Source organism: Kitasatospora sp. NPDC086801 (assembly GCF_044745805.1).
Taxonomy (GTDB): Bacteria; Actinomycetota; Actinomycetes; order Streptomycetales; family Streptomycetaceae; genus Kitasatospora.
On record NZ_JBIVAX010000012.1, the window covers coordinates 87,785 to 145,455 of the forward strand.

Annotated in this window: 45 protein-coding genes (1 of these 45 cut by a window edge); 19 read left to right on the plus strand and 26 right to left on the minus strand. The window is 74.3% G+C overall.

The window, feature by feature from the left end; genetic code table 11:
• Positions 1–350 precede the first annotated feature (350 nt).
• Together ACIPLC_RS16400 and ACIPLC_RS16405 are read left to right on the plus strand one after the other, a co-directional pair.
• Complete coding sequence (locus tag ACIPLC_RS16400) at positions 351–1,562, plus strand: glycosyltransferase (RefSeq protein WP_400473646.1); 1,212 nt, start codon at positions 351–353, stop codon at positions 1,560–1,562.
• Positions 1,563–1,652: 90 nt separating this feature from the next.
• Positions 1,653–4,010, plus strand: a complete 2,358-nt coding sequence (locus ACIPLC_RS16405; protein WP_400473647.1) for a HelD family protein — start codon at positions 1,653–1,655, stop codon at positions 4,008–4,010.
• On the opposite strand, the gene ACIPLC_RS16410 is transcribed toward ACIPLC_RS16405, so the two are convergent.
• A complete protein-coding gene (locus ACIPLC_RS16410; protein ID WP_400473648.1) occupies positions 3,931–5,460 on the minus strand; it encodes a hypothetical protein in 1,530 nt (509 codons plus the stop codon). The genes ACIPLC_RS16405 and ACIPLC_RS16410 overlap by 80 nt on opposite strands.
• Positions 5,461–5,573: 113 nt before the next feature.
• Between ACIPLC_RS16410 and ACIPLC_RS16415 the strand changes: the two genes are divergently transcribed.
• Both ACIPLC_RS16415 and ACIPLC_RS16420 read left to right on the plus strand, forming a co-directional pair.
• Positions 5,574–6,674, plus strand: coding sequence for a molybdopterin-dependent oxidoreductase (locus ACIPLC_RS16415; RefSeq protein ID WP_400473649.1), 1,101 nt, complete (start codon positions 5,574–5,576; stop codon positions 6,672–6,674).
• Complete coding sequence (locus ACIPLC_RS16420; protein ID WP_400473650.1) at positions 6,674–7,105, plus strand: hypothetical protein; 432 nt, start codon at positions 6,674–6,676, stop codon at positions 7,103–7,105. The genes ACIPLC_RS16415 and ACIPLC_RS16420 overlap by 1 nt, the downstream gene beginning before the upstream one ends.
• Here the strand turns inward: ACIPLC_RS16420 and ACIPLC_RS16425 are convergent.
• Positions 7,071–7,931, minus strand: a complete 861-nt coding sequence (locus ACIPLC_RS16425) for an S-methyl-5'-thioadenosine phosphorylase (protein ID WP_400473651.1) — start codon at positions 7,929–7,931, stop codon at positions 7,071–7,073. The genes ACIPLC_RS16420 and ACIPLC_RS16425 overlap by 35 nt on opposite strands.
• A 264-nt stretch (positions 7,932–8,195) precedes the next feature.
• Between ACIPLC_RS16425 and ACIPLC_RS16430 the strand changes: the two genes are divergently transcribed.
• Positions 8,196–8,849, plus strand: a complete 654-nt coding sequence (locus ACIPLC_RS16430) for a transglycosylase family protein (RefSeq protein WP_400473652.1) — start codon at positions 8,196–8,198, stop codon at positions 8,847–8,849.
• Between the two features lie 76 nt (positions 8,850–8,925).
• Here the strand turns inward: ACIPLC_RS16430 and ACIPLC_RS16435 are convergent, their stop codons facing one another.
• From ACIPLC_RS16435 to ACIPLC_RS16445, 3 genes are all read right to left on the minus strand, one after another.
• A complete protein-coding gene (locus ACIPLC_RS16435; protein ID WP_400473653.1) occupies positions 8,926–10,929 on the minus strand; it encodes an amino acid transporter in 2,004 nt (667 codons plus the stop codon).
• Between the two features lie 238 nt (positions 10,930–11,167).
• Positions 11,168–12,727 (minus strand): multicopper oxidase family protein, encoded by a 1,560-nt coding sequence (locus ACIPLC_RS16440; protein WP_400473654.1) that lies wholly within the window; start codon positions 12,725–12,727, stop codon positions 11,168–11,170.
• Positions 12,728–12,828: 101 nt separating this feature from the next.
• Positions 12,829–13,227 (minus strand): hypothetical protein, encoded by a 399-nt coding sequence (locus ACIPLC_RS16445; protein ID WP_400473655.1) that lies wholly within the window; start codon positions 13,225–13,227, stop codon positions 12,829–12,831.
• Between the two features lie 393 nt (positions 13,228–13,620).
• Here ACIPLC_RS16445 and ACIPLC_RS16450 point away from each other — a divergent pair, with 393 nt between their 5' ends.
• Positions 13,621–14,022, plus strand: coding sequence for a YccF domain-containing protein (locus tag ACIPLC_RS16450; RefSeq protein ID WP_400473656.1), 402 nt, complete (start codon positions 13,621–13,623; stop codon positions 14,020–14,022).
• A 64-nt stretch (positions 14,023–14,086) separates the two neighbouring features.
• On the opposite strand, the gene ACIPLC_RS16455 is transcribed toward ACIPLC_RS16450, so the two are convergent.
• Positions 14,087–15,148, minus strand: coding sequence for a YncE family protein (locus tag ACIPLC_RS16455; RefSeq protein WP_400473657.1), 1,062 nt, complete (start codon positions 15,146–15,148; stop codon positions 14,087–14,089).
• A 124-nt stretch (positions 15,149–15,272) separates the two neighbouring features.
• On the opposite strand from ACIPLC_RS16455, the gene ACIPLC_RS16460 reads away from it, so the two are divergent.
• Complete coding sequence (locus tag ACIPLC_RS16460; protein WP_400473724.1) at positions 15,273–16,265, plus strand: LysR family transcriptional regulator; 993 nt, start codon at positions 15,273–15,275, stop codon at positions 16,263–16,265.
• Positions 16,266–16,299: 34 nt separating this feature from the next.
• Here the strand turns inward: ACIPLC_RS16460 and ACIPLC_RS16465 are convergent, their stop codons facing one another.
• The 7 genes from ACIPLC_RS16465 to ACIPLC_RS16495 form a co-directional block, all read right to left on the minus strand.
• Positions 16,300–17,931, minus strand: a complete 1,632-nt coding sequence (locus ACIPLC_RS16465) for an AMP-binding protein (RefSeq protein WP_400473658.1) — start codon at positions 17,929–17,931, stop codon at positions 16,300–16,302.
• A gap of 138 nt (positions 17,932–18,069) precedes the next feature.
• Entirely contained in the window at positions 18,070–18,309 is a 240-nt protein-coding gene (locus tag ACIPLC_RS16470) for a chaplin (protein WP_400473659.1), read from the minus strand.
• A 92-nt stretch (positions 18,310–18,401) separates the two neighbouring features.
• Positions 18,402–18,857, minus strand: a complete 456-nt coding sequence (locus ACIPLC_RS16475; protein WP_400473660.1) for a hypothetical protein — start codon at positions 18,855–18,857, stop codon at positions 18,402–18,404.
• Positions 18,854–21,421, minus strand: coding sequence for an Hsp70 family protein (locus tag ACIPLC_RS16480; protein ID WP_400473661.1), 2,568 nt, complete (start codon positions 21,419–21,421; stop codon positions 18,854–18,856). Before ACIPLC_RS16480 ends, ACIPLC_RS16475 begins: the two co-directional genes overlap by 4 nt.
• Before the next feature lie 31 nt (positions 21,422–21,452).
• Positions 21,453–22,196, minus strand: a complete 744-nt coding sequence (locus tag ACIPLC_RS16485) for a nucleotide exchange factor GrpE (RefSeq protein WP_400473662.1) — start codon at positions 22,194–22,196, stop codon at positions 21,453–21,455.
• A complete protein-coding gene (locus tag ACIPLC_RS16490; protein WP_400473663.1) occupies positions 22,193–22,618 on the minus strand; it encodes a hypothetical protein in 426 nt (141 codons plus the stop codon). The genes ACIPLC_RS16485 and ACIPLC_RS16490 overlap by 4 nt, the downstream gene beginning before the upstream one ends.
• 104 nt (positions 22,619–22,722) lie before the next feature.
• The gene (locus ACIPLC_RS16495) at positions 22,723–26,877 is read right to left on the minus strand and encodes a hypothetical protein (RefSeq protein ID WP_400473664.1); all 4,155 of its coding nucleotides are present in this window, start codon (positions 26,875–26,877) and stop codon (positions 22,723–22,725) included.
• A gap of 240 nt (positions 26,878–27,117) precedes the next feature.
• Here ACIPLC_RS16495 and ACIPLC_RS16500 point away from each other — a divergent pair, with 240 nt between their 5' ends.
• Complete coding sequence (locus tag ACIPLC_RS16500) at positions 27,118–28,908, plus strand: protein kinase (RefSeq protein WP_400473665.1); 1,791 nt, start codon at positions 27,118–27,120, stop codon at positions 28,906–28,908.
• A 95-nt stretch (positions 28,909–29,003) separates the two neighbouring features.
• Here the strand turns inward: ACIPLC_RS16500 and ACIPLC_RS16505 are convergent, their stop codons facing one another.
• The 3 genes from ACIPLC_RS16505 to metF form a co-directional block, all read right to left on the minus strand.
• Complete coding sequence (locus ACIPLC_RS16505) at positions 29,004–31,253, minus strand: heavy metal translocating P-type ATPase (protein WP_400473666.1); 2,250 nt, start codon at positions 31,251–31,253, stop codon at positions 29,004–29,006.
• A 166-nt stretch (positions 31,254–31,419) separates the two neighbouring features.
• Positions 31,420–32,583 carry a permease gene (locus tag ACIPLC_RS16510; RefSeq protein WP_400473667.1) on the minus strand — a complete coding sequence of 388 codons (1,164 nt, stop codon included), beginning with the start codon at positions 32,581–32,583 and terminating at the stop codon, positions 31,420–31,422.
• A 148-nt stretch (positions 32,584–32,731) separates the two neighbouring features.
• Positions 32,732–33,673 carry a methylenetetrahydrofolate reductase [NAD(P)H] gene (gene metF / locus ACIPLC_RS16515; RefSeq protein ID WP_400473668.1) on the minus strand — a complete coding sequence of 314 codons (942 nt, stop codon included), beginning with the start codon at positions 33,671–33,673 and terminating at the stop codon, positions 32,732–32,734.
• Between the two features lie 250 nt (positions 33,674–33,923).
• Here metF and ACIPLC_RS16520 point away from each other — a divergent pair, with 250 nt between their 5' ends.
• The 3 genes from ACIPLC_RS16520 to ACIPLC_RS16530 all read left to right on the plus strand — a co-directional run bounded on the left by ACIPLC_RS16520 (position 33,924) and on the right by ACIPLC_RS16530 (position 36,926).
• On the plus strand, positions 33,924–34,247 hold the full coding sequence (locus ACIPLC_RS16520; RefSeq protein WP_400473669.1) for a heavy-metal-associated domain-containing protein: 324 nt from the start codon (positions 33,924–33,926) through the stop codon (positions 34,245–34,247).
• A 218-nt stretch (positions 34,248–34,465) separates the two neighbouring features.
• Positions 34,466–35,728, plus strand: coding sequence for an acyltransferase family protein (locus tag ACIPLC_RS16525; protein ID WP_400473670.1), 1,263 nt, complete (start codon positions 34,466–34,468; stop codon positions 35,726–35,728).
• Entirely contained in the window at positions 35,709–36,926 is a 1,218-nt protein-coding gene (locus ACIPLC_RS16530; protein WP_400473671.1) for a cytochrome P450, read from the plus strand. The genes ACIPLC_RS16525 and ACIPLC_RS16530 overlap by 20 nt, the downstream gene beginning before the upstream one ends.
• A 116-nt stretch (positions 36,927–37,042) precedes the next feature.
• Here the strand turns inward: ACIPLC_RS16530 and ACIPLC_RS16535 are convergent, their stop codons facing one another.
• Complete coding sequence (locus ACIPLC_RS16535; protein WP_400473672.1) at positions 37,043–37,666, minus strand: TetR/AcrR family transcriptional regulator; 624 nt, start codon at positions 37,664–37,666, stop codon at positions 37,043–37,045.
• Between the two features lie 105 nt (positions 37,667–37,771).
• On the opposite strand from ACIPLC_RS16535, the gene ACIPLC_RS16540 reads away from it, so the two are divergent.
• Complete coding sequence (locus ACIPLC_RS16540; RefSeq protein ID WP_400473673.1) at positions 37,772–39,331, plus strand: FAD-dependent oxidoreductase; 1,560 nt, start codon at positions 37,772–37,774, stop codon at positions 39,329–39,331.
• Positions 39,332–39,596: 265 nt separating this feature from the next.
• Positions 39,597–40,808 carry a cytochrome P450 gene (locus ACIPLC_RS16545; protein ID WP_400473674.1) on the plus strand — a complete coding sequence of 404 codons (1,212 nt, stop codon included), beginning with the start codon at positions 39,597–39,599 and terminating at the stop codon, positions 40,806–40,808.
• A 163-nt stretch (positions 40,809–40,971) separates the two neighbouring features.
• Here the strand turns inward: ACIPLC_RS16545 and ACIPLC_RS16550 are convergent, their stop codons facing one another.
• Entirely contained in the window at positions 40,972–42,111 is a 1,140-nt protein-coding gene (locus ACIPLC_RS16550; RefSeq protein WP_400473675.1) for a Dyp-type peroxidase, read from the minus strand.
• Positions 42,112–42,262: 151 nt separating this feature from the next.
• On the opposite strand from ACIPLC_RS16550, the gene ACIPLC_RS16555 reads away from it, so the two are divergent.
• Complete coding sequence (locus tag ACIPLC_RS16555) at positions 42,263–43,585, plus strand: right-handed parallel beta-helix repeat-containing protein (RefSeq protein ID WP_400473676.1); 1,323 nt, start codon at positions 42,263–42,265, stop codon at positions 43,583–43,585.
• 25 nt (positions 43,586–43,610) lie between these two features.
• On the opposite strand, the gene ACIPLC_RS16560 is transcribed toward ACIPLC_RS16555, so the two are convergent.
• Entirely contained in the window at positions 43,611–44,375 is a 765-nt protein-coding gene (locus tag ACIPLC_RS16560; RefSeq protein WP_400473677.1) for a hypothetical protein, read from the minus strand.
• A 98-nt stretch (positions 44,376–44,473) separates the two neighbouring features.
• Entirely contained in the window at positions 44,474–47,224 is a 2,751-nt protein-coding gene (locus tag ACIPLC_RS16565; RefSeq protein ID WP_400473678.1) for an SdrD B-like domain-containing protein, read from the minus strand.
• Between the two features lie 347 nt (positions 47,225–47,571).
• On the opposite strand from ACIPLC_RS16565, the gene ACIPLC_RS16570 reads away from it, so the two are divergent.
• Positions 47,572–47,991 carry a helix-turn-helix transcriptional regulator gene (locus ACIPLC_RS16570; RefSeq protein WP_400473679.1) on the plus strand — a complete coding sequence of 140 codons (420 nt, stop codon included), beginning with the start codon at positions 47,572–47,574 and terminating at the stop codon, positions 47,989–47,991.
• A gap of 10 nt (positions 47,992–48,001) precedes the next feature.
• Positions 48,002–48,415, plus strand: a complete 414-nt coding sequence (locus tag ACIPLC_RS16575) for a VOC family protein (RefSeq protein ID WP_400473680.1) — start codon at positions 48,002–48,004, stop codon at positions 48,413–48,415.
• A 62-nt stretch (positions 48,416–48,477) separates the two neighbouring features.
• Here ACIPLC_RS16575 and ACIPLC_RS16580 read toward each other — a convergent pair whose 3' ends face one another.
• Positions 48,478–48,645 (minus strand): hypothetical protein, encoded by a 168-nt coding sequence (locus tag ACIPLC_RS16580; RefSeq protein ID WP_400473681.1) that lies wholly within the window; start codon positions 48,643–48,645, stop codon positions 48,478–48,480.
• A 90-nt stretch (positions 48,646–48,735) separates the two neighbouring features.
• On the opposite strand from ACIPLC_RS16580, the gene ACIPLC_RS16585 reads away from it, so the two are divergent.
• Positions 48,736–49,563 carry an aldo/keto reductase gene (locus tag ACIPLC_RS16585; RefSeq protein WP_400473682.1) on the plus strand — a complete coding sequence of 276 codons (828 nt, stop codon included), beginning with the start codon at positions 48,736–48,738 and terminating at the stop codon, positions 49,561–49,563.
• A gap of 17 nt (positions 49,564–49,580) precedes the next feature.
• Here the strand turns inward: ACIPLC_RS16585 and ACIPLC_RS16590 are convergent, their stop codons facing one another.
• The 5 genes from ACIPLC_RS16590 to ACIPLC_RS16610 form a co-directional block, all read right to left on the minus strand.
• The gene (locus tag ACIPLC_RS16590; protein WP_400473683.1) at positions 49,581–50,513 is read right to left on the minus strand and encodes an NAD-dependent epimerase/dehydratase family protein; all 933 of its coding nucleotides are present in this window, start codon (positions 50,511–50,513) and stop codon (positions 49,581–49,583) included.
• A 15-nt stretch (positions 50,514–50,528) separates the two neighbouring features.
• Entirely contained in the window at positions 50,529–51,878 is a 1,350-nt protein-coding gene (locus tag ACIPLC_RS16595) for a nucleotide sugar dehydrogenase (RefSeq protein ID WP_400473684.1), read from the minus strand.
• Between the two features lie 87 nt (positions 51,879–51,965).
• The gene (locus ACIPLC_RS16600) at positions 51,966–53,387 is read right to left on the minus strand and encodes a N,N-dimethylformamidase beta subunit family domain-containing protein (protein WP_400473685.1); all 1,422 of its coding nucleotides are present in this window, start codon (positions 53,385–53,387) and stop codon (positions 51,966–51,968) included.
• Between the two features lie 43 nt (positions 53,388–53,430).
• Positions 53,431–54,591 (minus strand): glycosyltransferase family 4 protein, encoded by a 1,161-nt coding sequence (locus ACIPLC_RS16605; RefSeq protein WP_400473686.1) that lies wholly within the window; start codon positions 54,589–54,591, stop codon positions 53,431–53,433.
• 6 nt (positions 54,592–54,597) lie between these two features.
• Positions 54,598–54,942, minus strand: a complete 345-nt coding sequence (locus ACIPLC_RS16610; RefSeq protein ID WP_400473687.1) for a ferredoxin — start codon at positions 54,940–54,942, stop codon at positions 54,598–54,600.
• A gap of 874 nt (positions 54,943–55,816) precedes the next feature.
• Between ACIPLC_RS16610 and ACIPLC_RS16615 the strand changes: the two genes are divergently transcribed.
• Entirely contained in the window at positions 55,817–56,761 is a 945-nt protein-coding gene (locus tag ACIPLC_RS16615) for an aKG-HExxH-type peptide beta-hydroxylase (protein ID WP_400473688.1), read from the plus strand.
• Positions 56,758–57,671, plus strand: the 5' portion of a protein-coding gene (locus ACIPLC_RS16620) for a YcaO-like family protein (RefSeq protein ID WP_400473689.1). It continues 226 nt past the right edge of the window; the window shows 914 of its 1,140 coding nt (coding positions 1–914); the start codon lies at positions 56,758–56,760; the stop codon falls past the right edge of the window. The genes ACIPLC_RS16615 and ACIPLC_RS16620 overlap by 4 nt, the downstream gene beginning before the upstream one ends.

A 57,671-nucleotide genomic window follows, 5' to 3' on the forward strand; every position in this document is an offset into this window, starting at 1 on the left:
CCGCCCCCGCTGGCTGCCGTCCCGGTGCTGCGGGTCGCCCCGGCGCCGCCCCGGGGGGGCGGCCCCCCCGGGGGGGCCCCCGCCGGCGTCGTCGCGTCGTCATTCCGGGCGAAGACCGCATCGCGCGCCGAACACTCCGCACACGCAGCACATGCGACACGTGCCGCACACACCGTCTCACCAGCAGAAAAGAAGTCCGCCCGCAGCGGACGAGAAAAAAGGCACAGGAGGAAAAACCACTCCCGGCCACTTCCAACTTATAGCGTACGGGGGGCCTTGCGGCAAGGCCCTGGTCGTGCCGCACAATCGTCGACCTGAACCGGAATCCGCGGAAATTTGGGGTCGCGAAAATGCGTGTGCTGTTGTCGACGTACGGGTCCCGCGGGGATGTCGAACCGCTGGTGGGGCTCGCGGCGCGGCTGCGGGAGTCCGGCGCGCAGGTGCGGGTGTGTGCGCCACCGGACGAGGACTTCGCGCAGCGGTTGGCCCACATCGACGTGCCGCTGGTGCCGGTCGGCCCGTCAACGCGGGCGCTGACGGTGGCAGCGCCGCCGCCGTCCCTGCCGGAGCGCGCGGCCGCGGTGATCGCCGGGCAGTTGGAGGCCGTCACGGCGGCGGCCGAGGGCTGCGACGTGCTGGTGGCCACCGGCATGCTGCCGGCTGCGGCGGGCGCGCTGTCGGTGGCCGAGAAGCTGGGCATCCGCTCCGTGTCGGTGACCTTCCAGCAGCTCGCCCTGCCCTCGCCGGGCCGCCCGCCGCTGGCGTACCCGGGCCGGCCGTTCCCGCCGGAGGTGACCGACAACCGGGTGCTGTGGGGCCTGGACGCCGAGAGCGTCAACGCGCTGTTCGGCGCGGCGCTCAACACCAACCGGGCGTCGATCGGCCTGCCGCCGGTGGACGACGTCCGCTCCTACGTCATCGGCGACCGGCCGTGGCTGGCGACCGACCCGGTCCTGGACCCGTGGCGGGAACCGGCGGACCTGGACGTCGTGCAGACCGGCGCGTGGATCCTGCCGGACCGGCGCCCGCTGCCGGCCGGGTTGGAGGCCTTCCTGGCCGACGGCGCACCGCCGGTGTACGTGGGCTTCGGCAGCATGCCGACGCTCGCCTCCCAGGACGCCGCCCAGGTGGCCGTCGAGGCGGTCCGCGCGCAGGGCCGTCGCGCGGTCGTGGCCCGCGGCTGGGCCGACCTCGCCCCGATCCGCGACCAGGACGACTGCTTCGTCGTCGGCGAGGTCAACCAGCAGGCGCTGTTCGGCCGGGTGGCCGCCGTCGTGCACCACGGCGGGGCGGGCACCACGACGACGGCCACCCGGGCCGGTGCGCCCCAGGTCGTCGTCCCGCAGACCGCGGACCAGCCGTACTGGGCCGGCCGGGTGGCCCGGCTGGGCATCGGCGTGGCACTCGACGGGCCGACCCCGACCACCGAGTCCCTGTCGGCCGCGCTCAGGACGGCCCTCGCCCCCGAGACCCGGGTGTGGGCGACCGCCGTGGCCACCATGATCCGCACCGACGGCGCGGCGCTGGCCGCACAACTGCTGCTCGACGCGGTCGGCCGCTGAGGCGTGCCGGATAATTCCACCCGCCGCCACCCCCGATTCCTCGGCCGACCGCCCGAGGAGTCGAAGAGCTCAGAACACCTGGAGCCAGGTTTGTCCCCCATCTCGTCCTCCTCATCCGAATCCTCCTCATCCGAACCGAATTCACCCGCCGACGACTGGCGGACCGGCGAACTGCGGGCGGAGAACGCGTACGTCGGCAGGCTGTACGAGCGCCTCGAAACCCAGCGCGCGCTCGCGGCCGCCCGGCTGCGCCAGGTCCACCTCCAGGACAAGGGCGGGACGATCCAGGCCCTCCTGGAACGCGACACCATGGAGATCCACCACACCCGCCGGCTGGCGGCGCTGCACGCCGCCGAGTACGGGCTGTGCTTCGGCCGGATCGACGACGCCGACGGCGAGCGGCAGTACATCGGCCGGATCGCCCTGTCGGACGACGACCACGAGCCGCTGCTCACCGACTGGCGGGCGGCGGCAGCGGAGCCGTTCTACCGGGCGACGCCCGCCGCACCGGGCGGTGTGGTGGCGCGACGGCACCTGCGGACCAAGGGCCGGACCGTCGTCGACTTCGACGACGACGCCTTCGGCGTGGGCGCCCACGCGGGCCGCGGCAACGCCGAGCTCAGCGGGGAGGGCGCCCTGCTCGCCTCGCTGACGGCGGCCCGGACGGGGCGGATGGGCGACATCGTCTCCACCATCCAGGCCGAGCAGGACCGCGTCATCCGCGACGCGCTCGGCGGCGTCCTGGTCGTGCAGGGCGGCCCGGGCACCGGCAAGACCGTCGTCGCCCTGCACCGCGCCGCGTACCTGCTCTACACCCACCGCGACCGGCTGGCCAAGCACGGTGTGCTGGTCATCGGGCCGAACACGACGTTCCTGCGCTACATCGACGAGGTGCTTCCCGCGCTCGGCGAGAGCGAGGTCGTGCTGAGCAGCATCGGCACGCTCTACCCGGGGGTGACGGGGACCGGCACCGAGACGCCCGAGGCGGCCGCCGTCAAGGGCGACGCCCGGATGGCGCAGGTCCTCGCCGCCGCGCTGGAGGGCCTGCGGCAGCTGCCGGAGGAGTCGTGGACCATCACCGTGGGCCGGACCTCGCCCTACAACCTTCAGCTCCGGATCGGCCGGGCGCTCTGCGAGCGGGCCCACGCCGCCGCGCACCGGAGCGGCAGGCCGCACAACGCGGCCCGGGCCGACCTGGTGGAGCGGCTCTCCTCGGAGCTGGCCCTGCGGATCGCCCGGGACCAGGGCGGGGAGATGGACCTGGACGCCGTGGCGGACCTCGCCGACGCGCTCGTCGACGAGCCCGAGTTCCAGGCCGTGGCCCAGAAGCTGTGGCCGCTGCTGAACCCGGAGCAGGTGCTCACGAACCTGTTCGGCTCCCCGGAGCTGCTGGCGAGCGCGATGCCGGACTTCACCGAGGCCGAACGCGCCGCGCTGCTGCGCGAACTGCCGGGCCCGGAACGGGAGTCCGCCGCCGAGGCCGCCTCGACCGCTGCGACCACCTGGACCACCGACGACGTACCGCTGCTCGACGAGGCCGCCGAACTGCTCGGCCCGCTTCCGGGCGCCGCCGTCGCCCGCCGGGCCGAGGCCGCCGCCGAGGCGGCGGAGTTGGAGTTCGCCAAGATCGTCCTCGACGACTTCGGCGTGGGGCTGGTCGAGATGGACGCGAAGATGCTGGCCCGCCAGTACCGCGGCGAGGAGTCGCTCCGGCCGCTGGCCGAGCGGGCTGCCGAGGACCGAGCCTGGGGCTACGGGCACGTGATCGTGGACGAGGCCCAGGAGCTGTCCCCGATGGCCTGGCGGATGCTGGCCCGCCGCTGCCCCGGCCGCTCCATGACGATCGTCGGCGACCTGGCGCAGACCGGCGCGCCGGCCGGGCTGAGCTCCTGGGGCGAGGCGCTCGACGCGTACACGGCGGGGCGCTGGCGCACGGTGGAACTCACCATCAACTACCGCACCCCGGCCGAGATCATGCGGGTCACCGAGGGCGTCCTGCGGGCGCTCGACCCGTCGCTCGCCGCCCCCACCGCGGTGCGCAGCGGCGGAACCCGCCCGTGGAGCCTGCGGATCCCGGCGGACGGCCGGGCGGCGGCGCTGCGCGGCGCCGTCGAGCGGGAGCTCGCGGCGCTGGACGGCGGTCGGCTGGCGGTCATCCACGCCCCGGACTTCCCGGCCGAACTGCTCGACGTTATCGCCGAGTTGGACGGCGTGTCGGTCAACGACGGTCCGGCAGCACTGGATTCGCCCGCCGTCCTGCTGACGGCCGCCCAGTCCAAGGGGCTTGAGTTCGACGCCGTCCTGGTCGTGGAGCCCGCCGAGATCCTCGCGGCGCACACCCACGGCGTGAACGACCTCTACGTCGCCCTCACCCGCGCGACGAGGACCCTCGGGGTGCTGCACAGCCGGGACCTGCCGGAGATGTTGCAGGGCCTGGAGCCTCGCTGAGGACGGCAGCCGCTCTCCCGCGCAGCAGGGCGCCGACCGCGACGCACGCCAACGCGGCGCCGTAGGCGGCCTGTTGGGCCTCGACCCCGCCCGTCAGGTAGAGGTACTGCCCGGCGGCGGGGACGGCGAGCCACTCCCAGCGGCCGGTGAGGCCGACCAGGGCCACCACCAGCAGGCCGTACCAGGGGTAGGCGGGCGCGGCGAGGAGCAGGGCCGTGCCGGAGACGAGCAGGGCGCCGTCCCAGGGGCGGGCGGGGTCGCCGCGCCGAAGCACCCACAGGGCGACGGCGGCCAGGACCGCCCCGGCGGCCCACGGCAGCAGGGCGTCCGGCAGGAGGAGGGCGAGCAGGCCGAAGCGGTCGAGGTGCCCCTGCTCGTACCCCTCCTCCTTCAGGTAGCCGGGCAGGTAGCCGAGCACGCCGGTGCCGGAGGCGGCGAGGTACGGCAGGTAGGCCAGGGCGAACGCGCCGAGCGAGGCGCCCAGCAGCAGGGCGATCTCGCGCGGGGGCCGGCGGGCCAGCGCGTGTCCCGTCGTTCGCGGCGGATCGGCGCGCGGCGGGAATGACGAGACGCGCCCCAACGCCCCCGGCAGGACCAGTGCGGGGATCAGCTTGACCGCCACCGCCGCGCCGAGCAGCGCGCCGGCCCGCGTCGCCTTCCGCCGGGCCGCGTACCCGAGGCCCACGACGACCAGCAGCGCCCCGAGGGTGTCCACGTGCGCGTCGTTGACCGACCACACCGTCACGCCGGGGCACCACCCCCACAGCGCGGCCCGCCGGCTGCCCCGCCCGACGACGAGCAGGGCCCCCGTGGTCGCCACCGCGAGCAGGGCGCCGGCGGCCTGCATCCCGCGCACCCCTCCCCCGAGTCCCTCGAAGGGGCGCAGGGCGAGGAACCAGGCCTCGGCGACCGGCGGGTAGACGGTGTGCACGGCCGGCCGGTTGATCCGGGTGCAGTCGCCGGCGGCGGTGCGCCGCTCGTCCCAGCCGTCGCACGCGCCGCCCGCCGGCCACAGGTCGGGGGTGCGCAGCCGGGCGAGCGCCGGGTCGTCCGGGGTGTGCGCGTACGGGGAGGTGCCGGCGGCCTGGACGCGGCCGTCCCAGACGTAGCGGTAGGCGTCGTCGCTGGTGCGCGGCGGGGCGAGCAGGCCGACGGCGGCGACGGCGACGCTCCCGGCCAGGACCAGGGGCACGACCTGACGGTCGCTCACCCGGCGCAGTGCCGGCAGGGCGAGCGCGAAGAGGGCGGCGTCGGCGGTGTACCAGGCGTACAGCGGTGCGCGGTGGCCGAGCGTGCCGCCGCCGGTGACGGTGAGGGCGAGCGCGGCGGTCAGGGCGGCCAGCGCGAGCAGACAGGGCAGGAGGCGGGTGAGCAGGTCCCGGGTGGGCAGGGCTCGGGTGAACTGGTCCCGGGCGGACAGGGCGCGGGTGGGCAGGAGGCGGGTGGGCACGCGCCCACCCTGCCACCGGGCGGCAGCGCGCGACCGCAGCGGCGTGGCGCCGTTCGGATTCCGTAAGCACGTCGTACCGCCGCCAAGCCGGGGCCGGGCGGTTCCATGAACACGTGACTCCACCTCTCCCGAGTTTCCGCTCGTCCTTGCACGAGCCGCGCACCGCCGTGGCGATCGGCCGCTGGCTGGGCGCCGCGCTGCTGGTGTGCTTCCTGACCGGGCTGGTCAGCCACGCCCTCCAGGACCCGCCCGCCTGGCTGACGCCGTATCTGCTGAGCCGCCCGGTGAACGGCTACCGGGTCACCCAGGGGCTGCACGTGATCAGCGGCCTGGCGGCCGTCCCGCTGCTGGGGGCGAAGCTGTGGACGGTCTACCCGCAGCTGTTCGCGTGGCCGCCGGTGCGCGGCGTGGCGCACGCGCTGGAACGGCTGGGGATCTTCGTGCTGGTCGCGGCGATGCTCCTGGAGCTGTTCACCGGGCTGCTCGACACCCTGCAGTGGTACCCGTGGCCGTTCCCGTTCCGCCAGACGCACTTCTGGCTGGCCTGGCTGGCCGTCGGCGGCCTGCTGATCCACCTCGCCGCCAAGGGCCCGACGATCGCGCGGCACTGGCGCCGCCCGGCGGCCGGGCTGCCCCAGCGGCGGGCGTTCCTCGCCGCCGTGACCGCCGCGGTGGGCGTGGTGACGCTCACCACCGCCGGGCAGACCGTCCCCTTCCTGCGCGGGCTGACCCTGCTGGCCCCGCGCCGCCCCGACCTGGGCCCGCAGGGGCTGCCGGTCAACCGGACCGCCGCACAGGCCGGGACGGTCACCGTGCCGACCGACTGGCGACTCCAGGTGGACGGCCCGCAGCCGTACCGGCTCTCCCTCGCCGAGCTGCACCAACTCCCCCAGTACGAGGTCGAGTTGCCGATCGCCTGCGTGGAGGGTTGGAGCGCCTCGGCGCGCTGGACCGGGGTGCGGATCGCCGATCTGCTGGTCCGGGCGGGCGCCCCGGCCGGCTCGGATCTGCGGGTCACCTCGCTGGAGGCGGACGGCCCGTACCGGGTGATGCAGATGCCCGCCGAGTACGCCGACGACCCGCTCACGCTGCTCGCCCTGCGGGTCAACGGCGAGGTGCTGGCGGCGGACCACGGCTTCCCGGCGCGGATCATCGCGCCCAACCGGCCCGGGGTGCTCCAGACCAAGTGGGTCGCGCGCCTGGAGGTGATCTGATGCCCCGGTGGCTGCGCGCGGTGCTGCTGCTCGGCGGGCTCGCCCTGATCGGCTTCGGCCTGTCGGGCCTGCTCACCGACTCCTACATCACCGACCCGCTCGACGTGCTGGTCTGGGCGGTGGGCGGGGTGCTGCTGCACGACGGCCTGTGGGTGCCGCTGGTCTGCCTGGTCGGCGCGCGGCTGGCGCGCGGCTGGGCGCTGCGCGGCTGGCTGATCGTCGCGGCGGCGGTGAGCGCGGTCGGGCTGCCGGCGGTGCTGCGGGACGGCGAGAACCACGGCAACCCCTCCGTCCTGCCGCTGCCGTACCTGCGCAACTGGCTGCTGGTACTGGCCGCCACCGCCGGGCCGGTGCTGCTGTTCGCACTCGTCCGGTGGTGGCGGCGGCACCCGCGGGTCAGACGCCCGGCACGCCCGGCAGACCCGTCGTGAGCCCGTCCAGGGCGTGCGAGCAGCCGCAGTCCCGGGCGGCTGGCAGGCTCTCCAGCGCCTTGAACAGCACCGTCCGCAGTCGGTCGACGTTCCCGGCGAAGACCTCCAGCACCTCGGCGTGGGTGACGCCCTCGCCGCTCTCGACGCCCGCGTCGAGGTCGGTGACCAGCGCCAACGAGGTGTAGCAGAGCCCGAGTTCGCGGGCGAGGACGGCCTCCGGGTGGCCGGTCATGCCGACCACCGACCAGCCGTTCGCGGTGAACCAGCGGGACTCGGCGCGGGTGGAGAAGCGCGGGCCCTCGATCACCACCAGGGTGCCGCCGTCCACCGGTTCCCAGGCCGCGTCCCGGGCGGCGTCCAGGGCGGCGCGCCGCCCGTCCGGGCAGTACGGGTCGGCCATCGAGACGTGCACCACCTCGGGCACCGCGCCGCCGGGCAGCGGCAGGCCGTCGTAGTACGTCTGCACCCGGCCGGAGGTGCGGTCGACGAACTGGTCGGGCACCAGCAGCGTGCCGGGCCCGTACTCCGGGCGCAGCCCACCGACGGCACACGGTCCGAGCACCTGGCGCACGCCCAGGGAGTGCAGCGCCCACAGGTTGGCCCGGTAGTTGATCCGGTGCGGCGGCAGGCCGTGGCCACGCCCGTGCCGGGGGAGGAAGGCGACCCGGCGGCCGGCCACCTCGCCCAGGAACAGCGCGTCACTGGGCGGCCCGTACGGCGTGTCGACGCGCAGTTCGGTCACGTCGTCGAGCAGTGCGTAGAGCCCTGAACCGCCGATCACGCCCAGTTCGGCGCGCGGGGTGCCGGTTCCCTGATGGATCGTCATCGTTCGTACCCTTCCTCGGGAGGCGTCCCGGCCACTCTAGGCGGGTCTTCGACCCGCCCCGGGGTCCGCGGGGCGGCACCGGGCCTTACGGTTCCGGGACGGCGGGCGGGGCCGGATGGCCGCGGACCGGCGGGGTGGTCCGGGGCGGCCGAGCGGGTGACTTGCCGGACGTGTCGGCGGCGACGCGCCCCACTCGGCGTGCGTCGGTGGGTGTGCGCCGCCTCCGGGCGGTGCACGCCCTGTTCCCGGACCTGAGAGCCGCCGATGCCTCCCACCGTTCGTCTTCGCCGCCTCGTCCCCGCCGCCCTGTGCGCGCTCGCCGTGGCCCTCACCGCTCCCGCGGCCCAGGCCGCTCCCCCGGGCCGCGGCCCCGGGACCGACCCCGGCGGGGGGTACGACGGCGGGAGGTACGACTGGGAGCGCGTGGCGGCCTGCGAGAGCAGCGGCGACTGGCACGTCAACACCGGCAACGGCTACTTCGGCGGCCTCCAGTTCGACGCCCCCACCTGGCGCGAGAACGGCGGCCTCGCCTACGCCCCGCGCGCCGACCTCGCCAGCCGCGAGGAGCAGATCGCGGTGGCCCAGCACCTCGCCGGGCGGCGCGGCCTCTCCCCCTGGCCGCTCTGCGGCGCCCGTGCCACCCGCGGCCACGACCGGGAGCACGACACCCCCCTGCCCCCGCCGCCCGCCGCCGCGACCGCCACCGGCAGCGCCGACGCGGACACCACCGTCGACGCCGAGGCCCGCGACGGCGGGTGGACGGTCCGCACGGTCCGCGAGGACGACACCCTGGGCGACCTCGCCGACGCCCTGCGCGTCCCCGGCGGCTGGCCCGCCCTCTACGCGCTCAACCGCGCCGCCATCGGGGACGACCCTGATCTCATCCTGCCGGGCACGGTGCTGCGCCTGCCGTCCTGAAGCCGGCTCCCGGAAAGCCGTCGGCCCGCCCGGTCCGGTGCGACCGGGCGGGCCGACGGCGTTGCGGGGCGGCGCGTCAGCCGACGTGGACGCGCGGGCGGCGGCTGCGGTCGGGTTCGGCCTCGCGCAGCACCTCGCGGGTGACCGGGGCCACCTCGCCCTGGCCGAACAGGAAGAACCGCAGGAACTGGGCGAAGGGGTTGCCCTCGGTCCACTCGAAGTAGAGGTGCGGCTGCTGCCCGGTGCGGTCCCGGATGGTGAGGGCCAGCGCGGCGATCGCGTTCGGGATGCTGGAGCTCTCCAGCGTCAGCACCCGGTAGCGGCCGTGCAGCACCTCGCCGCGGACGGTCAGCTCGGTCTCGAAGTCGGAGGCGTCGCGGACGGTCACCTCGACGAAGACCAGGTCGTCCTCGCCCGGGATGTCGTTGTCGGCGCGGATCTGGCGGGTCTTGTCGCGGTACTCGGCGACGTCGCGGCGGGTCGGCTCGTTGGCGATCAGCCGCAGCGGGCGGTGCGCGTAGTCCCTGACGAAACGTTCCGCCACGTCGTCCAGCACCACATCGGTGACGCGCAGCTCGAAGGCGCGGCGCAGCCGGGAGAGCAGCGAGACCACGATGATGCCGGCGATGAAGCAGGCGCCGATCTTCAGACCGTCCGGCCGCTCCAGGCAGTTCAGCACCGTGGTGTAGAGGAAGATCGCCGCGATGATCGCGAAGGCGGTGGTCCAGCCCCGCTGCTTCGCCTTGTACGCGGCGATGGTGACCGCGATGGCCGCCGAACTGATCAGCACCAGCACGCCGGTCGCGTACGCGCCGCCCTGCGCGTCCACGTCGGCGTCGAACAGCCAGGTGACCAGGAAGCCGATCAGGGTCAGCACGATCACCATCGGCCGCACCGCGCGCGCCCAGTGCGGGGCCATGCCGTAGCGGGGCAGGTAGCGCGGCAGCAGGTTGAGCATGCCCGCCATGGCGGAGGCGCCGGCGAACCAGAGGATGGCGATCGTGGACAGGTCGTAGACGCTGCCGAAGGTGCCGCCCAGGTACTCGTGGGCGAGGTAGGCGAGGGCGCGGCCGTTCGCGTCGCCGCCGGGTTTGAACTGGTCGGCCGGGATCAGCAGGGTGGTGATGAAGCTGGTGGCGATCAGGAAGCAGCTCATGATCACGGCGGCCGTGGTGAGCAGCTTGCGGGTGCCACGAATCCGGCCGACCGGGTTCGCCTCGGTGTCGTCCGGGTCGCCCTCGATGTGCGGCATCACGGCGACACCGGTCTCGAAGCCCGACAGGCCGAGCGCCAGCTTGGGGAAGACCACCAGCGCCACGCCCACCATGATCACCGGGTTGCCGTGCTGGGCGGTCAGCGCGCTGGTCCAGTCGGTGACCACGTGCGGCGCCTGGACGATCTTCCAGACGCCGACGGCCACCACGACCACGTTCAGCGCCAGGTAGACCGCGACCAGGCCCACCGCCAGGCCGATCGCCTCGCTGAAGCCCTTCAGGAACACCGCGCCGAGCATCGCGACCAGGATCAGCGTGATCAGCACCTGCTTGCCGCCGAGGACGCTGGTCAGGTGCGGGTTCTCCACCAGGTGCGCGCTCGCGTCGGCGGCCGACAGGGTGATCGTGATGAGGAAGTCCGTCGCCGCGAAACCGAGCAGCGCGAGGACGAAGAGCTTGCCCTTCCAGAACGACAACAGCCGCTCCAGCATCGCGATCGAGCCCTCACCGCGCGGGCTCTCCTGCGCGACCCGCCGGTAGACCGGCAGCGCCCCCAGCAGGGTGACGATCACCAGCACGATCGTCGCGATCGGCGACAGCACACCCGCGGCCAGGGCGGCGATGCCCGGCTGGTAGCCGAGCGTGGAGAAGTAGTCCAGGCCGGTCAGGCACATCACCCGCCACCAGCGCTGGCCCTTGTGCGCGCCGGATTCCCCCGCCTGCGCGCCGACCTGCGAACCGTCCCGGCCGGCGTCACCGGTGGCCGGCTTGTCCGCCGACACGTCCTCCAGCAGCCAGCCGCGCAACCGTATTCGCGCCGACGACGGTTCCGCCGTCGCCGCCTCCGTCGAACCCGACGAAACCACCTTGCACCTCTTGTTAAAGACCCCGTAAAAGCGCCGTCGGGCGACGGCAGTGCGACAGGCTATGCGACCGGCGTTAAGGACGCGTCATCGCCCCGCGTTAAGAAAACGTCATTGCTCCGCAGGTCGCCGCAGGTGGCACGGCAGGTGACAGCAGGCCCACGACCGGGCGCCCGCGGGCCGGCCGCGCGCCGTCGGGGCGGGGGCCACTCCCCCACCCCGACGCCGCGCGCCGCGAAGGTCAGCCCCGGTAGCCGAGGACGGTCATCATGCCCGTCTCCGCGTGGTAGACGTTGTGGCAGTGCACCATCCACAGACCCGGGTTGTCGGCGTCGAAGTCGACGGCCAGCGTCGCGCCCGGCAGCACGATCGCGGTGTCCTTGCGGGGCCCGTCAGCAGGCAGCGCGAAGGTGTGGCCGTGCAGGTGGACGGGATGCCACATGCTCGTGGCGTTCCGGAACTCCAGCCGCACCCGCTCCCCCGCCGCCACCGGGTAGCGCTGCGCCGGGTCGTACCGGCGGCCGTTGAACGCCCAGTCGGCCTTCGCCATGCCGCCGGTGAGCTCCAGCCGCACCGTCCGGTCCGGCGCCCCGGCGGCCAGCCGCACGCTCGGGTCGGCCTTGAGCTGGGCCGCGCCGAGCAGCCTGCCGTCCAGCTCCGCCGGGCGCACCGAGGCGTCCGGCGCGGCGCCGCCGCCCGTGCGCAGCAGGGCGAGCGCGGCGGCGCCCTTGCCCTCGGCGAGCGCCGTCAGCGGGAACACGCCATCCTGAACGGTCACCAGCACGTCGTAGCGCTCGCCCATGCCGAGCAGCAGCGCCTGGGTGGTGGCCGGCTCCACCGGGAAGCCGTCGGTGTGGGTGACGGTCAGCTCGTGCCCGCCCAGCGCGACCCGGTAGGCGGTGTCGCCGCCCGCGTTGATCAGCCGGATCCGGACCCGGTCGCCGGGCTTGGCGGTGAAGGTCTCGGGCGCGGTGGCGAGCCGGCCGTTGACCAGGTGGAACGGGTGGCCGACGTCGCCCGCGTCGCCGCCGAGCAGCGCGCTGCGGGCGCCCATCAGCATCCGGGACGGGCCGGCGGCGGGCGCGGCGGACATCCCCGGCATGGCGTGGCCGCCCATCGCCGGGTGGTCCATCCCGCCCATGCCCTGGGCGAGTTCGGCGAGAACGGAGTCCGGGGTGCTGCCGTCGATCCCGTCCACCCAGTCGTCCAGGACGACGACCCACTCCTTGTCGTAGCGCAGCGGCTCCCTCGGGTCCTCGACGATCAGCGGCGCGTACAGGCCGCGGTCCTGCTGGACACCGGAGTGCGGGTGGAACCAGTACGTACCCGGGCGGGCGAGCGCGAAGCGGTACTCGAAGTCCGCACCGGGCCGCACCGCGTCCTGGGTGAGCCCCGGCACGCCGTCCATGTCGTTGCGCAGCGCGAGACCGTGCCAGTGCAGCGAGGTGGGCTGCGGCAGGTGGTTGGCGAGACCGACGGCGAGCGTCTCGCCGGCCGTGGCCCGCAGCTCCCGGCCCGGCAGCCGGTCGCCGTACGCCCAGCTGCGGACGGTACGGCCGCCCAGGTCGAGCGTCGTCTCGGTGGCGGTGAGCGCGACCCTGCGCTCGGGCCCGGGGTTGCGCCGCGCCTCGGCGGCGGCGACCTCGGGGCCGTTCGGGGCGACGTAGCCGCCCGGGGTGGTGGGGACGGCGGCCGGGTGGTCCATGCCCTTCATCGGATCGGCGGAGCAGGCGGCGAGCAGACCGGTGCCGGCGGCGGCGAGCGCCGCGCCGAGCACGGTACGACGGGTGGGTGTGCGCATGGCGGAGTTGCACCTCGTGCGGTGTGGGTGTGGACGAGCAGGACGTCGCGACGGCCGTCCCGCACGCGCCGGAGCACGGACACGGAACGGCCGGCGCACGCCTACTGACGCAGCACCGACAACCGGGCGAGGAGGCCCCGCCCACCCCCGGGCGGCGGCAACGCGCGAACGGCCAGCAGCAGCCGGTCCCTGACCTCGGCGGCGGCGTCACCGCCGTACCGCAGCAGGGGGCCGGCGATGAGGAGCAGCAACGTCCAGCCGGCGAGAACGGCCACGCACACCGTCATCGGATCCATGCCGTCGGCCGCCGCGGTGTGCACCATCTCCTCGGCACCCGCCGGGTGACCGGCACTCACGGCGTGCCGCGTCGGACCGTGGTCCGTCCCGTGCCCGCCCGCGCTCGGATGGCCGAGCGTGTGCATCGTCACGATGCCGAGCAGCAGGGCGGCGAGCAGGAGCAGCCGCAGAGCCCGGGGGGCGGCCGGACGCGACTCCACCATCCTCCACCTCCCGACCGACCTTGCCGCCACTTACCCCCATAGGGTATACCGAGCGCCGCCGCTCTGGAAAGCAACCGAAGGAGCCGACCATTCCGCCCCTGAACGACCGCATCTGCTCACCTCCGGAATGGCCGGCCGCACCGCGAACGGCATCATTGGCGGGCCTTCGCCCGGCACCTCCGCAAAGGGGCGGGCAATACTCGACAGCCTGTCCAAGTCGACCGCCGCCCGCCCTGCTCCCCGCACCGTCAGTCGAGCCGCCGAACCGCCCCCTACCAGGCAGCCCGACCCGGACGGAGCCCTGAGGAACGACCCCTAAGGGAGTAGACACACGTGCGCCCGGGCATGGCAGAGTCGTAGCCGCAAGCCGCCAAACGTGAGAAGGTACCAACCATGACGGTGCTCAAATTCGTTCTTAATGTCATTTGGTTGCTCTTCTGCGGCATCTGGATGGCAATTGCTTATGTGGTTGCGGGAATTATCTGTTGCCTGCTCGTCATTACCATCCCGTTCGGCATTGCCTCGTTCCGGATCGCCGGCTTCATATTGTGGCCGTTCGGGCGGACGACCGTGGAGAAGCCGGGTGCCGGGGCGGCGTCCTGCGTCGGGAACGTGATCTGGCTGATCTTCGCGGGCTGGTGGCTGGCGATCGCGCACCTGGTGACCAGCATCCCGCTGTTCCTCTCGATCATCGGCATCCCGTTCGGCTGGGCGAACCTGAAGATGATCCCGATCTCCCTCATGCCGCTCGGCCGCGAGGTCGTCCCCACCGACCAGGCCTGGGGCGCCCGGTAGGCCTTGCGGAAACGGCCCCGGGCCGACGGTTCTCCGTCGGCCCGGGGCCGTTTTGCCGTGTGCCCTAAGCCGGGCGCGGGACGTAGGCGAGGCCGTGGGCGCCGGGTTCGCCGAGCTTGGCGATGTCCAGCCGGCCTGCGGGGGTGATCGTCTCCAGGTCGATGATGTCGACGGTGGAGGAGACCGCGTTGGACACGTAGGCGAGCCGGCCGTCGGGGGACGAGGTGATCGTCAACGGGAAGAGCCCCACGTCGAGTCGGCCGAGGGGGCGGTGGGTGTCGGCGGCGAAGACGGTGAGCCGGCCGGGCGCCTGGCGGCCGAGCCCGGCCGTCGGGTCGGGGGTCGTCCGTACCTCGCCGACCAGGAGCTTGCCGGTCGACGTCAGGTGCACCGGCATCACGAGGTCCTGGGTGGGCAGGGTGTCGACGACGGTCGCCGTCCGGGCGTCGACGACCCGGATCCCGGTGACCGGCCGGCCCGCGTCCGGGTCAGCGCCGGAAAGGGCGCCGGCGTAGGGCGCGGCGACGAAGGCGTGGGTGCCGTCGGCGGAGACGGCGAGCCCCTCGCTGCCCGGCACCTCGGCCTTCCCGGTCAGGACGCCGCGTTCGAGGTCGACGATCGAGACGAACGGCGCCTCCTTGTTGGTGGCGTAGCCGGTCCGCCCGGCCGGGTCGATGGCGAACCAGTGCGGGCCGGGCGCGTCCGTGTCGATCCGGCCGATGGGCCGACGGGTCTCGGTGTCGATGACCACGACGCCGCCGGGGCGGTCCGCCGAGCCCTCCACGCTGACGTAGAGGTGGCGGCGGGCCGCGTCCAACGCCAGGCCGTGCGGCCCGTGTTCGGGGGCGAGGTCGACGACCTCCACGATCCGGCGGGTGTCGGGGTCGATGACGGTCAGTTCGGTGCGGCGGCCGCTGTTCGCGTGGTAGTAGCCGGAGTGGTAGGCGGTGCTGCACCACAGCAGGCGATGGGTCGGGTCGAAACACAACTCGTGCGGCTCGGCGGGGACTTCGAGGGTGCCGAGGTGCCGGTCGGAGGCGGCGTCGAAGAACGAGACGGTCGGCCCGCTCTGGCTGACGACGGCCAGGACGTCACCGTCCCGGCCGGTACGCGGGGTGTGCTGCACGGGGAGCTCCTTGAGGTGGTTTCCGTGGACGGGATCCACTCTCGCCGCCTGGGGATTCCGCAACAATGCACGGATTGGCATGCCATTCTTGCGTCAGACGCAAAACTACAGCTCCGGAGCCTCGATGGACCTCAATCTGCTGCGCGTCCTGGACGCCTTGTTGCAGGAGAACAGCGTGACCCGCGCCGCCGAGCGGCTCGGCACCTCCCCCGCCGCGGTCAGCCGCGCCCTGGCGCGGCTGCGCCGGGCCGTCGGTGACCCGCTGCTGGTCCGCGCGGGCCAGGGCCTGGTGCCGACCCCTCGGGCCGTCGAACTCCGGGCCGAGGTGGGCGCGTTGTTGCGCGGCTGCGACGACGTCCTGCGGCCGGGGGCCGGTTTCGACGCCGCGCACCTTGAGCGCACCTTCACCGTCCAGGCCGCCGACGTGCTGCTGGTCGGGCTGGCCGGGTCGCTGACCGAACGGATCCACGCCGAGGCGCCGCAGGTGGACGTGGTCTTCCTGCCGGAGGCGGTGGAGGGCGGCCCCGCGCTCCGGCAGGGCTGGGTCGACGTCGAGCTGGGCGTCCTCGGGCACCTGGACCCGGAGATCCGGACCAGGCCGCTCACCCGGATGCCGCTGGTCGGTGTCGCCCGCGCCGGCCATCCGCTCTTCGCCGGGCGGATCGACGCCCGCCGGTTCGCCGCCGCCGACCACATCGGCGTCTCCCGGCTGGGCAAGCGGCTCGGACCGATCGACACCGCGCTCGCGGGGCTGGGGCTGCGGCGCCGGGTCGCGGCGGTCGTCCCCAGCCACACCAGCGCGATGCTGCTCGCCCGGGACACCGACCTGGTGGCGCTCAGCCTGGCCGACTGGCTGCCCGGCACGATCGCCGCCCTGGGACTGCGCACCTTCCCGATCCCCCTCGACCTGGCGCCGCTCGATCTCGGCATGGCCTGGCACCCGCGTACGGCGGTCGACCCGGGGCACCGCTGGTTCCGCGAGCACCTGGCGGCGGCCCTCCTCGACGCGTTCGGCGCAGGCGGCACCGGCAGCGCAGGGAACGCAGGCGGCGCAGGCGGCGCAGGCGGCGCGGGCAGCGCGGGCAGCACAGGGAACGCAGGCGACGCAGGGCGGTAGGGCGGCGGCGCGAGCCCGCCGGCTCCGGGGCGGGTCAGAGGCCGAGCAGGCGCACGGCCTCCTCGCGCATCTCGACCTTGCGGACCTTGCCGGTGACGGTCATCGGGAACTCCTCGACCACGTGCACGTACCGCGGGATCTTGACGTGGGCGAGCCGGCCGGTGCAGTAGGCGCGGACGGCCTCGACGGTGAGCGGCTCGGCGCCCCCGCGCAGGCGGATCCACGCCATCAGCTCCTCGCCGTACCGGGCGTCGGGCACGCCGACGACCTGGACGTCGAGGATGTCGGGGTGGCTGTGGAGGAACTCCTCGATCTCGCGCGGGTAGAGGTTCTCGCCGCCGCGGATGACCATGTCCTTGATCCGGCCGGTGATGGCGAGGTAGCCGTCCTCGTCCATGACGGCGAGGTCGCCGGTGTGCATCCAGCGGGCGGCGTCGACGGCCTCGGCGGTGCGCTCGGGCTCGCCCCAGTAGCCGAGCATGACGGAGTAGCCGCGGGTGCAGAGTTCGCCGGGCTCGCCGCGCGGGACGGTACGGCCGGTGGCCGGGTCGACGACCTTGACCTCCAGGTGCGGGCCGACCCGGCCGACGGTGGAGACCCGGCGGTCGACCGTGTCATCGGCGCGGGTCTGGGTGGAGACGGGCGAGGTCTCCGTCATGCCGTAGCAGATCGCGACCTCGGCCATGCCCATCCGGCCGATGACGTCCTTCATCACCTCGGCCGGGCAGGGGGAGCCCGCCATGATGCCGGTGCGCAGGCTGCTGAGGTCGTGACGCGCGAAGTCGGGGTCGGCGAGTTCGGCGATGAACATGGTCGGCACCCCGTACAGCGAGGTGCAGCGCTCGGCGGCGACGGCGGCCAGGGTGGCGCCCGGTTCGAAGGAGGGCGCGGGGATCACCGTGCAGGCGCCGTGGGAGATGGCCGCGAGGTTCGCCATCACCATGCCGAAGCAGTGGTAGAACGGCACCGGGACGCAGATCCGGTCCTGCTCGGTGTAGTTGAGCAGTTCACCGACGAAGTAGCCGTTGTTGAGGATGTTGTGGTGCGACAGGGTCGCGCCCTTGGGGAAGCCGGTGGTCCCGGAGGTGTACTGGATGTTGATCGGGTCGTCCGGCGCCAACTCCCGCTGCCGCTGCGCGAGACGGCCCGGGTCGGCGCGGCGCCCGGCGGCGAGCAGGGCGTCCCAGTCGGGGCTGCCGATCAGCACCGTCCGCTCCAACTCCGGGCACTGGGGCCGCACTTCCTCGATCATCCCGACGTAGTCGGAGGTCTTGAACCGCTCGGCCGCGACCAGCAGGCGCAGGCCGGCCTGGTTCAGCACGTACGCCAACTCGTGCGAGCGGTACGCCGGGTTGACGGTGACCAGGATCGCGCCGAGCTTGGCGGTGGCGTACTGGGTGAGCGTCCACTCGGCGCAGTTGGGCGCCCAGATGCCGACCCGGTCGCCCTTGGCGATCCCGAGGTCGAGCAGGCCGAGGGCCAACGCGTCGACGTCGGCGGCCAGTTCGGCGTACGTCCAGCGGCGGGCGGTGGCCCGGTCGACCAGGGCGTCCCGCTCGGGGAAGGCGCGCACCGCGCGGTCGAGGTTCTCCCCGATGGTGTCGCCGAGCAGCGGCACGTCCGAGGTGCCGGAGGCGTAGCTGCGCGGGGTCGGCGTGGTCGGCACGTTCTGACTCCTGGGTGGGCGCGTGCGGGTCGGCCACCATGGTCTCCGCCTCGCGCCCGCTCCGCCACCCCCGAACGGGGGTACGGACACGGCGCTGGGGCCGCCCGTCGGGTTCGACGGACGGCCCCAGCAGTCGGGTCAGCCGTTGATGCAGGTGTTGCCGAAGGCCGGGTTGAGGATGCTGATGATCCCGATCGAGTTGCCGCAGACGTTGGCCTCGAGGTTGATCGGGATCTGGATCTGGTTGCCGGAGAGCACACCGGGGGAACCGAAGGCGAGACCGTTCGCGGTCGCGTCGCCCGCGGCGGCGGTGCCGGCGCCGGCCAGGACGGCCACGGCGGCGAGTGCGGTGGCGGCGAGGGTGGTACGAATACGCATTGCGTCACTCCTTGTGAGGGTGGCGAACATCCATGTGACGATCACACTCGCACCGATCGAACTCGATGGCAGGCCGGGAACGTCCGAATTGGTCACTCAGAGGGCGTGTCGCCCGCCCGCTCCCCCGACACCGGCCCCACAGAGCCAGACACGCTCAGTGATTCCAGCAGGTCCCGGGCCGGTTCAAGCCCCGGCTCGGCCGCCACCGCGCGGAGCAGCAATCCGAGCGCGAACGCCCCGTCGCCGGCCGCCAGCGCGTCCAGCGCCCGGTTGTAGTCGATCCGAGCGGCGTAACGCAGCCGGACCAGCGCGGCCAGGTCCTCCCGGCAGGACGGGCAGCGCAGGCCCTGCGGGTCCGCCGGGACGCCGCACTGCGGGCAGAGCACCTCGATCGGTGGAACGTCGGCAGCCTGCCCGCCGGTCGGGGAAACGGCGGCCGGGGAAACGGCGGCCAGCGACACGGTGGCCGGGGAAACGGCGGCCAGCGACACGGTGGCCGGGGACACCCCGGCCGGTGGTACCTCGGACGGAGTCACGTCGGAGCTCATCGCGGACCGGCCTCCTCAGGGCGGACCGGGCCGAGCGACTCCGCGAGCGGCTCGCTGCCCAGCTCCCGCTGCGCCTGCGCGTACAGCGCCAGCAGCGCCGAGCTGTGCTGGTTGGCGGCCTCCATGTTGGCCGACTCCACCGCCTCGTCCAGCCCGCGCAGCTCGGCCATGATCCGCTGGGCCAAGGCCGGCGAGACCATGTTCTGGTTGACGTAGACGTTGCACATGGTGAGCATCCGGAAGGTGTGCCCGAGCGAGTCGCACAGTTCGTCGGCCCGCTGGGCCGCGCGCATGGCGCCCTCCCAGTCGGCCGCCTCCCGGCGCAGCCGCAGGTCTGCGGACACCGACCGCAGCCGGTCGAGGTCGCTCGGGTCGAGGTGCTTCTCGCAGTAGTGGATGAACAGGCTGAGGTACGCCTCCGAGCCGCGCACCCAGCGCTGGGCCTTGAGCTGGCGCTGGGCCCGCTCCAGCGCCTCGTCCACCGACTGGCCGCGGGTCTGGCCGGCGGCCAGGTCGTCCAGGCTGTCCATGAGGCGCTGCGCCTCGCGCATCTCGGCCTCGGTGAGCTCGCCGCCCCAGCGGTCGGTGAAGGTCTCGATCTGCCGCTGCTGCTCCTCGACCTGGACCTTGAGCTCGGGGTCGAGGGTGACGCGCTCCAGTTTGACGGTCTTCTCGCCGCCGCCCTGGATCCGCACCGACAGGGTGATGGTACGGTCCCGGTCGAGGCCGAAGGACACCTCCACCGGGGTGCGGCCGCCGAGCCCGGCGGGCAGCCGCAGGGTCAGGTGGCCGATCAGCTCGTTCTGCTGGGCGATCTCGTGCTCGCCCTCGTAGACCGCGATCTCCAGTCGCTGGCGGCCGCTGCCGGAGACCACGAACTCGCGGCTGACCGGCGAACTGGTCGGGTAGCTGGTGTTCTTGGGGATGATGACGGCCAGCCGGCCGTCGTTGAGCTCGATGCCGAGGTTCTTCGGGGTGATGTCGAACGGGTTGGTGACCTGCATCAGCTCGCCGCAGCCCTGGCAGGCCTCGCTGCCGGGCGGGTTGACCACGCCGCAGGCGGCGCAGCGCAGACCGACGTCCTCGGCGGCGGTCGAGCCGACCCTGGTCTGCCCGGGTGCGGCGGAGTTGAGCGCCTCGCCGCACAGCTCGCAGGCGGTGACGCCGGGCGCGGCGGGGGTGCCGCAGCGCGGGCAGTTGTCGCTGCGCACGACGGTGGCCGCCTGGGACTGCGCCGGGATGGCCGCACCGGCGGCCGAACCGCCCAGCTCCTGACCGCACTTGGGGCAGGCGGCGGCCTCGGCGTCGACCGGGAGGTGGCAGCCGGGGCAGGAGACCCGGGGCCCGCCGAGCAGCGTGGTGGCGCAGTTGGCGCAGTTGGAGGCGGAGAGGTCGCCGGGGGCCCGGCACTCCGGGCACTCCACCTCGCCGACCAGCGCGGACTGCACGGCCGCGCCGAGCGCCACGCACTGCATCGGGTTGACGCCGCGCCGGATCCGGCGTGGCCCGAAGACCTCGCCGAGTCGCCGGGCCACCAGCGGGATCGCGGTGGAGCCGCCGACCAGCACCACCTCGTCGATGTCCCCGACGGTGAGGTTGGCCTGCATGATGGCCTTGTGGGTCAGCTCGATGGTGCGCTCGATCTGGGCCTCGATCAGTTCCTCGAAGCGGGCCCGCTCGAACTCCGTCTCCAGCACCAGCTGGCCGGCGCCGAGGCCTGGCAGGATCACCTCGGAGGCCTCCTGGTGGGAGAGCTCGATCTTGATCGTCTCGGCCGTGGAGGCGATCTTGGGGCGGTCCCGCAGGTCGGGCTGGTAGTCCGCGCCGTACTCCTCGCGGATGTCCTCCAGCAGCGCGGTGGTGATGGCCCGGTCGAAGTCGTCGCCGCCGAGCAGGTTGTCGCCCTCGATGCCGAGCACCGAGACGGAGCCGGGCACCAGCAGCAGGATGGAGATGTCGAAGGTGCCGCCGCCGAGGTCGTAGACCAGGACGGTCCGGCCCTCGTCGCCGGCCTCGGAGGTGATCCCGTAGGCGAGCGCGGCGGCGGTCGGCTCGTTGATGATCCGCAGCACGTGCAGGCCGGCCATCCGGCCCGCCTCCTGGGTGGCGGCGACCTGCCGCTCGCCGAAGTACGCGGGGACGGTGATGACGGCCCGGTGGAAGGGCTCGCCGAACCGCTGCTCGGCGTCCTCCTTGAGGCGGTGCAGGATGATCGCGGAGATCTCGATCGGGGTGTAGGAGCGGCCGTTGAACCAGACGTTGACGTCGCCGTCGGTGCCTGCCGTGACCTTGTAGTCGACCTCCTTGAGGGCCGCCTGGACCTGCGGGTCCTTGAACTTGCGGCCCATGAAGCGCTTGACCGAGCGGATCACGTTGACGCCGTCGATGGCGACCCGGCTGCGCGCGGTGGAGCCGACCAGCAGTTCGCCCTTGCGGCCGCTGCCGACCACGGAGGGCGTGGCCTCCTGGTTCTGCCGGTTGAAGATGATCTCCGGCTCGCCCCGGCGCAGGTGGGCCACCACCGAGTTGGTGGTGCCCAGGTCGATGCCGAGTGTGCGGTACATGTCGTTCCCCTCTTGCCCCTCGTGGTCCTGGCTACTTCTTCCGCTTGCGCCGGCCGCCCGCGGCCGTTCCCTTCCGGCGGGCCCGGGGCGGGGCCGCCGTGGCCCGGGCGGGGTTCACCGGCGCGGCGGCGGGTTCGGTGTCGGCCTCCTCGGGCGCGGCGTCCGCGACCTCGCCGGGCCCGGGCCCGGCGCCCTCGGCCTCGGGCTCCACCGGCGCGGCCTCCACCGGCGCGGGTTGCAGGGCCCGCTCGACGTCCTCCGCGAACGCCGACTCCGCCACCGGGGCGGGCTCGGGCGCCGCGGCGACGACGACCTGGGCGCGGCGCAGCACCTCCTCCTCCCAGAAGAACCCGGTGACCACCGTCTGGACGACCGTCTCCGGCGCCACCCCGTACCTCGGCTCGGTGCCGACGATCTCGGTCAGCGCCGGGTCCGCCGCCAGGCCCTCCAGCCGCATCGGGCGGACCCCGGCCTTGGCGAGGCGGCCGAGCAGCCGCCGGCGGGTGGCCTCGATCCCGGCGCCGCGCCCGAGCAGCACCAGCTCCCGGTCCAGGCCGAGCGCGGCGAGGGCGTCGTCCACCTCGACCAGGATGCCCAGCAGGTCCCGCTGGGTGGCCCGGGCGGTCTGCGCCTCCTCGGCCCGCAGGCGTTGCAGGAGGGAGGCCCGGTAGAGCAGTTGGCTGAACGCCTGGTCGAGGTCGACCTCCAGGGCGCGCTGCGGGACGTCCAGCGGCCGGTGGCCGTCGGGCGCGGGAGCGGTCGGTGCGTCGGTCATTCCGGAACCTCGATCTGCGGCAGCACGGACAGGTCGGCCGCGTAGCGGGCGGGGACGGGCGGTTCGGGGTCGGCGCCGCCGGGGGCGGGGTCGGCGAAGTCGGCCGCCGCCTCGGCCCGGTGCAGTGCCAGGAGGGCGGCGGCGGGCGGCAGCGGCGGGCGTTCGACGACCAGCAGCGGTTCGGCCAGGGCGGGCGCCAGCAGTTCGGCGGCCTGGTCGACCGGCTCCGGTGGCAGGGGGCGCTGGAGGTCCAGCTCCAGCCGCCGGTCGGGGTTGCGCAGCAGGGCGGCGGCGTCCTGGATCTGCTGGCGGGTGTAGCGGCCGGCCTTCATCGCCGGGCCGACGGCGAGGTTGATCTCGCGCACGCCGGCCGTGAGCGCAACGCCCAGGACCTCGTACGGCGACGGTTCGTGCAGTGGCATGGCGGGCGGCTTCTCTCCTCACGGCTGACGGTGACTCAGGGACGGGCTGCGGTTCGGGGATCGGTGCATGGGCTACGACGACGACGGCGGCGCCGCGGTTGCCGTCAGCGCAGCGCGCCGATCCTCCGTTGCAGGGCGCGCAGGTCGCGGTCGTCCGGGTTGTACTCGACGGCCTTGCCGATCAGCGAGCGGGCCTCCCGGAACTGGCGCAGGTTGGCCCGGCTGACGGCGTAGGAGCTGTAGACGACGCTGAGTTCGACGTGCAGCTTGGCGACGTCCTCCGGGGTGCGGGAGAGCGCGAGCGCCTCCTCCAGCAGCCGGATCGCGTCGCGGTAGCGGTGGGCCTCGTAGTGGCCGATGGCCTCGCCGCGCCAGACGCTGACCATCAGGCGGCGGATCTCGGCCGAGTCGTCGTAGGACCGGGCCTTCTGGAGCATGGCGGCCTGGGTGGTGAACGGGCTGTCCTGGAGGTTGTCCAGCATGTGGTTGGCCAGCATCACGGCGACCCGGCGCGGGGCCTCCTGCTCGGTGTCGCCGTCCCATTCCGGGTCGGCGCGCAGGGCTTGCGCCATCCGGTCGACGGCGAGGGCGCGGTGGTCCGCGAAGGCGGCGATGCGGGAGAGGTGGCGCAGTACGAAGGCGAGGCCGAGCCGGTGGTCCGGGTCGGGGTTGAGCGCGATCAGCTCCCGCCACGCGTCGGCGGCCTCCTCCAGTTCCGCTTCGGGGGCGTCGGGGCGGCTGAGCTGGCTGGCCCGGTTGCCGAGGGCGGCCTCCAGGAAGTGGACGGCGGTCGGGTCGCCGGGGGCGAGTTCGATGCTCTTGCGCAGCAGGACCAGGGCGCGGGGGTAGTCCTTGTCCTCGTTGTTGATCTTGCGGGCCCACTGGGCGTAGGTGGCGCCGAGGTCGCCGCGCACCTCGGGGTGGTCGGGGGCCAGCGTGAGGGCCTTCTCCAGGAGTTCGGTGGCGCCCGCCTGGTCGTCGTCGCTGGTCTTGAGCACGGCGCGGGCGGCCCGGACGCCGGACTCGGCGGCGATCGCGGGCGCGTCGGCGGGCAGGACGGTGCCGGGCACGGCGCGGGCGCGGGTGAGGCAGTCCAGGGCCTCGCGCCAGTCCTGGTTGCGGTGGTGCTCGCGGGCCTCGCTGACCAGGCTCTCGCCGAGCAGGTCCCGCCAGCCCGTTCCGCGTTCGGCCTCGGGCACCGCGTCCAGGGCGCCGACGGCGGCGGCCTGGCGGCCCTGGAGGAGCAGGTAGCGCTGCGGGCCGAGGTCGCCGAACAGGCCGAGGGCCCGGGTCAGCGGGTGCCCGTCGGGGGTCTCCGGTTGCCGCCAGGCCCGTACGGCCTCGTCGAACCCGGCGGCCCAGGCGGCGAGTTCGGGCTCCTGGCGGAGCAGCCGGTCGAGCGCGGGGCCGAGGGTGAGGCGCCGGGCGGGGCGGCCGGGCAGGGCGATCCGGACGTCCTCCTGGGCGAAGGCATCGGCGCTGTGCGCCTCCATGCCGAGGCGCAGGGTCCAGGCGGTGACCTCGTCGCCGGTGCGGTCGGCGGCCCGGTCCAGCGCGCGCAGGTCCTCGCGGAGGCGGTCGGTGAGCGCGCTGCGGGCGGTGGACATCCGCTGCGGGTCGGCCGGGCGGCCGGTGATCCGAGCGGACTCCGCCCACAGGTCGGGCTGGTGCAGGGCGGCGACCAGGCAGCCGAGCGTCCAGGTCCAGATCCGCTCGTCCGGCCCGGCCCCGGCCCCGGCCCCGGCCCCGGCGCCGTCGTCGTCGTCGGCGGCGGCGGCGGCGGCGGAGACCGCGAGCCGGTAGCCGGCCAGGCCGAGCGCGTGCAGCAGCCGGGGGTGGGCCGGGTCCTTGAGGAGCAGGGCGTGGTAGCCGTCCCAGGCCTCGCGGTGGCGGCCCTCGACGGCGTGCTGGTGGGCCTCGTGCTCGGCGAGCAGGACGAGCGCGGCGGCGGCCTGCGGCCGGTCCGGGGCGAGCGTGAGGGCCTGGCGCAGGTCACCGGCCGCGCGTCCGGGCTCCCCGGCGTCGAGGGCGGCGCCGGCCCGGCGGATCAGGACGGCGCCGCGCGCGGCGGCGGCGTCCGCCGGCAGGTCGGCCAACGCCTCGTCCAGTCGGCCGAGTTCGGCGCGCAGCAGGGCGAGGTCCAGCCGTACGGGGGCGCCGTCGCCGAGGGCCTGCGCCCAGGCGGCGAGGACGGGTTCGGCCTGTTCGGGCACCCCGGCCCGGCGGGCGCAGTCCAGGACGGCGCGCAGGGCTGGGCCGGCGCAGCGCACGCAGCGCGGCGAGGCGCCGTCGGCGGGCCGGTGCAGGTGGGCGGCGCAGGCCTCCCGGCCGCAGCCGGCGCAGGCGCCGGTGGCGGGGGCGGTGCAAACAGCGCAGTCGGCCGTCGCGGGCAGGGGCTGCGGCGTTTCGGGGGCCTGGCCGGCGGTCAGGAAGTGGCGGTACCAGTCCAGTGCGGCGGCCCAGTTGCCGGCCCGTTCGGCGAGCAGCGCCCGCAGCCGGGCGAGGGCCGGGTCGCCGGCCGGGTCGGGGGTGAGCGGGGCGAGCAGGGCGATGGTCTGGACCGGACGGCCGGTCAGCAGGGCGGCGGCGGCCAGGTGGTAGCGGTCGCGCGGCCCGGTGGCGGCGTCGAGCAGGGTGGTCAGCGGTTCGGCGGAGCCCTCGGCCAGGGCGAGGGCGGCGCGCAGCCGGGTCTGCCGGTGGGTGACGGAGCCGGGCAGGGTGTCGGCGAGGGCGAGGGCGGCGGCGGCCCGCTCGCGCGGTTCGGGCCGGTCGCGGCCGATGATCAGCAGGTGCGCGGCCTCGCGCAGGGCGGCCTCGCGCAGCGCGGCCCGGTAGCCGGGGGCGGCCGGGTGGTCGGCGGCGGCCTGCTGCCAGAGCTCCCGGGCGGCCACCGGGTCGTCGGCCAGCCGGGTGCGGGCGAGTCGGTCGCGGGCCAGGGCCTGCCGTTCGCGCAGTTCGTCGTCGCGCAGCGGCTCCCAGCGGGCCAGGGCACCGGCCGGGTCGTCGGTGCGGGCGAGGGCGAGACCGTGGTGGAAGGCGGCGATCCGGGCCCAGCGGGAGTCCGGTTCGACGTCGGCCTCGGCGTCGAGGACGGGCGCGGCCTCGGCGGTCCGCCCGGCGGCGAGCAGGGCCGCGCCGAGCCGGACCCGGGCCGGGCGCCAGTCGGGGGCCAGGCCGAGGCCGGTGCGGTAGTCGGCGGCCGCCTCGGCGGGGCGCGCGGCCCGCTCGTGCACCAGGGCGAGGCCGAACCGGGCCGGGGCGAAGGAGGGTTGGACGGTCAGGGCGGCGGTGAACTGCTCCCGGGCCTGGTCGTCGGCGCCGAGCAGCAGGGCGAGCCGGCCGAGGGCGTAGCGGGGGCGGGGGTCGCCGGGGGTCTCGGTGGCGGCGGCCGCGAGGTCGGCCCAGGCGGCGTCGGTGGCGCCGAGCCGCTGCCGGGCCAGGCCCCGGAAGAGCAGGCTCTCGGTGTGCAGGGCCGGGCCGCGTCCCCACGGGGAGGGCTCGCCGGGGCCGCGGCGCAGTGCCTCGTCGAAGGCGGCGACGGCGGGTTCGTCCCGGTGCAGGGTGAACAGTTGGGCGCCCCAGCGGAACCAGAGTTCGCCGCTGCCGCCGGGGGCGGCCGCGGCGAGCAGGGTCTCGGCCTCGGCGGTGCGGTCGGTGTCGCGCAGCAGGGCGGCCCGGGCCAGCACCGGCCAGTCCCGGCCGGGCAGTGCGGCCAGCGACCGGGTGGTGGCGCTCTCGCGCTGCTCGGGGGTGCCCTCGCGGCAGAGCCGTTGCAGCCAGTCCGTGACGCGGGCGGCCGCCGCGGCCTCCTCGCCGGGTTCGGCGCCGTCGGCGGTGGCCTGGAGGAAGGCGAGCAGCGGCCCGAGGTCGCCCTCGGGGGCGGATATCCGCTCCTCGGCGAGGCGGTGCAGGCTCCACCGGGGCAGTTGCCGGGCCGGGTCGGCGAGCAGCGGGAACGCCTCGCGGTGCAGGGCGAGGGTGGCCTGCTGGTCGCCGGTGGGGACGGTGGCCTCGGCCTGGCCGAGCAGGGCGAGGCCGCGCTGCGGGCGCAGCTCCTCGGGGCCGGTGGCGAGCCGCTGGGCGAGGCGCGCGTAGCGGCGCCGGGCCTGCGGGGCCTTGCCGGCGGCGAGCCGTTCGGCGGCCGCGGCCAGCGCCTTGGCCACGGCCTGGGCGTCCAGGCTCCGTCGGCGGCGGGCCAGTACGACGACTGCCGCACCGGCCAGTGCCACCACGATCAGCAGCACCGCGAGCTGCGCCATGCACCGTCCCCCTGCGCTAGGAAATCCACCCCCATGATCAACGTGCCGTGAGTGATCATGAGTTGACGTCGTGTCGATGTTGCTCGGGCGCCCATCAGAATAGGCCCTCCACCGGGCAGACGAACAGAAATGAGCACTATCCTGGGCGGCACAGCAGCAGCGGTGCGAGAACCACCGTGCGGGAACCGACCCGAGGTCGGGTCAGGGCGAACAGGCCAACAGGGTCCAGTCGGGGGTTTCGTGTCCGAGTCGCGTTGGGTGCCCGGGCTCCGGTTCGGGCCGGAGTTCGACCCCGAGCAGTACGAACTCCTGGAATTCCACCACCGGGGCGGCGAGGCCGAGGTGTGGCGGGCGGTGCGGACCGGCCACAGCGGGCTCAAGGAACTCGTCGCCGCGAAGATCATGCTGGAGCGCGACCCCTCCGAGGTGCGACGCTGGCTCGGCCGCTGGGACGACGTCTCGCACAACGCCCACCGTCTGGGCGTGACCGACCTGGTGGTGCCCAGCTTCCTGCTCGGTCCCTCCCCGCACCGCCCCGGCGCGGCGCCCTCCGCCGGGCTGCTCGGCTACCAGATCTCCCCCTGGGTCGAGGGCGTGCCGCTGCACACCTGGGCCCGCAGCCAGCGCGGCGGCCCGGCGGCGGTGGCCGAGGTGCTGGCCCGGCTCTGCCGGATCGTCGACGAACTGCACCGCAAGCGCTGGGTGCACCGCGACATCTCCCCCGCCAACGTCCTGGTGGACGCCCAGAACCAGGTCAAGCTGATCGACCTGACCTTCCTGGCCCCGCTCGACCACACCCTCACCGTCGCGGTGTTCACCCCCGGGCACGTCCCGCCGGAGGCCGAGCAGGTCGGCGGCTTCCCCACCACCGCCAAGGACCTGTTCGCGGTCGGCACCCTCGCCCGTACCCTGCTGCTGCCCGACCACGGCCGGCTCGACCACCGGCTGGCCTCCGAGCAGGCCCGCGCCGAACTCCTGGCCGCCGGCTACGGCGAGGACCTGGCGCGCTGGGCCTGCGAACCGCTCGCCCGGGAACCGGACCGCCGCCCCTCCCCGCTCGGCCCCTGGGTGGGCCGTGGCCGCGAACTCCTGCGCTCCCACCGGCCGGTGGCGCGCACCGCGGGCCTGGCCGTGCTGCCCGACCGGGCCGGCCGGCCGCTGCTGGTCACCGGCGGCGCCGACGGCACCGCACTGGCCGGCCCCGGACACCACGGGCAGCGCCTGCCGGCCGGCCAGGGGCCCGGCCCGGTCCGGGAGTTGGTGGCCGGCTGGGCCGGCGGCCAGGGCGAACTGGTGGTCTGCGCCGAGGACCGCGGCGGCACGCTCTGGGTCGGCACCTCGGCCGGCTGGTGGGAGGCCGCGCGCGGCGTCAGCGGGCTCGCCGGGGCGGTCAACTCCGCCGGGGAGATGACGGTCTGGACGGCGGCCGGCGGCGCGCTGCGCTCCTACCGCTGGGCGCCCGGCCTCACCCTCACCGGCCAGGAGCTGCCCGGCTGCCCGGCCGACCGGGTGCTCGCCGCCCTGGAGGAGCGGGCCGGATCCTGGCTGGTCCTGGTCGAGCACCGGGAGCAGGTGCTGAGCTGGCGGCCGGGCTCGGCCCAGGGCCCCGCCCCGCTGGGGCCGCCCGGCACCCTGCGCGCCGGGGCGCTGGCCCGCACCTCCGCCGGCCCGCAGGCCGCCACGCTGCGCCCGGACGGCTCCGTCCAGTTGCACACCCTCGGCGCGGCCGGCCCGGCCCCCGAGATCGGCGACGGCGAACCGTCCCTCGGCGTCGCGATGGCCGGCCACCGCGGCGGCCCGACGGTGGCGCTGGCCGGCGCGGGCGGCGTCCGGCTGCGGCTGCCGGCCGGCGGCGCCTCCCGGCGGGCGCGCTGGTGGCGGCCGACGCTGCGCCCGGCCACCCGGGTCGCGCTCGCGATGGGCGAGGACTGGCGGCTGTGCCTGGCCGCGGTGGTGGAGGGCGAGTTGCAGTGCTGGCAGGAGGACGCGGCGTACCGGTGGCAGGCGGTGGGGCTGCCCGAGCAGGGCTGAGGGGCGTCCGGTGACGGGCCGGGGCCCGGGATGCGCCGGGGCCCCGGAACCTGGTGCGGTTCCGGGGCCCCGGCGGGTCTAGCGGGGTGGGCGGTTCAGCGGAAGCGGCGCAGCCGCAGGCTGTTGCCGACCACGAAGACCGACGAGAAGGCCATCGCGGCCCCCGCGATCATCGGGTTGAGCATCCCGGCCGCGGCCAGCGGCAGGGCGGCGACGTTGTAGCCGAAGGCCCAGAACAGGTTGCCCTTGATGGTGGCCAGGGTCCTGCGGGAGAGCCGGATGGCGTCGGCCGCCGCCAGCAGGTCGCCGCGCACCAGGGTGAGGTCGCCGGCCTCGATCGCGGCGTCGGTGCCGGTGCCCATCGCCAGGCCGAGGTCGGCCTGGGCGAGCGCGGCCGCGTCGTTGACGCCGTCGCCGACCATCGCCACGACCTTGCCCTCGGCCTGGAGCCGCTTGACGGTGTCGACCTTGTCCTCGGGCATGACCTCGGCGATGACGTGTTCCGGGGCGATGCCGACCTCGGCCGCGACGGCCTCGGCGACCGCCCGGTTGTCGCCGGTCAGCAGCACCGGGGTCAGGCCCAGTGCGCGCAGTCGGGCGATCGCCTCGGCGCTGGTCGGCTTGACCGCGTCCGCGACCTCCAGGACGGCCCGGGCCTCGCCGTCCCAGCCCACCGCGATCGCGGTCCGCCCGGCCGCCTCGGCGGTGCGCTTGGCCGTGGCCAGGCCCTCCGGCAGGTACTGCGACCAGTCGTTCAGCAGCTCCTCCCGGCCGGCGACCACCGCGTGGCCGTCCACCACGCCCTGGACGCCCAGGCCCGGGACGTTCTCGAAGCCCTCGACCGCGGGCAGCTCGCCGGCCTTGGCGGCGGCGCCGGCGATCGCCCGGGCGATCGGGTGCTCGGAGGCGTGCTCCAGGGCGCCGGCCAGGCGCAGCGCCTCGGCCTCGCCGACGCCCTCGGCGGTGTGCACGGCGAGCAGGGTCATCCGGCCGGTGGTGACGGTGCCGGTCTTGTCCAGGACGATGGTGTCGACCTTGCGGGTGGACTCCAGCACCTCCGGGCCCTTGATCAGGACGCCCAGCTGGGCGCCGCGGCCGGTGCCGACCAGCAGCGCGGTCGGGGTGGCCAGGCCCAGGGCGCACGGGCAGGCGATGATCAGCACGGCGACCGCTGCGGTGAAGGCGGCGGTCCAGCCCTCGCCGGTGCCCAGCCAGTAGCCGAGGGTGGCCACCGCCAGGGTGATCACGATCGGGACGAAGACGGCGGAGATCCGGTCGGCGAGGCGCTGGGCGGCGGCTTTTCCGTTCTGGGCGTCCTCGACCAGCCTGGCCATCCGGGACAGCTGGGTGTCGGCGCCGATTCGGGTGGCTGCGACCACCAGGCGGCCGCCCGCGTTGACGGTGGCGCCGGTGACCTGGTCGCCGACGCCGACCTCGACCGGTACGGACTCGCCGGTGAGCATCGAGGCGTCGACCGCCGAGGCCCCCTCGACCACCACGCCGTCGGTGGCGATCTTCTCGCCCGGCCGCACCACGAACCGGTCGCCCACGGCCAGGTCGCCGACCGGGATCCGGACCTCGGCCCCGCCTCGCAGCACGGTGACGTCCTTGGCGCCCAGTTCCAGCAGCGCCTTGAGCGCGGCGCCCGCGGTGCGCTTGGAGCGGGCCTCGAAGTAGCGGCCGGCCAGGATGAAGGCGGTGACGCCGGCCGCCGCCTCCAGGTAGATGTTCGACGAGCCGTCGCCGCGGGCGATGGTCAGCTCGAAGCCGTGCCGCATGCCCGGCATCCCGGCGTCGCCGAGGAACAGCGCCCACAGGGACCAGAGGAACGCGGCGCCGGTGCCGAGCGAGACCAGGGTGTCCATGGTCGCGGCGCCGTGCCGGGCGTTGGTGAACGCGGCCTTGTGGAACGGCCAGGCGCCGTAGGTGACCACCGGCGCGGCCAGCACCAGCGACAGCCACTGCCAGTTGTCGAACTGCAGGGCCGGCACCATCGCCATCGCGATCACCGGTACCGCGAGCACCACGGCCGTGAACAGCCGCTGGCGCAGCGGGGTCAGTTCGTCGGCCGCCTCGGTCAAGCCGGCCTGCCCGCCCGGGCCTTCGGCGGCCGGCGGCTTCGGTAGCGCCGCGGTGTAGCCGGTGGCCTCGACGGTGGCGATCAGGTCGGCGACGTCGACGCCCGCGTCGAAGGCGACCTTCGCCTTCTCGGTGGCGTAGTTGACGCTCGCCGAGACGCCGTCCATCCGGTTCAGCTTCTTCTCGATCCGGGCCGCGCACGAGGCGCAGGTCATGCCGCCGATCGAGAGTTCCACCTCCGTGGAGGCGGGTGCCTGGGTGGTCATCGTTGCTCCTCGTGCCAGTCGTCGTGCAGGGAACGTGCTGAGCGTCTCCGGCCCGGCCTTCATACCTGCGAGGGGTATCGGTCGGCGCTGGACTCCTTTATACCCCCAGGGGGTATCCGAGGCAAGCATGGATACCCCCGGTAGGTGTTTGGGGGTCGGCGGCGCGTCAGTGGTGGTCGTGCTGGCGCCCGTCCCCGGCGGCGGGCTCGCCGCCCATCATCCGGAGCATCGCGCGGCCGCCGGTGCGCAGGAAGCGGGCGAGCAGGGCGGCGGCGAGGAGGAGGAAGGCGAGGTTGAGCCAGGTGGTGTAGTTCCACCCGACGCCCGCCATCGGGATCTCGGCGTGGCGCTGGTCGGGGACCAGGCCGAGCGCGCCGAAGAGGAACTCGACGACGTAGCCGGCCAGCACCATGGCCGTGTAGAAGGTGCCGAGCAGGAACAGCGCCGTCCGGCGGCCGTAGTACTTCCGGTAGATATTAAGGATCGGCAGGATCAGCAGGTCCGCGAAGATGAACGCGACGACCCCGCCGAAGCTGATCCCGCCCTTCCACAGCACCACCGCGAGCGGCACGTTCCCGATCGAGCAGACGAAGGACGCGATCGCCACCAGCGGACCGACCAGCGGGCCCCACAGCCGGCCGGCGAGCGGATGGCCGGCGAAGAAGAAGGCCTGCCAGAAGGAGTCCGGCACCCAGGCGGCGATGGCACCGGCGATGAGCAGCCCGAGGACGAGGTCCTTGAGGATGGCCGCCCACTCCATCACGAACACGTGCGACACGGACGTGACGCCCTGCCGGGACAGCAGCCGCCGGACGAAGGAGCCCTCCCCGGCGACGGACATGTCCATCGCCGCGTGGCCCTCCATCGAGCCGGCCAGGCCGCGTTCGGCCTGGGCGCGGGCCTCGCGCAGCAGCCGGTCACGCAACAGCAGCCGGAAGAGCAGGGCGAGGACGAGGATCATCACCGGCCCGCCGACGAACTCCGCCGCCGTGAACTGCCAGCCGAGCAACAGGGCCAGGATGACGCCGAGTTCGACGACCAGGTTGGTCGAGGCGATCTCGAAGGCCATCGCCGCGGTGAAGTCCGCGCCCTTGCGGAACAGCGAGCGGGCGAGGGCCACCGCCGCGTACGAGCAGGAGGAGGAGGCCGCGCCGAGGAGGGCGGCGACGGCGAGGGTGCGGGGGCGGTCGTCGCCGAGCAGCCGGACGACGGTGGACTTGCGGACGACGGCCTGGACGACGGCGGAGAGCAGGAAGCCAAGGATCAGCGCCCAGGTGATCTCCCAGGTCATCGCTCCGGCGATGGACAGCGCGTGCAGGATCGCGTGCATGGTGGGTCCGCCTTCCCTGGTGCCACGGGTTCGCCAGCGCCGAGCACCATAGACCCGCACCGGGTATCACCTGCCGCACCCCGCCGGGGCCCGGCGCTCCCCCGTCAGGCCCCCGGCCTTCCCTCGTCAGGCCCCCGGCACTCCCCCGTCAGGCCGCCGCCAGCGGCGCCTGCGGCTGCGCCACCCGGTCCAGTCCGAGGTTGCGGTGGATCTCCAGGGCGGCGGTGGAGCGGTTCAGCGTGATGAAGTGCAGGCCGGGCGCGCCCTCGTGGAGCAGGCGTTCGGCCATCCGGGTGGCGTGGTCGACGCCGATGCGGTGGGCGGCCGGCCGGTCGCCGCGGGCCGCCTCCAGCCGTGCGGCCAGGCCCGCCGGGAAGGAGGCGCCGCTGAGTTCGGCGAAGCGGGCGATCTGGCGGACGTCGGTGGGCGGCATGATCTCCGGGATGACCGGGGTGTCGCAGCCGGCCTCGGCGAGCCGGTCGCGCAGCCGCAGGTAGTGCTCGACCTCGAAGAACATCTGGGTGACGGCGTAGTCGGCGCCCGCCCGGCACTTGGCGACGAAGTGCCGGATGTCCCCCGCCCAGTCCGCCGAGCGCGGGTGGCGCTCCGGGAAGGCCGCCACCCCGACCGTGAACGCGCCGCAGCCCTTGACGAGTTCGACCAGTTCGGCGGCGTGCCGCAGGCCCCGGGGGTGCGGCTGCCAGGCACCGTTCGGGTTGCCGGGCGGATCGCCGCGCAGCGCGAGGACATCGCGGATCCCGACGTCCGCGTAGCGCCGTAGGACGGCCTGGAGCTCGGCGGTGGAGTGGCCGACGGCGGTCAGGTGGGCCACCGGCCGCAGCGTGGTCTGGGCGGCGATCCGCTCGGTGGTCTCGACGGTGCGGTCGCGGGAGGAGCCGCCCGCGCCGTAGGTGACGGAGACAAAGGTCGGCGCGACCGCCTCCACCCGCCGGATCGCGGCCCACAGGGCGCGCTCGCCGGCGTCGTCCTTGGCGGGGAAGAACTCGAAGGAGTACGTCCGCTCGCCGGCCGCCAGGATCTCGCGCAGTCCGCGCGGGCCGCGTGCTCCCGGTCGGGTGGTGTGGTCCATGGAGTGTCACCTCGGGTGGTGGGATCGGCCGCCTGCCGGGGCCGGCCGCCGGGATGCGGGCGGCCGCGTCCACCCTGCCGGAAGGGCGCAACGAGAGTGCCACAAGGATCGGTTGACGATCGGTCGAGGACGCCCGGGGCCGCCGGGAACAGCACTTACAGATACCCTAGGGGGGTATGGTATGTTCGAAGAGCGAAGCAGCCGACCGCAGCCGCGGCCGGCGCCGGGCACTGACGACAGGAGCACCCCCATGACCGAGACCGCCGTCACCGTCGAGACCGCCGTCACCGAGACCGCCGCCGCCTGCTGCGGCTCCTGCGGCACCGGCGCCACCACGCCCCCCGCCACCGGGACCGCCGGGCGGGCCGTCTTCCAGGTGAAGGGCATGACCTGCGGCCACTGCGTCACCTCGGTGACCGCCGAACTGCAGCAGATCGACGGCGTCACCGACGTCGCCGTGGACCTCGCCACCGGCCAGGTCACCGTCGACAGCACCCGGCCGCTGGCCGACGACGCCGTCGCCGCCGCCATCGACGAGGCCGGATACGACCTGGTCGGCCGCCTCGACGACTAAGTCGACTAGGGCGACCAAGCCGACTAAGGCGACCACTTCATGTGAACAGGGCCACGGCCCAGCGGATCGCCGGGCCGATCCGCCGGGCCGGTCCGCTGGGCCGTACGAGGCGATGCGGTGCATCGAGAAAATCAGCTTGACCGTGCCGACAGGGCCATTTGATAGTGGTTCGACGGTTTACGCACATGCTCGGATCCCACACGAGAAATCTAGGTGGCGTGGATGTCGTCGTCGGCAGGGAAGCGGTGATGCGGGCACCGGAACCGTCCGCTCGTCCGAGCCGTCTGCCGTCGTTGACCGGTATGCGGTTCATCGCGGCGTTCGCCGTGCTGATATCCCACCTGGCCGGTCAGATCGTCGGATCAATACACCCCGGCCTGCCGTATCTGATCACGACCCTCGGACCGGTCGGGGTGGCGTTCTTCTTCGTGCTCAGCGGCTTCATCCTCACCTGGGTCGCCGACCCGAACGACACCGCAGGGCTGTTCTGGCGCCGGCGTCTGGTGAAGATCCTTCCGAATCACCTGACGACCTTCGCCGCCACCGTGGCGTTGATGGCCGCGGCCGGTGTGTCGATCACGGCGATCAACACGATTCCGCCGCTGCTGCTGATCGAGCCCTGGATTCCGAACTTCGACGCCCTCGGCGGGCTGATCGGAATCAATGTGCCGAGTTGGACCCTCGGCTGCGAGTTGGTCTTCTATTTCGCGTTCCCCTGGCTCATCCGCCTCATCGGGCGCATCCGGCCGTCGCGGTTGTGGTCGTGGGCGGTGGGCGTCGCCATCGCGATCATCGCCGTCCCGTTCGCCGCCCAGGTGTTACCGGCGCGGCCGGCCACGTCATGGGATCCGGCGATCGCGGAGTTGCAGTCCTGGTTCGCCTACAGCCTGCCCTTCACCAGAATGCTCGAATTCGTCCTCGGCATCCTGATGGCGCGCATCGTGGTCTCGGGGAAGTGGATCCGCCTGGGCATGACGCCGGCGTTCCTCCTGACGGTCGCCTGCGTGGTGGTCCAGTCCCAGCTGCCCGGCGTGTTCCGACTCTGCGCCGGACCGACCGCGTTCGCACTCGCCCTGGTGATCGCGGCCGGCGCCGCCGCCGACGTACGCACCGCGCGCACGCCCTTCAGCGGCCGGATCACGGTGTGGCTGGGCGAGATCTCGTTCGCCCTCTACCTCGTGCACTACCTCGTCATCCAGTACGGTCCGATCGACGGCGTGCACGCCACGGGCGAAGCGGCGACCGCCTCCCCGTCGACGAGGCTGGTGCACGTCCTGCTCACCGTCGCGATCAGCCTCGCCCTCGCGGCGGCCCTCTACACACTGGTCGAACGCCCGGCGGTCCGACGCTTCAGTCGGCCGCGCGGCCGCCGTGCGGGGCCCGCCGCGGTCCACGAAGAGAGCCCGCCCCGTGCGCGTCGGCGCGATGCGCTCTCCCTCCATCATCCTGGAGCCGCCACCCATGACGAAACCGCGCCCTGACCCGGCCTCCGACGCCCCCGAATTCCCGGTCACCCGACCGGATTCCCGCCCCTTCGACCCCGACGAGACCTACGCCCGGCTGCGCGCCCACGCGCCCGTGTCGCCGGTGCGCTGCCCGGCCGGGATGGACGCGTGGCTGGTCAGCCGGTACGAGGACATCCGGAGCGTGCTCGCGGATCCACGGCTGAGCTCCCGCGGCGCGGGTTCGATGCACATGCTGCCCTCCTACGACCGGCGCGACCCGCCCCCGGGCTCGATGATCCAGCTGGACGGCGAAGCGCACGCACGGCTGCGACGGCTGCTGATCGGCGAGTTCACCGTGCGCCGGATGGAGGCGCTGCGACCGTCCGTCCAGCGGATCGCCGACCGGCACATCGACGCGATGCTCGCCGGGTCGAGCGCCGACCTGGTGCGGGACTTCGCGCTGCCGATCCCGTCGCTGGTGACCTGCGAGCTGCTCGGCGTGCCCTACGACGACCACGAGGCCTTCCAGCGCGACAGCGAGGTGCTGATCGGCTTCGAGGCCGACGAGGCCACCCGCGACGCGGCCACCCGGCGGCTGGAGGGTTACCTCGGCGAGCTGATCGCTCGACGCCTCGCCGAGCCGCAGGACGACCTGCTGAGCCGGCTGATCGTCCGCGGCGAGGCGACCGACCGGCCGCCGACCGTACCGGAGTTGGCCACGCTCGGCGTGCTGTTGCTGGTCGCCGGGCACGAGTCGACCGCCAACATGATCGCGCTCAGCACCCTGGTGCTGATGGCGGACCGGGAGCGGACGGCCGCGCTACGGGCCGCCCCGGACACCATCGGCACCGCCGTGGAGGAGCTGCTGCGCTACCTGTCGGTGATCCAGTTCGGGCTGCTGCGGTACGCCACCGAGGACGTCACGGTCGGCGGTACCGCGGTGGCGGCGGGAAGCTGGCTGGTCGCCGCGATCCCGTCCGGCAACCGGGACGAGGACGTGTTCCCGGCCCCGGACACCGTCGATCTGGGCCGACGGGACCGCGCGCACCTGGCGTTCGGCTTCGGCCCGCACCAGTGCATCGGCCAGCAGCTGGCCCGGATCGAGCTGCAGGTCGCACTGGCCACCCTGCTGCGCCGCATGCCGGGGCTACGGCTGGCGGAACCGTTGACGCAGTCCGCGTTCAAGCACAACGACATCGTCTTCGGCCTGCGGAGCATGCCGGTCGTCTGGTGACGTCCGGGGCTCCGAGGGTCGCCGGGAGCCGCCGGGAGCCGCCGGGAGCCGCCGACGGTCGGCCAGGTCGGCCAGGTCGGCCGGGTCGGCCACCGTCCGGACACCGGCCTCGCCGGTCAGCCCGCGGACGGCGCCGTGAGCAGCGGCAGGACGACCTCGTCGATGATCTCGTCGATGACGTGGTCGGGCGGGACGCCGCCGCCGAGCAGGGCGGCCTCGCGCAGCAGGTCGAGCGGCAGCGAGCAGGTGCGGGGGGTGAGCCGCGCGGGGTTGATCTCGCCCCGGTCGGCGGCGCGGCGCATCATCGCCGCCAGGCCGACCACCGGGCCCTGGGAGACCAACCCCCGGAAGTGCTCGCGCAGTTCGGGGTCGCGCACCAGGTCGACCAGGAGGCCGTGCACGGCGTCCGGCGGCAGGTCGTCGAAGCGGTGCAGCAGGCTGCGCAGGAAGAGCGACAGGTCGGCCCGCAGCTCGCCGGTGTCGGGCGGCTCCCGGTAGTCGGGGGCGTTGCGGCCGAGGGCGGCGACGACCAGCGCGGCGCGGTTGGACCAGCGGCGGTAGAGCACCGGCTTGCTGGTCCGGGCGCGGGCGGCGACGCCGTCCATGGTGAGCCGGTCGTAGCCGTGGTCGGCGAGTTCGGCCCAGACGGCTTCGAAGATCGCCCGTTCCAGTTCGTCGCCGCGCCGGCGGGAGGCCCTGCCGCCCGCCGGTCCGTCTTCCGCTGCGCTGCCGGTCGTCACCGAGGTCCGCACCCATCCTCGTAGATACGTTGCGTTTCTTATCGGGCCCAGTCTACAGTCGAGAGTAAGAAACGTTCCGTATCTTATTTCGAGGAGGGGCCCGCCATGAGCACTGCCCGTACGACCGACGTCCTCGTGGTCGGCGCCGGCCCGGTCGGACTGACGCTCGCCGTCGGACTGGCCCGCGCGGGGGTCGACTGCCGGATCATCGAACGGGATCCGGCCTTCCGCGACCGCGGCGTGCGCGGCAAGGGCATCAACCCCCGGACGCTGGAGGTGTTCGACGACCTCGGCGTGGCCGGCGAGATCCTCGCCCGCGGCGACCTCAACCTCAGGATCCACAGCTACCAGGGCTCCCGGCTCGTCCAGGAGGTCGACCCGGCGCCCGCCAACGCCCCGACCCCCGACCGCCCCTACCGCGGCCTGCTGATGCTCGCCCAGCACCACACCGAGGCCGTGCTGCGCGACCGGCTCGCCGATTACGGCGTCACCGTCGAGCTGGACACCGAGCTCCTCGACTACGCCCAGGACGGGGACGGCGCCCTCGCCACCGTCCGGCGCGGCGAGCACGCGGGGGCCGCCCCCGAGCGGATCGCCGCCCGCTACCTGGTCGGCTGCGACGGCGGCCGCAGCACCGTCCGCAAACTGGCCGGCATCCCGTTCCTCGGCGAGACCTGGGAGGAGGAGCGCTTCCTGATGGCCACCATGCGTCTGGACGGGTTCGCGCCGGACGCCATGCACGTCTGGGACGACCCGCGGTTCGGCGTCGGCGCCCTGGTACTGGTCCCGCTGCGCCAGGACGGCACCTGGGCCGTCCACGCCTCCGTCACCCCCGACGAGCACGGCCGGCTGCCCGCCCCCACCCTGGACACCTTCCGGGAGTTGTTCGCCGAACGGGCCGGCCTGCCCGGCGCCCGGCTGCACGAGCCGACCTGGTCCACCGTCTGGCGGCCGACCGTGCGCATGGTCGAGCGCTACCGCGACGGCCGGGTGTTCCTCGCCGGGGACTCCGCCCACTGCCACTCCGCGGCCGGCGGCCAGGGCATGAACACCGGCATCCAGGACGCGCACAACCTCGGCTGGAAGCTGGCGGCCGCGCTGCGCGGCACCCCCGACCCGCTCCTCGACAGCTACCAGGCCGAACGGCTGCCCGTCGCCCGCACCGTCCTGGCCGCCTCCTCCGCCCAGCACCGGGCGCTGTTCGGCAGCGGCGGGGCCCGGGCCCTGACCGACCAGTTCCTCAGCCTGGCCAACTCGGCCGGCGCCGACCTCACCGGGCTGTCCGTCCACTACCGGGGCGGGCCGCTCGGCCGCGACCTGGACGACGCCACCGGCATCCGCGCCGGGGACCGCGCCCCGGACGCCCCCTGCGCCACCGCCGACGGCGCCCCCACCCGCCTGTTCGACCTCTTCCGCGGCCCGCACGCCACCCTGCTGGCCTTCGGCGGCCAGGGCGGCGCGGCCACCCCGGCCGCCCTGCCCGACCTCCCGGGCGTGCGCCGGGTCGGCGTCCTCGACCCCGACGGCCACGCCCGCCGCGCCTACGGGATCGACGGCGACGCCGTGGTGCTGGTCCGCCCGGACGGCTACGTCGGGCTCACCGCGGGGACGACCGATCCGACCGCGCTCACCGGCCAGTTTCGCGGCCTCGGGCTGACGGACTGACGGGCTGGTCGTCGACTGGCTCACCGAGGAGACGTGCAGCCGCGAGGAGTTGCGCGAGGTCTGCATCGGCGCCGTCCTGGGCGCCCTCCGGCCGCTGCTGCCCGCCGATCCGACGCCGGACAGGCCCCGGTGAAACCCTGACCGAAGGAGGTGAAATCGCTACCATCGGGACCAACGGGACAAGCAGCAGCAGGATCCAATTACCTACGTAAATACGACAGTTGGATTCTCATCCCGCGCCGGACCGCCGACCCCGAAGGGACCCATGTCCACCGCCGCACCCGCCCTCCCCCCGTTGCACCGACTCCCCGTCACCCCCGCCCAGCCGCCCCACCCCACCACCCTTCCCGACGGCACCCCCGCCTGGCTGGTCACCCGCTACCACGACGTCCGACAGACCCTCACCGACCCCCGCTTCACCCGCGGCGACCTGCACACCGTCGGCACCCCCGGCGGCGGCGCCGACGTCTCCAGCAACCCGGCGTCGATGTTCAACCAGGACGGACCGGAACACCGCCGGCTGCGCAGCACCGTCCAACGGGCCTTCACCGCACGCGCCATCGCCGGCTGGCAGCCCTGGGTCGCGGAGAGCGTCCAGCAGGCCGTCGACGCCCTCGCGGCCGGCGGCTCCCCCGCCGACTTGGTCGACGCCTTCACCCGGCCGGTGCCCTTCGCCGTCACCAGCCGCCTGATGGGGCTCGACGGGGACGGGCCGGACCACCTCGACGAGCAGCGGCTCCGCCGCTGGACCCGCGCTATCCTCTCCGACGGCACCCAGGACGACACTGCCGCCCCGGCCGACGACGCCCTGGACCCGGCCGACGCGCTCGCCGAATACGCCGCCTACACCGGCGAGTTGATCGCCCGGCGTCGCCGCACCCCCGGCGACGACCTCGTCAGCAGCCTCGTCCGGGCCGCCGACCAGGACGGTGGCGTCCCCGAGGAATCCCTCGTCTACCTGGTCTGCGGGCTCACCGCGAGCGGCAACGAGAGCGTCACCGGCGCCCTCGGCAACGCCCTCGTCTACCTGCTCGGCGAACGCCCCGAGTACTGGCCCCGCCTCGCCGACCCCGACACCACCGAACACGTCACCGAACGCCTCCTCCACTTCATCCCGCTCGGCGACGACGAGGCCACCACCCGACGCGCCACCGAACCGGTCGACCTCGGCGGCGTCCACATCCCCGGCGACGCCGTCCTCGCCGTCAGCCTCGGCAGCGCCAACCGCGACACCGCCGTCTTCCCCGACGGCCTCGACGCCGACCTCGACCACCCGCTGCCCGCCCCGACCCTCGCCTTCAGCGCCGGCCCCCACTACTGCCTCGGCGCCTGGCGGATGCGCCTGGAAATGCGCGAATCCCTCCGCCGCCTCGCCACCGCCCTCCCCGGCCTCCGCCTCACCACCCCCGTCGACCGCCTCACCTGGCAACTCGGCACCACCACCCGCAGCCCGGCCCACCTGCCGGTCGCCTGGTAGCCACCGGACACCGGGCCACCCGCAGCGAGCAGCCCGCGTCGGCCCCCGGGCCGTCGCGGGCAGGGCGGGCGCCCCCTCGATCGGAAAGCTCCCGGGGGGCGACCGCGCCTCGCCGCGTCGTCGCCGGCCACCGCGCCGGCGGCCGCCTCCCTCCTTACCCCCGTCAGCCCCAGAGCCGCTCGCCCAGGGTGGTGCCCTCGGGGGCGCCGGGGAGGACGTAGGCGACGGCGGAGGCCTGGTGCTGGACGAACGGGTTCAGGGCGTCGCGGGTGGCGAGGCGGGTCTGGACACGGGTGAACTGGGCGGGGTCGCGCATGAAGGCGCAGAAGAGCAGGCCGCGGTCGTCGGGGCCGTCGTCGTAGCTGTAGCCGCGGCGGAGCATGCGTGCGCCGCCGTCGAGACGGGGGCTGCTGAGCCGGACGTGGGCGGTGGCGGGGATGACGTAGGAGCCGTCCGGGTTCTTGGCGTAGACGTCCGGTTCGTCGTGTTCGGCGGTGCCGGTGAGCGGGGCGCCGTCGCCCGCGCGGCGGCCGATGACCAGGTCGCGCCGGTCCCCGGGGAGGGCCGCGAAGGCGGCGACGTCCATCCGGATCCGCCGGTAGACCAGGACGGTGCCGTTCTCGTGCGCTCCCGGCGGGCCCCAGACCCACTGCCGGGCGGTCGGCTCGTCGGGGTTGGCGGTGCCGTCCTTGAAGCCGAACAGGTTGCGGGCGGTGCTGCCCGGGGCGGTGGCGGGCAGGAAGCCGGACTGGGTCCAGCGGAGTGCGGCGCCGGCGGCGCGGGCGGCGGCGGTGGCGAGTTCGGCGACGACGGTCAGCGTCCAGCGGTCGGCGCCGCAGAGTTGGACGAGGACGTCGCCGCCGCCGCGCGCCGGGTCGAGGCGGTCGCCGGGGAAGGTCGGCAGGTCGGCGAGTGCGGCCGGGACGTCGAGGCCGAGCCGGGCGGCGAGTGCGGGGCCGACGCCCACCAGGCTGGTGAGCCGGGCCGGTTCGGCACCCTGGAGTCGAAGGTCCGGTGAGGTGCCGGCGGTCGCGGCGGCCAGCAGCCGGGTGAGGTCTCCGAGCAGGCCGCGCAGGGCGTCCCGGCCGCCGGCGGTCGTGGCGGGCGCGAGGTCGAAGGCCAGCAGGTGGGTGGCGGGTTGCTGGGGCGCGGTCACACCCGCCTGGCGGGGGCCGTGGAAGGGGGGTGCCGGGTCGGGGGGCGGGGCCGCCGGGTGCGGCGCGGCGCCGTCGTGGCCGCCGCGCGCCAACGCCCCGACGCCGGCGCCGAGTCCGGCGGCGAGCACCGCTCCGGCCGCGATCACGGCCCTTCGGTCAATACCGGTTCTGGCGGCTTCCGCCTGTTTCCGCACTTTTCCGGTTTCGGCATGCATGGGCGACATTGGAGACGATAGAACACCTCTCATGCAACTCCCGATGATGCGTCAACTCACTCACCATTCATCACCCGCACGTGTGGTGAGACCCCTGCGACGACTGTCCGCGGCGCTGCTCGGGGCCACCCTGGCCCTGGCCGGCTGCGCCGCACCGGGCGATTCCTCCGCCGACGCGCGCCATCCGGCCGGGACGGTCGTCCAGGTCCCGGAGGACTTCCCCACCGTGCAGCAGGCCGTGGACGTCGCACGCGAGGGCGAGACGGTGCTGGTCCATCCGGGCGTGTACCCGGAGAGCGTCCGGATCACCAAGCCGCGCATCGTCCTGCGCGGGACGGACCGCAACGGCGTCGTCTTCGACGGCGGTGTGCGGCTCGTCAACGGCATCACCGTCACCGGCGCCGGCTCGGTGGTGGAGAACCTCACCGTGCACGGCTACCTCGCCAACGGCGTCCTGTTCACCGGCGTCACCGACGAACACCTGCAACGGCACGGCGCCGGCGGCTCCGCGTACGACCCGCTGGACACCAACCGCTTCCCGGCCGTCCAGGGCTTCCGGGCCTCCCGGGTGACGGCGTACGACAACGGCCTGTACGGCATCTACGCCTTCGACGCGCGCGGCGGCGTGATCGAGGACTCCTACGCCTCCGGGCAGGCCGACTCCGGGATCTACGTCGGCCAGTGCAAGCCCTGCGACACCCTCGTGCGCGGCAACACCGTGGAACGCAACGCGGTCGGGATCGAGCTCACCAACGCCTCCGACGGGCTCCACATCCTCGGCAACCGGGTGGCCGGCAACCGGGTCGGCGTGACGGTGAACTCCAACGACCTGGAGTCCCTCGCCCCGCAGCACGGCGCGGTGATCGCCGGGAACGTGATCGCCGACAACAACGCCGCCGACACGCCGGAGCAGGCGGACGGCGGCTTCGGCCTCGGCCTCGGGATCGGCGGCGGCACCGCGAACCAGGTGCTGCGCAACCTCGTCCAGGGCAACCGCGCCGCCGGGGTCATCGTCACCGACCCGCCCGGGCACCCCGCGAGCGGCAACCGCGTCGAGGGCAACCGGGCCACCGGCAACGGCGTCGACCTCGTACTGGCCTCCGCCGACCCCGGCAACTGCTTCACCGGCAACACGCCCGACACCCAGAGCCCGGCCGGGCTGGAGGGCCTGGCGGCCTGCGGGGCCCAGGGCCGTGGCCCGCTCCCCGGCGGGCAGCCCGCCACCGTCCCGGCGCCGCCCGGCGTGCCGTTCCACCAGGTGCCGGCCCCGCCCGCCCAGCCGTCCCTGCCCGACCCCTCGGCGCCGGGCCGTCCGGCGACGGACCTGCCGGGGCCCGTCGACCCGGACCGCTACGCCCTGCCCACGGACGCCGCCGCCCTGCCGACACCGCCGCAGCCCCGGTAGGCCACGGCCCCGGTGAGCCGGGGCCTCACCCGGCGGCCCACGGCGCCTCCGGCATCCGCACGCCGTCCTGCCGCCCGGTGAGGTCGACGGTCGTCGGGGTGCCCAGGCCGGACATCCGCATCGTGACCCGGCGCAGGGAGCCGTCGCCGTCGACCCAGTAGGTCAGCGGCGACGGCCCGACGCCCGGGTCGACGCCCTGGGCGCGCGGGCCGGAGAAGCGGTCGTAGTCGCGGCCGTCGATGCGGTCCCGGCCGAGCCGGCGCGCCCCGGACTGGGCGAGCAGCAGCGGGTTGTCCGGCCGGTCCGCGCCGAGGCGGACCAGCAGGCCGAGCCCGGCGTCCAGCGGGTCCGCCGTGTACGAGCGCGGCGACCAGCCGGAACGGGGGACGTGCTCGGCCTGCTGCCAGGCGGGGCCGTCGCCGGCCGGCTCCGGGGCCAGCCCGAGGCCGTCGCCGTCCCAGATGATCAGGCCGTGGTCGAGCTGACCCGAGGCCCCGGAGACCCGGTAGCGGCCCACCCCCCGGCGGGTGCGGTAGTCCACCACCCCCTCCACCCGGATCTGCACGCCGCCGCCCTCCACCGCGGTGAGCGCCACCGCCGCCGGACTGGCCTGGTACAGCGACAGCCGGGACAGCGCCAGCCGGGACGCCTCGTCCATGGTCACCGCCCGTTCCTCCGGTCCGCCCCGGGCCGTCACCCCGAAGGCCGTGGCCCCGGCGACCACCACCGCGCCGACCACCCCCACCAGCAGGCGGAACCGCGCCCTCTTCCCGATCTTCCTGCGGGCCATCTGGCAGCCCTCCTCCTCGTCATCACCGTCGTGCGAACGGAAGGCGGGCGGGCCCGTGGCACGACCTGCGCCACGGACCCGCCCCACCTCACCGGTTCCTACTGGTGCCGCGCCCTGCGCCTACGGGCGACCAGGACCAGCGCACCGCCGGACGCCACCAGCACCGCGCCGCCGACGATCCCCAGCGGCAGCAGGGCGTTGGCGCCGGTGTTGGGCAACTGCCCCCCGGGCGGGGGCAGCGGGTTCACCGTCGACGGGCTCGGTGACTCCGTCGGCCCCGGCGGCGTGGTCGGCTCCGGCGCGCTCGGCGAACTCGTCGGGCTCGACGAGTTGGTCGGCGTCGGGGTCGGCGTCGGGGTGGGCAGCAGCCGGTTGACCGCCGTCACCGAGACACCGTCCGCGAGGTTGTCGGAGGTCAGCACCAGCGGGCCGAACACGGTGGTGTCCGGAGCCGCGTAGCCGTCGGGCGGGCTGAGCTCCTGCCAGTAGTACGCCCCCGGCACCCCGGCGCCCTGGCAGAGGCCGTCGGCGCCGGTCGTGCAGGGGCCGCCCACCGCCGTGTCGGGCTTGTCACCGCCGGTCTGCAGCCCGTCGGTGCCGTTGGTGTCGTGCCACAGCTGGAACTTCGCCCCCGCCAGCGGCTTGCCGTCCTGGTCGTGCTTGACCAGGCGCAGCGCGCCCTCCTGCTGCCGGAACCCGAAGTCGAAGGTGTGGTCGTTCTCGCCCGGCCCGCCGGTGGTCAGCGCCCGCTCGGGGAACTTCGTACCGGGCGGCACCAGGCCCTTGGAGTCGATGAAGTGGTTGTCGCCGACGTCCGCGTCGGTGGGCACCCACTGGTAGAGCGGCCCGCCCTTGGCGTAGTCCGCCGGGTTGTCGAGCCGGATCGTGTACTTGGTCCTCGGCTTGAGGCCGCCGGTGACGTCGGAGTCGTCGAAGTAGTACTCGCCGCGCTTCGTCGTCCTCGTCGTGCCGACCAGCTTGCCCGACTCGTCGTAGAGGTGGACGGTCGCGCCCTCGACGGGGCGCTGGCCCGGGTTCTGGATGCCCTTGCGCTCGGGGTCGTACCAGACCCGGTTGCCGATCTGCAGCGGCGCCTGGTCGCAGAGCACCTCCAGGTCGCCCATCGAGGCGCCCTTGCCGAACGGCGCGATCGTCCCGGCCGGGTTGAGCCGGAAGCCGAACTGCGGGTCCTGCTGGCCGTTCGCCCGCTGGAGGAACGACGTGCCGTACCCGAGGGCGGTGTGGTTGGGGTCGAAGGCGGAGACCGCGACGGTGCTCTCGACCTTGGACAGCGCCATGCCGGCGAACGCCGTGTTGCGGTGGCCGCCCCAGGTCGTGTCGAAGAACCGGGTGCCCCGAGGGGCGAGCCCGCACCCGTTGTTGGTGTCCATCACGTACGTGCCGTTCGCCCGGCAGGCCTTGTTCAGGTCACCGCCGGACATGACGACGGCGACGGAGCCCGGCGTCGGGGCGCCCGGCGCGCGGTCGCTGAAGCGGTCGCGGAAGGCCAGCAGCATCGAGCCGTCGGTCTCGAACGTGATCTCGCCCAACTCGGGCTCGGGCTGGGCGATGGTGGCACTGCCGCACGGGCGGCCGTTCTGCGTGGTCGGGTAGGTGCTCGTCCACGGGAACCAGCTCGCGCCGTCGCACGGGCCCGAGCCGACGGTGGACTGGCGCGGGTAGTCCAGCGGCTGGTCCAGCACCGGCTTGCCGAACCCGCCGGTGGCGAGGTCGAAGGGCAGGACCAGCGCGCGCACGTCGGCGAGCTTGCCGGTGGACTCGCCGGAGCAGACCCCGCCGAGGTAGCCGGTGCCGTCCTGGAGGCCCAGGCCGAACGGGCGCCAGTCCCCCGCCGCCGGGCAGCCCGGGTCGGGGATCGGGTAGCTGGCCGTCGGGGTCCCGGCGGCCGCCACGGTGGCGTTGTAGCGGTAGAGCCTGCGGTCGTTGAGGTTGACGACGAACAGGTCCTTGCCGTCGTCGGTGATCTTGATGCCGCCGAGGCTCTCCTTGCCCGGCGTGTCGAGGAAGGCGTCGTCGGTGCCGCCGCCGTGGGCCGTCGAGCCCGCGTTCGGGACGGTGGTGAACAGCGTCGTCTTCTTCTGCGCGGGGTCGGTGACGTAGATCGCGCCGGCACCACCCGGCCCGTAGTCGGTGGTGCGCTTGGCCACGGCCGAGGAGAACACCCGCCGGTCGGCCTTGTCCCAGGCGATGCCGTACAGCGTGCCGGTCTCGGCGTTGGTGGCGAGGTTCGTGGCGGTCACGCCTTCGCCGTCCTGGCCACGCGCGCTGTACGGGAAGGAGACCAGCGTGCGCTGGACCCCGCCCTCGCGGTCCATGGGCTGGCAGGTCGTGACCAGCGGGGCGTTCTTCTGGCAGTAGTCACCGGGGTTCCAGAGCCCGGTGGTGTACGCCACGTTCTTGCCGCCCGAGAGGTCGACGAACTCCTCGTTGCTGCTCAGCTGGGTCGGCGCGCCGTCCAGCCCCTGCCGTGAGGCGAACGCCGGGAACAGCACTCCCGGCTTCGGATTCACCACCTGCACCCGGTACTTGCCCCCGGACGGCTTGGCCGCCGCCGGGGCGAGGGTGACCGTCCCGTCGGCCGCCGTCATTCCCTCGATCGCGACCCCGGCGTCATCCGTGAGCGTCACCTTCACGCCCGCGAGCCCCGGCTCCAGGGCCGGTGTCCACACGCCGCTGGTGTCCACCGCCCGGATCACCCGGACCGTGACCGCACCGTCGCCGGGCTGTGGAAAGGCCGCCGGAGCCGTCACCAGCGCCGCACCGGCGAGTCCCACCGTCAGCGCCGCGACCTGCGCGACGCTCTTCGTTCGCTGACTCGTTCGTCCCAATGTCCCGCTCTCATCATCGACGGGTCATCACACCCTGACCGATCAGAAGTCATCAGCAGATCGGCAATCCACAAACTTCGCAAGGGAATTGACGAAACTTCATGTGCACGTGTGACAATACGCCACATCCACTCCACCAAGTGTTCGAATCTGGCCCCGATCATCCGATATCGGCCGCCATGCTCGAAAACAACCCCTTTCAGCCGAGATCCGCCCGGACGGGGGCGGCGGGGACGGCGAGGGCGGCGAGGGCGGCGGGGCGGCCCGGCTCAGCAGCCGCTGCACACCACGGCGCGACCCTGTCGGACCGGACGGGTAGCGTGGCAGACGTGCCCCAGGTGTCCCGAGTGCCCCTCCCCGACCTCGTCCGGCTGCGGCGGGCCCGCGACCGGATGGACCGCGACTACGCACAGCCACTGGACGTGCCGGCGCTGGCGCACACCGCCCTGATGTCGCCGGGCCACTTCTCCCGCAGCTTCCGCGCCGCCTTCGGCGAGACCCCGTACGGCTACCTCATGACCCGCCGGATCGAGCGGGCCAAGGCACTGCTGCGACGCGGCGACCTGAGCGTGACGGAGGTCTGCATGGCGGTCGGCTGCACCTCGCTGGGCTCGTTCAGCTCGCGGTTCACCCGGCTGGTCGGCGAGACCCCGAGCGCGTACCGGGCCCGGGACCACGACCACGCCGCCGCGCTCCCGGCCTGCGTCGCCAAGGTCCACACCCGACCGGTCAGGAACGGAGAAGCGGGCGACCCCACCGGTCCGTAGCGTGATGGGCATGGACATCAAGCTCGCCCAGTGCTTCATCGCCGTCGACGACCACGACAAGGCGCTCGCCTTCTACCGCGACGCCCTCGGGCTGGAGGTGCGCAACGACGTCGGCTTCCAGGACATGCGGTGGGTGACCCTCGGCTCGCCCTCGCAGCCGGACGTGGACATCGTGCTCGAACCCCCGCTCGCCGACCCGAACGCCGCCGCCGCCGACCGGCAGGCGGTGGCCGACCTGATGGCCAGGGGCCTGCTACGCGCAGTGAACTTCCGCACCGAGGACTGTGACGCGACCTTCGAGCGGATCCGCGCCGCGGGCGCCGAGGTCCTCCAGGAGCCGATGGACCAGCACTACGGCGTCCGGGACTGCGCCTTCCGCGACCCGGCGGGCAACACGGTCCGCTTCAGCCAGCCGCGCCGGTAACGCCGGCCCTGCCCCCGCCGGACAGGGCCCTGACCAGGTGCTAGCCCCGTTCTAGCCCTGTTCTAGCCCTGTTCGGGCCGCTCGTCCGGGTCCGGGGGCAGGCCCACCTCCTCGCGGTCCTCCTCGGTGCGCTCTTCGAGCTCCTCCTCGTCGGGCCGCCGGGGAAGGCCGCGCCCGTGCCCGGTGTCCGGGTCGCCTTCGACGTCCTTGTTGGGCTTGTGGTGCGACATGGCGCCTCCTCGTCCCCGATTCCGGCGGTACCACCCCACTCAAACGCGCGCCCCCGGCACCCGCAAGCCGGGGCCGCAGCGCCCCGCCCCGTGCAACGCCTCGTCCTCAACAACGGCTCCGCCGTCCCGCGCGTCGGCCTCGGTGTCTGGCCGCTGACCGACGACCAGGCCTACACGGCCGTCACCCACGCGCTGGAGGCCGGCTACCGCCGCATCGACACCGCCCGGGTCTACCGCAACGAGGCGGGCGTCGGCCGGGCGGTCCGCGACGTCGGCGTCCCCCGGCCGGAGGTCTTCCTCACCACCAAGCTGGGGAACGCCGACCAGGGCTACGACCGCACCCTCCGCGCGTTCGACGCGAGCGTGCGCAGCCTGGGCACGGACTACGTGGACCTCTACCTGATCCACTGGCCCGTCCCCCGGCAGGACCGGTACGTCGAGTCGTACCGGGCCCTGGAGCGGCTGTACGCCGAGGGGCGCGCCAAGGCGGTCGGCGTCTCCAACTTCACCGCCGCGACGCTCGGACGGCTGCTGGCGGAGACCGGTCTCGTCCCGGCCGTCAACCAGATCGAGCTGCACCCCTACCTCCCCCAGGAGCGGATGCGCACGCTCGCCGCCGAGCGCTCCATCGCCACTGAGGCGTGGAGCCCGCTCGCCCAGGGCGGCCGGCTGCTCGCCGAGCCCGCCCTCGCCCGGATCGCCGACCGGTACGGGAAGACGCCGGCCCAGGTCGTCATCCGCTGGCACCTCCAGCTCGGCAACCTGGTCATCCCCCGCTCCGCGACCCCGGCCCGGATCAGGGAGAACATCGACGTCTTCGACTTCGCCCTGGGCCCGGAGGACCTGTCCGCCATCGCCGCCCTCGCCGACGGGGGCCGGATCGGCCCCGACCCGGACACCTTCGACCACCGGGGTTGACCAGGGGCACGGGGGCCTCAGGCCCTGCCGCGGAACCACCGGACGGTCTGTTCCAGGCCCTCGCGCAGGGCGGTCGGCTCGACCTCGGGGAACAGGGCGCGCAGCCGGGTGTTGTCCGCCTGGGAGTGCCGGACGTCTCCCGGGCGGGCCGCGGTGTGCTGCGGGTGCAGGGTCGTCCCGGTGGCGAGTTCGAGTTCGGCGATCAGGTCCAGCAGGGAGGTGCGGGTGCCGTAGGCGAGGTTCACCGGTTCGGGGTCGGCGACGGTGCGCAGCGCGGCCCGGGCGAGGATGCGGCAGACGGTGGCGACGTACGTGAAGTCGCGGGTCTGGCCGCCGTCGCCGTGCACCACCAGGGGCCGGCCGGTGGTCGCGGCGCTGATCCAGGCCGGCACCACGGCGGCGTAGGCGTGCCCGGCGGGCTGCCGGGGCCCGTAGACGTTGAAGAAGCGGAACGGGAGGACCGGCAGGCCGTAGGAGTGGTGGTAGGCGCTCAGGTACGCCTCGCCCGCGAGTTTGCTCGCGGCGTACGGGCTCATCGGGGCCGGGAGCAGGCCTTCGTGTTTGGGCAGGCGCGGGTTCGCGCCGTAGACGGAGGACGAGGAGGCGGCGATCACCTGCACGCCGCCGGCCCGTCGGGCGGCTTCCAGGACGGACAGGGTGCCGGTGGCGTTGGCGTGGTGGCTGGCGACGGGGTCGTTCACCGACCGGGGGACCGACGGGAGCGCCGCCAGGTGCACGATCGCGTCGATGCCGTGGAACGCGCGGTCCAGGAGGGCGGCGTCCAGGACGCTGCCTTCGAGGAAGTGGACGGCGAGCGGGGCGAGGTTGTCCTTGGAGCCGGTGGACAGGTCGTCCACGATCCGGACTTCGGACACCTGCGGGCACTCGGCCAGGGTGTGGGCGAGGTTGCTGCCGATGAATCCGGCGCCGCCGGTGATCGCGATCTTCATGCCGGTCCCTCCCTGTCAGAGGATGTCGATGTTGTCGCCGCTGAGGCGTCGGCGGCAGTCCAGGACGTACGTGGAGCAGGCGGCGATGGTGTCGTAGTCGAAGGCGTCGTGGTCCGTGAGCAGCACCACCGAGTCGGCGGCGGCGAGTTCGCCGGGGGTGGCGGCCACCATCCGTACGCCGTCGAGCGCGTCGGCGGGCGCGGGCAGCGGGTGGATGACGTGCGGGTCCGCCGCGTGCACCTGCGCGCCCATCGCGAGGAGCAGTTCGGCGACGCGGGCGGAGGGGGTCTCGCGCGCGTCGCTGGTGTTGGCCTTGTAGGAGAGGCCGAGCAGCAGGACCCGGGAGCCTTCGACGGTCTTGCCGCGCCGGGCGAGGGCGTCGACGAGCCGGCGCACGACGTAGTCGGGCATGCGGCTGTTGACGTCGTTGGCGAGTTCGACGAACCGGAAGGTGCGGCCGGCCGTGCGCTCGGCCCACCAGGACAGGTACGACGGGTCGATCGGCAGGCAGTGCCCGCCCACGCCCGGACCGGGGACGAACCGCAGGTAGCCGTACGGCTTGGTGCTGGCGGCGTCGATCGCCTCCCATACGTCGACACCCAACTCGTGGGCGAACATGGCGAGTTCGTTCACCAGGGCGATGTTGACGTGGCGGAAGGTGTTCTCCAGGAGCTTGGTCAGCTCGGCGGTGCGGCAGGTGGTGACCGGTACGACGGCGTCGACGATCGAACCGTAGAACGCCTGGACGCGCTCCAGGGACGTCCGGTTCACCCCGGAGACCACCTTGGGCGTGTTCTCCAGGTGCCAGCGCGGGTTTCCCGGGTCGATCCGCTCGGGGCTGTAGCCCAGGTGGAAGTCCCGGCCGGCCACCAGTCCGGACATCTCCTCCAGGATCGGCCCGACCAGTTCCTCGGTCGTGCCCGGGTAGGTGGTCGACTCCAGGACGACCATCGCGCCCGGCCGGAGCAGCACGCCCAGCGTGCGGGCCGACTCGGCGACGTGCGAGAGGTCCGGCAGTCCCTCGCGCAGCGGGGTGGGGACGGTGATCACCGCGATGTCGAAGCCGCCGCAGTCCGCCGGGTCGGTGCTGGCGCGGTAGGCCCCGGAGGCGAGCAGCGGAGCCAGGCGCGCGGAGGGGACGTCCAGGACGTACGACTCTCCCGCGCGCAGCTGCCCGACCCGTTGCTTGTCCACGTCGAAGCCGACGACGCGGTGGCCGGCCTGCGCCGCGCGGACCGCCAGGGGCAGCCCCACGTAGCCCTGGCCGACGACGACCACCCGGCTGGGAGGCGTCGACGGGACGGACGGTGCGCGGGCGCTCAGGCGGCGCGCCGCGGCGTCGCCGGTGTCCTGCCGTGCGGGCATACACGTTCCCCTCCGGGCGAAGCCGCCCCAGCTGTATCGGCATGCGCAAGACCACTGCCCGGCGGGGCGGCGGGTGCCGTCCGGGCCTCAGGACAGCAGGGTGACGACGTTGCGGGTGATGGCGCGCACCTGCGGGTCGAGGGGCAGGAGGCGGGCCCAGTCGGTGGCGGCGGCGGTGAACACCGTGCCGCCCCTGGTGTACAGGCCGAAGGTCGCGGCCCGGCCCGGGTCCGGGTCCTCGCGGGCGGCGAACTGCCAGCCGGCGGCCGGGTCCGCGGGCAGGTCGGCGACCCCCAGGATGGTGAAGCCGGCGGGCGTGCCGTCCGCTCCGGTCGCCACCGCCCGGTGGGCGGCGTCGCGGCGGTGGGCGGCGCCGTCGCACTCGTAGCCCACCAGGGCGTGTCCGGCACCGAGGACGTCGCCGTCGCGCAGTCCGGTGCCCGCGAAGACCCGGTGGTCGGCGTGCTGGACGGTGAAGCCCAGCGGGGCCCGGCGACCCGCCCAGTGGCCGCCGCCGTTGCGGTAGCTGACGCCCGTCAGCGCGTTCTCCGGCTCCGACTCCCACCAGTGGCCGGGGGAACCGCGCAGTCGGTCGACGTCGACGTCCCGGACGCCGGGCGGGTACTTGGCGCAGCGCAGGGCGGCGCCGTCGCCGCTCACCGTGACCCGCCACCAGCAGGTGTTGGCCCCGAACAGCGCGAAGTTGCCGCCCCGGTCGCGGAAGGCGGTGACGTTGCGGCGGACGTCCTCGCTCCAGTACTCGTCGTGGCCGACGGAGATCAACAGCCGGTAGCCGTCGGTGAGTCGGGGCGACTCGTGCAGGTCGAGGTCGGTGCAGTAGTCGGCCGTGAAGCCGGCGGCCTCGAACCAGGCGATGAACGGGGCGTCCCAGTGCGCGAAGGTCTGCCGGGGGGTGCGCGGGTCATGGGCGTCCGGGCTGCCCTTGACCGGGCCGCCGATGCCGCCGCCCGGGCGGCGCAGGCTGACCGTCCTGGTGCCGGCGCGCAGCGCGGCCTCGTCGTGGTGGAGGGAGCCGTACAGGCATCCGCCGCCGCTCCGGTTGTAGGCGTGGTAGGTGAAGACCGGCACCTTGTAGAGGATGCGGGACGTCCGGGCGGGCTCCCGCGGCCGCACCACGAACAGGATCCGGGAGCGGCGCGCGTCCAGGGCCTCGGCGCCGGGCGGCGCCGGGTCCGCGAGCGCGGTCGTCGCGGGGCTCAGCACGGCGATGTACACCCCGGAGGGCCAGTTCGCGGGAACGGTGACGTCGTGGCCGGGCCAGCGCCAGTCCTCGTCGTGCCGCCCGGGCGGTGCGTACCGCCCCGGCCCCTGGACGGAGCCCAGGTGGCGGATGCGGGCGCCGCAACGGAAGAAGTCGGCCCGGAACCGGGCCGCGCGGGTCGACACGTGCAGCCGCAGGGTGTCCCCGGCCCGCACGCTCGGCCGGGCCGGGTATCCGTCGACGGCCGGTCCGGCGGCGGACGCGGCCTCGCGCTGTGCTTGGGGCATGCGGTTCTCCAACCGGGGAGGGTGGGATCTTCTTGACTGATCGTCAGGGTCCGTTCACTGTCTGGCGGTTCGGCGAGGATTCACCCCGCGGCCCCGGGAGGCCCGCGAGCACCCGGTCGGCCCGGCGCCGCCAGGTGTACCGGTCCAGGAGCTGCCGCCGGGCCTCGTCGCCGAGGGCGCGACGCAGGGCCCCGTCGGCGACCAGTCCGGCCAGGGCCTCGGCCCAGGCGTCCGGCTCGTCCGGCGGGCGCAGCAGGCAGTTGACGCCGTCCTGGAGAACTTCGCGCAGGACGGGGAGGTCGGAGGCGATGATCGGGCGGCCGTGGGACATGTACTCGAACAGTTTCATCGGGGAGGCCCAGCGCCCGGTCTCGCCGAGCCTGCCCCAGGTGTAGACCTTCCGCTGGTACGGGGCGAGGACGACATCGAAGGAGGGGTAGTAGGAGGGGAGTTCGGCCGGCGGGCGGTGCCCGTGGAAGAACACGTTGGGCAGTCCGCAGGATCCCTCCCAGCGGGCCCGGTCCTCGGCGGCGCCGCCGATCAGGTGGAAGTCCAGACCGGGGAGCCGGTCGGCGAGTTCGAGGATCAGGTCGATCCCGCGTCCGTCGTAGAGGTGGCCGACGTAGCCGATCCGCGGCACGTCCGGGCGGCCCGGCAGCATCGGTGCGGCCGCGGTCGGCGGGGCGGGCGGGTCGGCGCAGTCGGGGGCGACGAGGATCGGCAGCGGCCCCAGGTCGGCGTGGGCCTCCTGGAAGTCGCGGGCGAGCGCGTGGGTGATCGCGACGACCCGTGCGAGCCGCTGGTGGCCGAGGAGCCGGTGCTCCGTCCCGGGCGGGGACACGTCCCGGCGGATCTGGTGCACCTCGTAGACGAAGGGCGCGAGGTCCGCCGCGGCGGCGAGGCCGTACGGGTCGCGCCCGTAGACGAGGTCGGGAGCGGTCTCACCGACCAGCAGGCCCCGGACCCGTTCGGCGCGCCGCCAGTAGCCGGCCGGGGAGTCCTCGGGGATGGGCACGGCGCGGATGGGGAAGCGGTGACGGACGCCGTAGTAGGCGTACGCGTCGTCGGCCGGGTACGAGCCGGGGGCGGTGTAGAGGGTGACGTCGTGCCCGGCGGCGGTGAACGCGTCGCACATCCGCATCACGTGGACGCCGTTGGCGAAGAACGAAGGGATGGTGCCGCCGTGCAGGTAGGCGATGCGCACTCCGGTCTACTCCTCGATCAATGGGGGCACCGGCGACCGGTGCGGGGCGGCGTCGGGCCGGCGGGGCGGGGCGGGCTCCGGTGGGCCCGGCGGCTTCTCCTCCCGGTCGGCCGCGGGCGGCCCGGCGTCCGGGAAGAGGGTCAGGCCGCTGCTCCGCTCGACGACCGAGATGGCCTCCATCGGGCAGGTGAACGCCGCGTCCAGCACCCGTTCGTCGGGGGCGATCTCACCGGCGGTCGGCCGTGATCGCCGGGTGTCGTCGATCGTGAAGCGCCCGGGCGCGGTGCTCGTGCACACCCCCGAACCGATGCACCGACGGCCGTCGACCTCGATCCGCCAGTCGCCTCTCATGGGCTCCCCCTCCGTCCTGCGTCACCGCTCCGTCGCCGGGAGGCGAAGGGCCGTGTCCGCCCGAGCACGCGCGACGCCATGGGGCGGGCGCACCCGACGCTTTCGCCCCGACCGACGCCCCCACCCCCTTCGAACCCACCCGCCACAATTCGCCGTGCACGAATCGACGAGCATTCAACCGACCACCAGAGGTGCGCGATTGGCTGCCGGTGCCCCGGTGGAACGGGGGGTCGCCGACCTCAAATTACCTACCCTTCCGGCCGAGCGGAAGGCCGCGTCATCCGGCCGTCTTCGCCCGTTTCCGGCCCGACCGACCTGGCCGGAACAGGGCGGAAGGCGCCACCGCCGATGGTCGCCGCCGAGGCCGATCCACCACCGTCCGGATGATTCACCCCGGGCCGATCACCGCAGGGTGAAATCCGCGAAAACCGCAGCCGGTCGAGTACGCCGGCCTTTCTCCGAAAGGACCGCGCCGGCCCGGAATTCCCCTCCGATCGCCATGCGAAATCCCGTTCCCACAGTTCGGGTGGCAAGCCCGGATTCCGGACTCCTCCACGTAGGCCGGTACACCCACCGTGTCCGGCCGCTCACCCTTGGCGGCGCCGAGCCCCGTCCCGGACGATGACACCGCCGGTGACTCCTGCCGAGAACGGTGGGGCCGGTGAGGTGAAGGGAGTCCTCGATGAACGAGGAGATCGAGCAGGTCATGGAAGAAGACCTCCCCGAACTCGCGCTGATGGTCGACGTCCCCTCGCGCGACTAGGGCCTAGGGACCTGCGCGCCGTGCGGCGGGCCTTCGCGGCCTGCCGCACGTCCTTCGTCCGGGAGCAGGGACCAGTCCAGGAGCAGGGACCAGGAGCGGGGAGGGGAGAGCATGGACGTCGAACCGGACGCCCACGAGGCCGTCGACGACCGGGCGCGGCTGCTGGAACGGCTGCGCGCGGTGCTCGACCGGGCGGAGCTGCCGTCACCACCGGGCGACGGCCTGCGTCATCCGGCGGCCGTCGAGACCGTCCACACCGTGCAACGGGCACTGCGGTCCGGTCCGCTGTCCCCCGAGCTGCGGCGGACGCTGGCGGCCCGGCTCGACCACCTGCCGCCGCCCGTCTTCGGCCCGGCCGAACCGCAGGACCACCTGAGCCGCAGTGTGGCCCGCGCGCTGCGGTCCATCCCGGCCCGCGCGGGCGCGGACGGCACGCCGGTCACCGCCGACGTCGTCCGGTGGCGCGGGTCCGAACGGGAGGCGCTGGCGCAGTCCCTCGGCCTGCTGGCGCGGGTCTGGCCCGAGGCCGCAGCCGAGGTGCGGGAGTCGGTCGCCGAGGTCGCGCTGCTGACGGGCGACGCCATCGACGGGTACACCGACTTCACCGTGCACGGCGCCGTCCTCGTCCACCGCGCGCGACTGACGGCGAGCGCCGCCGGGCTGCCCGGCCCGGTGCGGTTCGCCGAGGCGCTGGTGCACGAGGGCGCGCACACCAGGTGCAACGCCGCCGCCCTCGCGGAACCGTTCCTGCTGCCCGACCGGCCCGCCGGCCCGGACACCCCGGGCCGGCGCACCGAACTGCTGGTCGCCACTCCGCTGCGGGCCGACCCCCGGCCGCTGACCGGACTCTTCCAGCAGACCGTGGTCCTGGCGCGCAGCGTGCTGCTGTACCGGCGCTTCACCGGTCCGGGCCCGGCCGTCGACGCCCGGCACCAGGACCTGCTGGCCTCCGCGCACCAGGCCGTGACCACCCTGACCGCCCACACCGACACCCTCACCCCACACGGCCGACGGTTGCTCGCGCAGTGCGCCGCCGTCCTCGGGGGGCCCGCGTGACGGCGTGGACGCCCCAGGTGTTCACCCCCTACCCCGACCAACCGGAGCTGCTGTTCGCCCGGGTCGCCGCCCGGTCGCCCGCGTTCGAGGGCACGAGCGCCGCCGACGGCGCGCCGGTGCTGGTGGGCAGCGCCGCCGGGCACGACCGGGACCAGGTCGCCACCGGAGCCCGCGGAGAACTCCTGGAACGCCTCGGAAACGTGCTGGCCGGGCGCGAGGCCGAGACGGCCGCTGAGGTCGTCACCACCCACCGGGAGCTGCGCCGGCAGGGCGTACCCGCGCTGGCCCCGCCGGTGCGGCCCGACGCCCGCCGGCTGTGGGTGCGCGGTCGCACCGTCCGGGGCGCGGAGGTGCTCGTCCCGGCGGGCTCGGCCTTCCTCCAGCACCGCCCCCCGGCCGGTTGCGACGCCACGCCCGCCGCCGGCTCCACCGGCATCGCCGCGCACCCCGACCCCGCCGCGGCGGCGCGGCACGCGGCCTGGGAGGTGCTCGAACGCGACCTGGTGCGCCGCAGCTGGTACGGGCTCGCCGACCGGCCGCCGAGCCTGCTCCCGGCCGTCCCGCCACCGCCGCTGGCCGCGTTCCTGCGGGCCGGTGAGCTGGTGGCGACCGCGTTCACCGTTCCCGCCCCCGCCGGAACCGCCTGCGCCGTCGTGTGCCTGCACCGGGCCGACGGCACCGGCCAGGCGTTCGGGGCCCGCTGCGGGCCGGCGGACACGATCGGGGCCCTGGTCGAGAAGGCGGCCTACGAGGCGGTGATGGTGCGCTGGAGCATGCGGACGCAGGTCGCGCGCCGCACCTGGGAGCGGTGGCACGGCGCCACTCCCCCCGCCACCGCCGTCCAGCACGCGCTCTGGACGTTCCACCGCCAGGACAGCCTGCGCCTGTGGGGTGTGCGGCCGCCCCCGGC

Excerpts from the sequence above, each read along its gene's own strand:
- ACIPLC_RS16475 (WP_400473660.1), bottom strand. The coding sequence starts at position 18,857 with ATGAGCTCCGACGTGACTCCGTCCGAGGTACCACCGGCCGGGGTGTCC.
- ACIPLC_RS16460 (WP_400473724.1), top strand. The coding sequence starts at position 15,273 with ATGGACCTCAATCTGCTGCGCGTCCTGGACGCCTTGTTGCAGGAGAAC.
- ACIPLC_RS16470 (WP_400473659.1), bottom strand. The coding sequence starts at position 18,309 with ATGCGTATTCGTACCACCCTCGCCGCCACCGCACTCGCCGCCGTGGCC.
- ACIPLC_RS16490 (WP_400473663.1), bottom strand. The coding sequence starts at position 22,618 with ATGCCACTGCACGAACCGTCGCCGTACGAGGTCCTGGGCGTTGCGCTC.
- ACIPLC_RS16420 (WP_400473650.1), top strand. The coding sequence starts at position 6,674 with ATGCCCCGGTGGCTGCGCGCGGTGCTGCTGCTCGGCGGGCTCGCCCTG.
- ACIPLC_RS16510 (WP_400473667.1), bottom strand. The coding sequence starts at position 32,583 with ATGCACGCGATCCTGCACGCGCTGTCCATCGCCGGAGCGATGACCTGG.
- ACIPLC_RS16505 (WP_400473666.1), bottom strand. The coding sequence starts at position 31,253 with ATGACCACCCAGGCACCCGCCTCCACGGAGGTGGAACTCTCGATCGGC.
- ACIPLC_RS16540 (WP_400473673.1), top strand. The coding sequence starts at position 37,772 with ATGAGCACTGCCCGTACGACCGACGTCCTCGTGGTCGGCGCCGGCCCG.
- ACIPLC_RS16430 (WP_400473652.1), top strand. The coding sequence starts at position 8,196 with ATGCCTCCCACCGTTCGTCTTCGCCGCCTCGTCCCCGCCGCCCTGTGC.
- ACIPLC_RS16615 (WP_400473688.1), top strand. The coding sequence starts at position 55,817 with ATGGACGTCGAACCGGACGCCCACGAGGCCGTCGACGACCGGGCGCGG.
- ACIPLC_RS16560 (WP_400473677.1), bottom strand. The coding sequence starts at position 44,375 with ATGGCCCGCAGGAAGATCGGGAAGAGGGCGCGGTTCCGCCTGCTGGTG.
- ACIPLC_RS16425 (WP_400473651.1), bottom strand. The coding sequence starts at position 7,931 with ATGACGATCCATCAGGGAACCGGCACCCCGCGCGCCGAACTGGGCGTG.
- ACIPLC_RS16450 (WP_400473656.1), top strand. The coding sequence starts at position 13,621 with ATGACGGTGCTCAAATTCGTTCTTAATGTCATTTGGTTGCTCTTCTGC.
- ACIPLC_RS16440 (WP_400473654.1), bottom strand. The coding sequence starts at position 12,727 with ATGCGCACACCCACCCGTCGTACCGTGCTCGGCGCGGCGCTCGCCGCC.
- ACIPLC_RS16600 (WP_400473685.1), bottom strand. The coding sequence starts at position 53,387 with ATGCCCCAAGCACAGCGCGAGGCCGCGTCCGCCGCCGGACCGGCCGTC.
- ACIPLC_RS16480 (WP_400473661.1), bottom strand. The coding sequence starts at position 21,421 with ATGTACCGCACACTCGGCATCGACCTGGGCACCACCAACTCGGTGGTG.
- ACIPLC_RS16590 (WP_400473683.1), bottom strand. The coding sequence starts at position 50,513 with ATGAAGATCGCGATCACCGGCGGCGCCGGATTCATCGGCAGCAACCTC.
- ACIPLC_RS16485 (WP_400473662.1), bottom strand. The coding sequence starts at position 22,196 with ATGACCGACGCACCGACCGCTCCCGCGCCCGACGGCCACCGGCCGCTG.
- ACIPLC_RS16520 (WP_400473669.1), top strand. The coding sequence starts at position 33,924 with ATGACCGAGACCGCCGTCACCGTCGAGACCGCCGTCACCGAGACCGCC.
- ACIPLC_RS16595 (WP_400473684.1), bottom strand. The coding sequence starts at position 51,878 with ATGCCCGCACGGCAGGACACCGGCGACGCCGCGGCGCGCCGCCTGAGC.
- ACIPLC_RS16400 (WP_400473646.1), top strand. The coding sequence starts at position 351 with ATGCGTGTGCTGTTGTCGACGTACGGGTCCCGCGGGGATGTCGAACCG.
- ACIPLC_RS16445 (WP_400473655.1), bottom strand. The coding sequence starts at position 13,227 with ATGGTGGAGTCGCGTCCGGCCGCCCCCCGGGCTCTGCGGCTGCTCCTG.
- ACIPLC_RS16575 (WP_400473680.1), top strand. The coding sequence starts at position 48,002 with ATGGACATCAAGCTCGCCCAGTGCTTCATCGCCGTCGACGACCACGAC.
- ACIPLC_RS16495 (WP_400473664.1), bottom strand. The coding sequence starts at position 26,877 with ATGGCGCAGCTCGCGGTGCTGCTGATCGTGGTGGCACTGGCCGGTGCG.
- metF (WP_400473668.1), bottom strand. The coding sequence starts at position 33,673 with ATGGACCACACCACCCGACCGGGAGCACGCGGCCCGCGCGGACTGCGC.
- ACIPLC_RS16580 (WP_400473681.1), bottom strand. The coding sequence starts at position 48,645 with ATGTCGCACCACAAGCCCAACAAGGACGTCGAAGGCGACCCGGACACC.
- ACIPLC_RS16530 (WP_400473671.1), top strand. The coding sequence starts at position 35,709 with ATGACGAAACCGCGCCCTGACCCGGCCTCCGACGCCCCCGAATTCCCG.
- ACIPLC_RS16610 (WP_400473687.1), bottom strand. The coding sequence starts at position 54,942 with ATGAGAGGCGACTGGCGGATCGAGGTCGACGGCCGTCGGTGCATCGGT.
- ACIPLC_RS16545 (WP_400473674.1), top strand. The coding sequence starts at position 39,597 with ATGTCCACCGCCGCACCCGCCCTCCCCCCGTTGCACCGACTCCCCGTC.